This window comes from Brotaphodocola sp., from assembly GCF_050873065.1.
Classification (GTDB): Bacteria; Bacillota; Clostridia; order Lachnospirales; family Lachnospiraceae; genus Brotaphodocola.
Map to the genome: position 1 here is coordinate 1 of NZ_JBNMIC010000016.1, position 56,799 is coordinate 56,799.

The window sequence follows — 56,799 nt, forward strand, 5'->3', positions numbered from 1 at the left end:
CTCCTAAAAATATAAATTTCCTGTCATATAAAAAATGGGTCAGGGCAATTTCCTATCATACAAAAAAGCTGCCGCAGGGAATCTCCCAGCGACAGCCAAATCGGCTATTGAATATCGACAACAACCTTTTTTTCTTCTTTTGAAGCAGCCGCCTTGACAACGGAGCGGATTGCTTTTGCAATGCGTCCCTGCTTGCCAATCACCTTGCCCATATCGGACGGGGCAACCTTCAGTTCAATCACAGTCTCGCCGTCTTTTTCAGTCTCGGTGACAACCACCTCATTCGGATTGTCTACTAATGCTTTCGCAATCACCTCAACCAAATCTTTCATAGCTGTCTCCACTTAAATTACTGAATACCAGCAGTCTTCAGCAGCTTTGCTACACGGTCGGTCGGCTGAGCACCGGTTGCCAGCCACTTCTTGGTCTCTTCCTCGTTGAACTTGATTCCGCTCGGCTCAAGGTTCGGATCGTAGGTACCAACCTCAGCGATGAATCTTCCGTCTCTCGGGGATCTGGAATCTGCTACAACGATTCTATAAAAAGGATTCTTCTTTGCGCCCATTCTTCTTAATCTCATCTTAACTGCCATTTTAATTAGCCTCCTTGACTTTCTTTCAATCTCTTGATCTGTTTTCTTTTTTATCAACAAATACAGCTTCCTGTATTGTTATCACATTTACTGACCTTTCGCGCCCAGTCATTTATCCTGTGCTTAGAAAGGCATTTTAAATTTGCCCAGCATGTTTCCGAGACCTCCAAGGCCGCCGCGGTTCTTCTTTCCACCGCCCATCATGCCCGGAAGCTGTTTCATCATCTTCTTCATCTGGTCAAACTGCTTGACGATTCGATTAACCTCGCTGATGTCCACTCCGGCGCCGCGCGCAATGCGCTGCTTTCTCGAAGGATTCATCAGAGCGGGATTCGCCCGTTCCTCTTTTGTCATGGAAAGGATGATCGCCTCAATCCGGTCCATGGATTTCTCATCCACCTCCGGAAGACCGCCCTTGAGCTGTCCCATTCCCGGCATCATGCTCATAATGCTTCCGAGACCGCCCATCTTCTTGATCTGAGCCATCTGCTCGAGGAAATCGTTGTAGTCAAATTCTGCTTTCCGCAGTTTCTGACTCATCTCTCTCGCCTTCTCCTCATCGACCTGAAGTTCTGCCTTCTCGATCAGGGTCAGGATATCGCCCATTCCAAGGATTCGGGATGCCATTCGATCCGGATAAAACTGTTCCAGATCGGAGAGCTTCTCTCCCATACCAATATAGAGAATCGGTTTGCCTGTCACGGAACGGATCGAGAGAGCCGCACCGCCTCGGGTATCACCGTCAAGTTTCGTTAAAATCACGCCGTCGATTCCGACTTTCTCCTGGAAACTCGATGCCACATTGACCGCATCCTGTCCGGTCATCGCATCGACAACGAGGATCGTCTGATCGACATGAACCGTCTCCTTGATATTGACCAGCTCTTCCATCATGCCCTCATCGACATGAAGACGTCCGGCTGTATCGAGGATCACAACATTGTATCCATTCTTTGATGCATGCTCTACGGCAGCTTTGGCAATGTTGACCGGGTTCTGATTTTCACCCATGGAGAAAACCGGTACTCCCTGCTTCTCTCCATTGATCTGCAGCTGCTGAATGGCTGCCGGACGATAGACATCGCAGGCTACCAGAAGTGGTTTTCTGCCCTTTGCCTTCATCTTACCGGCAATTTTTGCCGTGGTCGTCGTCTTACCTGCACCCTGAAGACCTGCCATCATAATGACGGTGATCTCACTTGCCGGACGAAGCGCAATCTCCGTTGTCTCAGAACCCATCAGTCGGACGAGCTCTTCATTTACAATCTTGATTACCATCTGTCCCGGCTGAAGGGATCCAAGCACTTCCTCACCAACTGCCCGTTCCTGAACGGAGTTTATGAACTGCTTGACAACCTTGAAGCTGACATCCGCCTCAAGAAGTGCCATCTTGACTTCTTTCAGCGCGGTCTTTACATCCGCTTCACTCAGGCGGCCCTTGCCTCGCAGGTTTTTAAATACATTCTGCAATTTATCGGATAAGCTCTCAAAAGCCATCTAACATCCTCCTGCCCAGCTTTCGCTGTTTCTGCGTCAGTCTTGCCTTCGCATCACAGATCTATGATGTCGCTGGAAATCTGTTCTATTTTTTCAATCAATTTTCTGTCGTTTGTCTCTTGAAACTTCTGTGTCAGTTCCCGGATCTCTGTCACCAGCTGCTTCGTCTCCTGAAACTTCTCAATCAAATGAAGTTTCTCCTCGTATCCGGCAAGAATCCGGTCACAGCGCTTGATCAGATCATGCACGCCCTGTCGGCTGATTCCCTGCTCCTGCGCAATCTCACTCAGCGACATATCGTTGAAGACCACATCCTCGTAGACGTTGCGCTGATGTTCCGTGAGAAGTTCTCCGTAAAAATCATACAGAAGACTCTGTTTTACAATGCTTTCCATAACATCACCTTGGATATCATACATGAAAACATTTTCGGTGTCAAGTATTTTTTCTTTACACCTTTTATTTTTTTCCACTCATACAGAAAGGGAGGAGGGGGATTGTCTCCCCTCTGAGTTACACCCCTACCTTCGGGCAGATGTCATTTAAACAGCACCGGTCACAGTACGGCTTCGTGCGCGCTGTGCAGATCTCCCGTCCATGCCAGACAAGGCGGTGGCAGAAGTCGCTGCCCTCCTCAGGCGGAACAAGCTTCCAAAGAGCCATCTCGACTTTCTTCGGCTCCTTGATTCCATCCACAAGTCCCATCCGGTTCACAAGACGGATGCAGTGGGTATCCGTGACAATCGCCGGCTTGCCAAACACATCGCCCATCATCAGATTGGCACTCTTTCTTCCGACTCCCGGAAGCGAGAGCAGTGCGTCGAAATCATCCGGCACCTTTCCGCCAAATTTCTCACAGAGCATCTTCATACACGCGCTGATGTCCCTCGCCTTGCTGTGTCCAAGTCCACAGGGTTTTACAATCTCCTCGATCGCTTCCACCGGGGCCTCTGCGAGCGCCTGCGGACTCGGATATTTTTCAAAGAGAGCGGGCACGACCTGATTGACCCTCGCATCGGTGCACTGCGCCGCGAGACGCACACTGACAAGCAGCTTCCATGCCTCCTCATAATTGAGCGTACAGTCCGCATCCGGATACGCTTTCTTAAGTCTCTCGATAATCTCCAGAGTCCGTTCCTGTTTCGTCATTTTTCACTATTCCTCCCGCAAGCATCTATTCTTAACTGATCTCAAACTGTTTAATACTCTCCACAGTTGTTCTTAATATTAACTCAGAGCTGCTGTCCCTGATCTTCTTTTTCTCACTTTCTGCAAACCTCATTCCCTGCAAAGCGCATTTCCCATTTCGGGCGGGTCTTTAAGACCAGACTGCTCCCGACCAGTGCGACAAGAAAACCACCAAGCACATCCGTCGGATAATGCACGCCGAGATAGAGTCTCGAAAACGCCACAAGCACCGCCAGAATCAGCACCGGAATCCCCGCCTTTTTCGGAAGCAGATGAACACAGATCAGCGCACAGGCAAAGGCGGCGCAGGTGTGTCCCGATGGAAATGAGTAATCCCGCGGGCGCGCAATTAACGGCAGGATCTGATTGGAAAAATCATACGGTCTGACGCGCGCCACCAGATTTTTCAACGCGAGATTCGTCACAAGAAATCCAAAGAGCAGGGAGAGCGCCGACGCGATTCCCACCATTCTTGTTCTTTTATTGAGAATCAAAACCAGTGTGAACAGAATCCAGAACCAGCCGGCATTTCCAAGCATGGTGATTCCTCTCCAGAAACCATTCCACGACTCCGCTCTCAGATGATTCTGAATCCATAACAGAACCTGAAGATCCAGCTGTGTCACCATCTCCATCTTCGCTCACCTGCCCTTCTCAAATCCATTTTGAATCATTTTCTGTGATTCCTCTACGTATTTTTCTTTTTCTTCTATCATTTCCTGTGAACTTGTTCTGAGCATTCTCGGACTTTGTTCCACTCACTTCTCCGAAACAGCTTTGATCGCCCTACTTTAAGAGATCACACACAATCACAGAAAAGACCCGAATTGCATCGACAAGCACCTTCTCATCAAAGTCAAACGCCGTCGTGTGCTGTGCAGATGCCATATCCGTCACGGATCTCATGTAAGTGGCCTTTCCCCCATGTGCCTGAACGCAGTTCATCATCAGGGAGATATCCTCGCTTCCCCAGTTCTGTGCATTCTCACAGCTGCTGACCTTCAAATCCGGCAGCTGCTCACGCACAAGATTGCCAATGTAGGCAAGGAAGTCCTCATCACTCTGCTGGGACTCTCCGCCGCCCTGAAGCACCATCTCACAGCGGCATCCCGCCATATCCGCCGCTGCCTGACAGATCCGTTTCGCCTGCTCACTCATGTAGGCATTGATCTCCGTCGTCGCTCCCCGCACTTCCATCTCAAGCACAGCATGGTCCGGAATCACATTTCTCGCAGTACCTCCCTGAATCACGCCGACATTGACGCGCGTAATACCATCACTGTGGCGCGGAATCGCATAGAGATTGAGAACCGCGTTCGCCGCTGCAACGATCGCATTGCAGCCTTTTTCCGGGAATCCACCCGCATGCGCAGCCTTTCCGTAAAAGTGAACATCATACTTCCAGTTTGCGAGGGATCCCCAGGTTCCCGGCGTCACATCTCCGTCATCCGGCCCGCCGCTCGGCGCAACATGAGTTCCGATAAAGTAATCCACATCGTCGAGATGGCCGTGGGCAACAATCGCGCGCGCGCCCTTTCCACCCTCCTCGCCCGGCTGGAAAATCAGTTTGACTGTTCCGTGGAGCTGATCTCTCATCTTCATCAGGACTTCCGCAACTCCGAGACCGATCGTTGCATGGCCGTCATGGCCACAGGCATGCATCCACCCCGGATGTTCCGACGCGAATCCCTCCCGGTACGGGCGATGCTCCTCTGTCTCATCCTCCTTCATTCCAAGACAGTCGATGTCAAAACGAAGCGCCACAACCGGTCCCTCCCCGCAGTGCAGGATTCCGATGACTCCGGTATAACCTTCCTTCATCTCATCCGTCAGATACTCCTGCGGTGCGCCCCACGCGATCGCCTCTCTCGCATGTTCTTCAAGTTTCTCCGCCGCCGGAACTCCCATGCGGGCAGACTCCAGACAAACCGCTTTTCCCGTCAGAACCTCGTCATATCCAAGTTCTGTCAGTGTCTTTGCGATGATTGCCGAAGTTCTCATCTCATACCATGCCAGTTCCGGATGCCTGTGAAAATCTCGTCTTCTCGCCCGGCTCTTCTCATCAAGCGTCCGCGCATATTCGGTAATCTTCTCGTACATCGTCTTTTCTCCTCTCGTTCTCTCTGCTGTCGCTCTTTCCTGTCTCTTTGCTGCCTTTTTATCGCTCCGTCATCGTTCTTTTTTATCTGTTTGTCTCTTTTTTATCCGTTTTACTCTTTGCCTGACAAAAACGTCGTCTCTGGAACAAAATAATCTGGAAAATGTTCTCGAATCTCCTCGATATTCTCTGTATAGCGGTTTAAGTGGCGGCGCGCGATCTCTGCCGCTTTCTCCTCATCCCGGTTCTCAATCGCATGAAGCAGCTCCTCATGGTCCTGAATCACATTCTCGGTTGCGAGCCTGCACTGGTATTTGAGCGTCGAAGTCCGGTCAAAATGCGGTGCAAGCCCTTCCGCAAGCTCATACCAGTAGCTTCTGCCACAGAACTCATAGAGCATTCCATGAAATTCCTTGTCCAGAATCAGGCTTTCCTCGGTCTCGTCTGCCTCCACACACGCTTCCCAGCGCACAATATTTGCCCGGAGTCTCTCTAAATCTTCCTCGCTGACCATCTTGCACGCCATTCTCGCCAGCTCCGACTCCAGAACACTTCTCATATGGCGCACCTGATCGACGAGATCCATGTCTATATAGGAAACATAGGTGCCGATCTTCGGACGGATCTCCACAAGATGTCTCTGCGCCAGCTCCAAAAGCGCTTCGCGGAACGGTGTCCGGCTCACACCACACAGCTCACAAAAATTCCGCTCAAGAAGCTGATCCCCCGGCTTTAATCTGACATTGACAATATTATCAACGAGAATCCGCATAATATATTCCTTTGCCGATTCTTTCCGTTTCTTTTCCAGTACAAGAATCATCTGCCCGCTCTTCCCTTCCCGTAAAATCTCTGTCCCTTATTATAAAACATTTTTTATATTTCTACAAGCATCGCTCTTGATGGAACACCGTTCCTGACCTATAATGAATAAATAAGTTACTGTATCATAAACAGCTATTTGTTGCTCAAAATTCACTTTCAGGAGGCTTACTTTCATGAAACCAGCGCTTATCATCGGCTCCACCTGTGTGGATGTCATCATCAATGTCGATCATCTTCCAACCACGCAGGAAAATCTCCGCCCCACCTCTCAGAGCATGGCTCTCGGCGGATGTGCCTTCAACACGGCACAGATGTTTCGTCTTCTCCATGCTCCGCACACGTTTCTCACTCCGGTCGGCAGCGGAATGTTCGGCGACTATGTTGCCTCCAACATGAAACGGGCAGGCATCCCGATCTCCGTCTCCGTCCCCGATCAGGAAAATGGCTGCTGCTACTGCCTTGTCGAATCTTCCGGCGAACGGACCTTTCTCTCCTATCACGGTGTGGAATACACCTTCCAGAAAGAATGGATGGAACCCTATCCGGCAGACGGATACGATCTCGTCTACGTCTGCGGCCTTGAGATCGAGGAACCGACCGGTGAAAATCTGATCGAATATTTGGAGGAACATCCGTCTCTTACGGTCTGTTATGCCCCCGGACCGCGCGGAAAACGGATCTCGCCCGAGCGCACCGCGAGAATGATGGCGCTTCATCCGATGCTTCACATTAATGAGCAGGAGGCGATGGATTTAAGCGGAAGTGATCAGGTAGAAGAAGCTGCCCGCATCCTCCATGAAAAGACCCAAAACACCGTCATCATCACACTCGGCGCAGATGGTGCCTTCTGTATGGAAAAAGACGGAACCTCCTATCTCGTTCCGCCTGTCCCTGCCAAAAAAATTGTCGACACAATCGGCGCCGGCGACTCCCACATCGGAACGATCCTCGCCTGTCTGACGCTCGACATCCCGCTTCACGATGCGATCGCCTACGCCAATCAGGTTTCTTCCGCGATCGTCGGCGTCAAGGGCGGCACACTTCCGGCAGAACTTCTTCCGCCGCTTCCGAAAGCACTCGCATCTTCCACGAACTAGAAAACTCTCATAAAACAAGCAGAAATCAAACAAGGGCTGCTGCCTCATAGAAGAATTTCCAGATGGATTTTCTCTATGCAGGCAGCAGCCCTGTATGTTTTTACTTCGCGTCACTCAGTGCCTTATACGACACTCTGAAGTCCCAGTGTCTTCTCAATGATCAGCATAACGCCCAGTGTAATCACCATCATCAGAGTCGCAAGTGCCGCAATCGTCGGATCAAAATGATACTCCACATAAGACATCATCTCAATCGGCAGAACGGATACCCCTGCGCTTGTGAGGAAGGCAGAGAGCGATACATTGTTGAAGGAGTTGATCACTGCCATGATGCAGGCAGAGACAATTCCGGATTTGATGTTCGGAAGCAGGATGTGGAAAAACGTATATCCGCTTCCTGCTCCGAGAATCCTTGCTGCCTCCTCCATTGAGAAGTCAAAGTTTGCAAGACTCGACGTAATCACGCGCATGACATATGGAATCGAAAGGATTGTGTGACCGATTAAAAGGCTCGGCAGAGCCGGAAGGTGAAACCGGTTCACAACGTAGCGCAGCATCACGAATCCAAGTACAATCACCGGGATCAGCACCGGTGAGAGGAACATTCCCTTGATGACTTCCTTTCCTCTGAACCGGTAACGGTTTAATGCATAAGCTGCCGGAAGACCCAACATCAGGGCGATAAACGTGGCTGCAAATGCAATGATTGTACTATATTTTGCCGCACTGCCGAATGATTTCACTTTCAGAATCTGGCGATACCACTCCAGCGTGAATCCCTCACCCGGGAATTTCAGATAGTTCGTCTCGCTGAAAGATGCTGCCATAATAACAAGCAGGGGGCCGATCAGAAAGATGTACACCAGTACAGTGACGGCTAACAGAGATTTACTCTTTTTCATGATGTCTTTGCTCCTCTTTTTTCTGCGTTCCAGTCGATGCACTCCGAAAGATACGCTTAATACGCTTACTGTACAGAGAACAGCTCATTCCAGCGGTTGGTCCAGTCAGCCTTGTTCTCGTTGATGACTGCCCAATCCGGGATCTGCAGCTTGCTGATCATCTCTTCGCCGTAAGTAAAGTTTGCTGCCTGCTCCTCAGTCAGCTCTACATCCTTGCGAACCGGAGCGTCCACACCGTCAAGTGCCTCTGCCTCCTGAACTTCTTTGGAGATGTAGAAGTTTACAAATGCCTCTGCCAGCTCTTTGTTCTTTGTTCCCTTAATGATGTTGATTGTGTTGAAACCGCTGTAACTTCCCTCAGTCGGATCTACCCATACATAGTCGTCAGAAGCAGACTTTGCGGAAGTGTAGGAATAGTCAAGCAGAACAGCAACGGAAATCTCACCCTGATTCAGCATCGTGATCGTGTCGTTTGCGCTGGTGTAAGTCTTCATAACGTTCGGCTTTAACTCTTCCATCTTTGCGAAGATTGCATCATCATCCTTGCCCGGAGTCAGGTTCTCCATCTTTGCAACGGAGTAGTAGAACAGCGGACCGGTTGTGGTTGTGATATCCGGAATTGCGATGGAACCCTCAAGCTCCGGATTCCACAGATCTTCCCAGGACTTGATCTCGATCGGGCAGGTGGACTTATCATACACGATTCCCAGACGGTTGAAGGTGTAAGCCGGACCATACTCCTCGCCGAACGGTGCCTTTGCTACGTCATACAGGCCATCTAAGTTGGTCAGCTTTGTGGAATCAATGGTATCGATCAGACCCTGGTCAATCAGATCTGCAACAAAAGAATCACCGATTACTACAACATCGTAGTTGTCCGGAGTCTCTTTGATCTTGGTCACACGCTCTGCGTTCTTTCCACCCTCTACAATCAGCTTGCAGCCGGTTGCTTTCTCAAACGGATCATAAACGTTCTTCTGCAGCAGCTCTGCGTTAAAAGAGAAGGTAGAGATGCGAAGCTCCTGACCCTCAAAATTTCCCAGATCTGCGGTGTCAGCGGACTCGCTGCCTGCCTCGGATGCCTCACTCTGTGCAGCTTCCGTTGTCTTCTCTGCCTCAGATGCAGCTGCGGTTGTCTCCTCCTTTGTGGAACCGCCGCATGCGGTCAGGGATGCGGTCACCAGTGCTGCCATTGCAACGCTCATGATTTTCTTTTTCATAGTACTTTTCCTCTCCTTTGTGAAAACAAAATTTTAAAGCAAAATGATTTTATTTGGTGTCAGAGACAGTGCCACTTTGTCTCCCGCCTTGTAAACACTCTCCTGGTCCGTGCTGACTTCGAACTCACCGATTGCGGTGCGCACGTTGTACTGATTGCGCTTTCCAAGGAATGTACTTACCAGAATTTCTCCAACAATCTGATTCGGTGCCTGGGAGCCCGCAGGAACAATCTGAATGTCCTCCGGACGAATACAGCCGCGCAGCTTCTCTCCGTCTTTCTGATCCATCACCTGAATTTTCGTTCCGTCATCTGCAAGGTAAATGCCTGCGGTCTCGGTCTTCTTCAAATCCAGGAAATTCTCAAATCCGACGAAATGAGCGATAAACTCTGTCTTCGGATGATTGTAGATCGCAGACGGGGTATCCATCTGCTCAATCACGCCGTGATTCATGATTGCAACTTTATCGGAAATCGCAAAGCACTCCTCCTGATCGTGGGTGACGTAAATTGCGGTAAATCCAAACTTCTGCTGAAGACGGCGAATCTCCACACGCATCTTCACACGCAGTTTTGCATCCAGATTCGAGAGCGGCTCATCGAGAAGCAGAAGATCCGGCTTAATCACAAGCGCACGCGCAAGAGCAACTCGCTGACGCTGTCCGCCTGACATCTCTTTCGGGAAACGCTTCTCAAATCCTTTCAGATCCACCGTCTCAAGCATCTCAAGAACTTCCTTCTTGATCTGATCCTCCGGAGTTTTTCTCATCCGGAGTCCGAATGCCACATTGTCAAAAACTGTCATGTGCGGAAACAGCGCATAACTCTGGAACACAAATCCGAAATTTCTCTTATTCAGCGGAACATTCGTGTAGTCTTTTCCGTCGAAAATAAACTGTCCGTCGATCGGGTTTGAAAATCCGGCAATCAGGCGAAGCGTCGTCGTCTTGCCGCATCCGCTCGATCCGAGCAGGGAGACGAGCTCTCCTTTCTCCACCTGAAAGTTCAAATCCTTCAGAATGATGTTTTTGTCATATCCAGCTGTAATATTCTGTAATTCCAGAAGTGCCATAATCTTCTCCTTTTATCAAATCGTCGGGTTTAATTTGCGGCTGATCGCGCTGATTCCGCTCGATACAAGAATCGTCACTACAATCATCACTACCGCAACCACGGAAGCCTGTGTCCAGTCGCCCAGTGACATCGCCTGCTGATAAATCATCGTCGCAAGCACACGGGTGTCTGTACCTCCTAAGAGCTGAGGGGTCGTGTACGCGGTCAGACATCCGGTGAACACAAGAACGCTTCCCGTCACAAGTCCCGGAATGCTTAACGGCAGAACAACGTGGCGGAACGTCGCCATTTTAGAAGCGCCAAGGCTCCCCGCTGCCAGATTCAGATCCTCCGAGATGTTGTCCATCACGCCGATCAGGGAGAGAATCATCAGCGGAAGAAAGAGCTGAATGAAGCCGACGATCATCGAAAACTCATTGTAGAGCAGGCTGACCGGCTTATGTACCAGTCCCGTCGAGACGAGCATCTGATTCACAATTCCCTTCTTTCCAAGAATAACCATCCAGCTGAAAGAACGGATAACCGGGCTCGTGAACATCGGGAAAACGGCGAGTGCCATCAGCACCCCTTTGTTCTTCGAGTACTTGGAAATATAGTAGGCGGTCGGAAATCCCAGTGCCGCACAGACTACTGTGCTGATCAGGCTCAGGCGGATGCTTCGCCAAAATACCTGCTGAAAATACGTACTTTGAAGCAGGGTAAAATAATTCACCAGGGAGAATGCTCCGTTCTCATCAAAAAACGTCTTGAAAATGAGGGAGAACAGCGGAATCAGCATAAATACCGCAAGGAACAGACAGCCCGGCAGAATGAACAACAGATAAATCTTTGTCTTCTTCTCTAACAATGGTCTTCCCAACCTTTCTGCATGTAAATCATGATGTCAGGGCAAACGAAATATATTTGAATGACAAGATGCCAATCAAAAAGGGACTCTTCATTTATAAGCAAATTTGCTTTTATTAAACAGTCCCACTTATATTTAGTTCAACTCTTATCACGTTTTCTAATGAATATACCATATCATCATGTGATTCAAAAGTCAACTGTAACTTTTACAGAATATCCGCATACTTTTCAGCCTGACGGACAAATGCCGGCATCTGCCTCATCAGCTCGTCTCTCTCTTTCTCAAGCTGCACTTCCACCAGTCTGTGATCATCGACAAGGAGTCTTCCGTCCACCCAGACCTTGTCCACATTGGAAGCATTTGCAGCGTAGACAAGCGCCGCATACGGATTGTATACCGGGAACATGTTGACCGATTTTGTCTCGACAAGAACAAGGTCTGCGCGCTTTCCGACCTCGATCGTTCCAATCTCAGCCTCTGCTCCGAGCGCAGCCGCACCCTGACGCGTTCCCATTGCGACGATACTCTGCGTCGGCATCGCACTGCGATCGTGGTAGCGCGTCTTCTGAAGCCCTGCGATCAGTTTAAACTGGGTAAAGAGATCGAGCGTATTTCCGGAGGACGGTCCATCGGTACCGACTCCCACGACACCCCCCGCCTCTAACATCTCCTTGACCGGTGCAATTCCCTTTCCCGCCTTGATGTTTGCTCCGGCACAGTGGGCAACCTTTGTCCCGGTCTCTGCAAATAAGTGCACATCATTCTCCGTCGCATGGATACAGTGAACGGCAAGCGTGTCTGGTCCGAGCACCCCGAGATCATACAGAAACTCGATCGGAGTCTTTCCATATTTATCGCGGAACATCGTCATCTCATAGTCCATCTCACTGACGTGAAGGGTATAGAGCGTCCCGTAGCGTCTTGCAAGGTCATAGGCTTCTCTTAAAAGCTCCGGCGGATTCGTGTTTGTCGCATGTGGTGCAACCATGGGGCGCACCCGGCTGTGGCCGGACCACGCTTTCAAGAACTTTTCGCAGCGCAAAAGTTCCTCTCTTCCATTTTTCGCATCACAGGTCGGCTGGTCGATGACCGTCTGTCCGACCCAGGCGCGGATCCCCATCTCCTCACAGGCTCTGGCAACTTCCTCTTCAAAATAGTACATATCCGTGATCGTCGTCACACCCGCAAGAAGAAGCTCGCAGATTCCATAGCGCGCTCCCCGATACACAAGTTCCGGCGTCATCGCTTCAAGTTCAAGAGGAAAGAGAAACTTTCTCAAACGGTCCGGGCAGTCATCTCCCATCGAGCGAAACGGAATCATCGAGATGTGACTGTGCGTGTTAATCATGCCCGGCATCAGGATTCCGCCCCCGGCATCCACAGTCTGATCTACCTCAGTCGGTCCCTCTCCGTCCCCGATCTCAGCAATCTTTCCATCTTCCATCACAACATACCCATCCCGGTACGTCTGAAATTCCTGATTCATTGTCAAAACCCATGCATGATTGATTTTTGTCTTCATCTTTTCCTCCTTCTCTATGAAAGTAAACTCAATTTTATTCAAATCGACACTCATCAAAATCTGGCACACAATTTCGGTCTATCCGGCGCCATAAGGCAGTAAGTCCATGCAAACCCCTGCGAACCGTCGGTGCTCAGACCGTGTCCTTTACGGTCTTATGCACCGCTACGTCCGCTCTGCGTATCGAGGAAGCGCCAGTGACGCTTCCGCTGATTTGCACGGAGCGAGAGCGCGTTTGCATGACTTACTCTGCCGTTGGCGCCCACAAAATATCCTAAAATATCCAAAAATACCTGAAACTGCCCAAGCAACCACTCATTTAACAAAATTTTAGTGAGACTTTCGATTGATATACTCATTGCGAATCTTGGAATAAATAAACTTCTGACTGCTGTACAGCCCATAATATCCCGAGAGTGTGAAGCTGACTGCAACTGCAATCGCAAAGTACGGCATTGCTTCAAATCCGAACAGTTCAAATGCCATGAGAATCGTGGAAACCGGACAGTTCGTCACGCTCACGAACAGACAAGCCATTCCCATCGCAGTTCCAAGCGAGGACGGGAGCGGAAGCACACTCGTCAACAGGTAACCGACGCTTGCTCCGACCGTCAGAGTCGGAACAATCTCTCCTCCCTTAAATCCGGCGCTCAGAGCTACGGAAGTGAATACAATCTTCATCAGAAAAGCATAGACCGGAACACTCTCCCCCTCAAAACACCGCTCAATCAGCTGCATCCCTCCGCCATTGTAATAGCGTTCCTTGAAGATCAGCGTCAGCACAATGAAAACCGCACTTCCCGCAATCACGCGAAGGTAGGGATTCGGCACAAGCTTCTGGGCAAATTTTCCACTATTATGAAGAGAGACACACAGAAGAATTCCCGCGCAGGCACAGACCATCGCTAAAATCACAGCAAAGACTGCGCCGGCAATGCTCATAGGCGGAACCTCGCTGACCGGAAATGCCTCCGGCGCAAGACCGAGTTTTCCTGCAATCCCTGCCCCGATAAACGAAGCAAACAGACACGGCACGAGAGCTGCATAGTACATAACGCCGATGCTCACGACCTCCATCGCAAAAACACCCGCTGCAAGCGGCGTCCCAAACACGGCAGCAAAGCAGGCACTCATTCCGCACATCACCGCGATCTTCTTGTCCTTTTCATCGAGGTGCAGAACACTTCCGAACAGATCTCCGAGCGCACCGCCAAGCTGCAGGGCCGCTCCCTCTCTTCCGACGGATGCGCTGACACAGTGGCTCAAAATGGTTGAGCAGAAGATCAGCGGCGCCGTTGCAAGTGTGATCTTTTCATTAGAAGAGATCGAGTCAATCACCATGTTTGTGCCGCGATTTTTCTCTTCCTTTGTGACGCGATACAGCCAGACAATGAAGAGACCAACAACCGGCATCAGAAACAGACTCCAGTGGTGGCTCTGCCAGAAACCTGTGGCAAATGCGACGCCCTTGCCAAAAGCAGTTCCCACCAGACCGACGAGGCATCCCGTCACAACCGAGATCAGCGTCCATTTGATAAAATAATGAATGTTTGCCCCAAGCGGGGTTTTCTCCTTGTATCCTTCCATCTTTCCCCTTTTCCCTTTCCCTCTTTTGTCTCTCAAACCATACCTGAATTTTCAAAGCTCCAAGCAGAAAAAGCCAAACATATCCGGGTCTTTCTCGACAAACAGCCGGATATCCCTCAGAGACACCCGGCTGCCATATTTGCTATTCTGCTGTTTCTTTTTACTCGTTGTAGCAGCTTCCCTTTGACTTCACAAGCTTCGGGCGATATCCCGCATCGCTGAGCGCCTGAACGATCTTATTCTTGTGATCGGTTCCCTCTGCCTCAAGCGTGATGCGAAGCTCAACGGCTGCATTTCGGTTGATGCTGACAAACTGGTTGTGCTCGAGCTTGATGACATTTCCGCGCTCACCTGCAAGCAGGGCAGCAACCTTCGCAAGCTCACCCGGCTTATCCGGAAGCAGAACAGAAACGGTGAAGATTCTGTCTCTCTGGATCAGACCGTGCTGAACAACAGAAGACATGGTGATTACATCCATGTTTCCGCCGCTAAGGATGGAGACAATCTTTTTCTTCTTCACATTCAGATGCTTGAGGGCTGCCACAGTCAGAAGACCGGAGTTCTCAACGATCATCTTGTGATTCTCCACAACATCGAGGAAGGCTACGATCAGCTCAGAATCCTCCACAGTGATGATGTCATCCACATATTTCTGAATATACGGGAAGAGCTTCTCGCCCGGACGCTTTACTGCGGTACCATCAGCGATCGTGTTGACACTCGGAAGCGTCAGCACATGACCTGCCTTCAGGGAGGCCTGCATGCAGTTTGCGCCTGCCGGCTCTACACCGATTACCTTGATATTCGGGTTAAGCAGCTTTGCCAGTGTGGAAACGCCGGTGCACAGACCGCCTCCACCGATCGGAACCAGAATGTAATCTACGGTCGGCAGCTCCTTGATGATCTCCATGGCGATGGAACCCTGTCCGGTTGCAACGTCGAGATCGTTAAACGGATGAACAAAGGTGTATCCATGCTCATCTGCCAGCTTGTATGCGTACTCGCAGGCCTCATCAAACACATCTCCGTAGAGCACAACCTCTGCCCCATAGCTTCTCGTGCGGTTCACCTTCATCAGAGGGGTCGTCGTCGGCATAACGATGGTTGCCGGGATTCCCGCGAGCTTTGCCGCGTAAGCAACACCCTGTGCATGGTTTCCCGCAGAAGCGGTGATCAGTCCTTTCTTCTTCTCCTCGTCGGAAAGCGTGCTGATCTTATAGTAAGCTCCGCGCACCTTGTAAGCTCCGGTATACTGCATGTTCTCCGGCTTTAAATATACCTTGTTTCCGGTAATGGAAGAAAAATACTCACTGTAAATCAGCTTTGTCTCGGAAGTCACTTCCTTGACAATCTCGGAAGCCTCCTCAAATTTTTCAAGTGTCAGCTCCTGCTCGCTGCTCTCTTCTACCTTGCTCTTCTCGTTCTTTTCCTGATCCATGTCTTTTCCCTCTTTTCCCGCTGTTGCCATCGGCTCTGGATTTGTCCGTCAAATTTATCTGTCAAATTTATTCGTCAGACTTGTCCTCTGAGCGATTTTTACAGCTGTTCTTCATTCTGTCTCTGCGGCGGACCGATTCTGCACACCTGGCAAACCGGTTCCACCGTTTTTCCTTTGTCTGCTGTCTTCTTTCTAGTCTGTCTGCTCTGTCTTTGAGGTCTCAAAAAGGGCCTTTACAAAGTCTTCGGAATCGAATTTCTGAAGATCTTCAATCTTCTCTCCAACTCCCACATATTTCACCGGAATTCCCAGCTCTGACTGAATTGCCACGGCAATTCCACCCTTTGCGGTTCCATCCAGTTTTGTCAGGATGATGCCGGTGATGTCCGCCACCTCCATAAACTGTTTTGCCTGTGCCATCGCATTCTGTCCGGTTGTGCCGTCCAGAACTACGAGAGTCTCGCGATAAGCATCCGGATATTCCTTATCGATGATCCGGTTGATCTTGCGCAGCTCCTCCATCAGGTTTTTCTTGTTGTGGAGACGGCCTGCCGTATCACAGATCAGAACATCCGCATGGCGGGACTTTGCCGCTGCAACCGCATCGTAGATGACCGCTGCCGGATCGGATCCCTCCTGCTGGGCAATGATCTCAACTCCGGCACGGTTTGCCCACTCCGTCAGCTGCTCAATCGCTGCCGCACGGAAGGTATCTGCCGCTGCCAGAATCACTTTCTTTCCCTCATCTTTGAGCTGACCCGCAAGTTTGCCGACGGAGGTCGTCTTTCCCACACCGTTGACACCGATGACGAGGACAACCGATTTGCGGTTTTCAAACTCATAGGCGTTCTCTCCGAGATTCATCTGCTCCCGGATCGAATCGATCAGAAGTTTTCGGCACTCAGACGGCTCCTTGATGTGCTGGGCCTTGACCTTTGCGCGCAGATCTTCCATGATCGTCGTCGTTGTCTTGATTCCAAGGTCGCCCATGATCAGAGTCTCCTCGAGCTCCTCGTAGAAATCCTCATCAATCGAGGAAAATCCGCTGAAGATCGAATCCATTCCGCTCACGATGTTCTCTCTCGTCTTGTTCAGCCCCTCCACGAGACGGCTGAAAAATCCCTTTTTCTTCTTTTCTTCCACTCGTCCACCTCCATAAGTCGATTTTAATACATTCTGTCACAGAAATCTATGTTTTTCTTTTCAAACATTGTTGCAGTTGTTACTGTTACCGTTTAACGACCTTTTAACTCTATTCCTCAAGCTGGTCCTCAATCAGGCTGACCGATACCAGCGTGGAAACACCTTTCTCCTGCATCGTGATTCCGTAGAGACGGTCAGACGCCATCATCGTGCCGCGTCGATGCGTGATAACGATAAACTGTGTGTTTGCTGTCAGCTTTCCAAGATATCCCGCAAAACGGTCAACGTTCGAGTCATCGAGCGCCGCCTCAATCTCATCGAGCAGGCAGAACGGGGACGGCTTGAGATTCTGAATCGCAAACAGCAGAGAGATCGCAGTCAATGCCTTCTCTCCTCCCGACAGCTGCATCATGTTCTGCAGTTTCTTGCCCGGCGGCTGTGCAATGATCTGAATTCCCGCCTCGAGAATGTCCTCGTCCTCCTGAAGATTCAGGGTTCCGTGGCCGCCCCCGAAGAGTTCCTGAAAGACCCGGTCAAACTCCTGACGGATCTCCTTAAACTTCTCCTCAAACTGGCGGCGCATTCCGAGATCAAGCTCCTCAATGATCTTTACGAGTGCTTCTTCCGCCTGGACGAGATCCTCATGCTGCCCCTTCATAAACAGGTAGCGCTCCGAGATCTCCTTGTATGCCTCAATCGCATTGACATTGACATTTCCGAGTGACCGAACCTGCTGTTTTAAAGACTCCGCATGCGCGCGAAGTTCTGAAAGATCCGTGAGTGCCGGATCCTTAAGATTCTTTGCGACACTCGGCGTGAGCTCATACTCATTCCAGAGGTAATGAATCCGTCCGTCCTGCTTTTCCTCTAGTTTTTCTCTCTGGCTCTGCAGACGGAAAACTTCCCGGTCAAGCTGGCTGATCTGCCCGGTAAGCGCTTCTCGCCGGTCGAAAAATTCTTTCTGACGTTTTCCTTTTGCCTCCCGCTCGGCAAGTCTCTTCTCAAGAGTGGCGGAAAGCTCCTCCTTCTCCCTGGCGGAATCAGAAATTCTCGCCCGGATCTGCTCAATCTCCTTCTTTTTCTGCTCCACCGCATCCTCAGAGCCCTCGCTTCCGCCCTGCAGCTGCGCAAGCTCCTCTCTCAGTTTCCGGATCTCTTCCTGCACACGCTTGATATTCTCCTGTGCAAACAACTCATTCTGCTTGAGCGCAGAAGCCTCCATACGGATCTGATCGAGTTTCTCCGATGCGCGCTCTCTCGTGCGCTTCGCCTCCTCAAGTTCTCTTCCTCTCTCGGAGATCTCCTGATTGAACTCCTCATTTTTTTCCGCGAGAAGCTCTGTCTCCTTCTTCACTTTTCTCCGGTTCGCCTCAATCTCCTTGAGCTGAGTCTCGAGCTGGCCGTTCTCAAGAACAAGATCTCTCGAGGATTCGCGGATCTCCTCTCTCCTCGTCTCAATCTGTCTGAGCGCAAGCGTACAGGTGTTATAGCGGACCATTGCCTCCTGCATCGACTGACTCAGCTTTGCGCGCTCCCTCTGGTTCTTTGAAAGCGCACTCTCCTGCTCCTTCAGTTCCTGTGCAAGTCTCTGGCTCTTCTCCCCGGCGCGCACACACGCATTCTCAAGTTCCTCAAGCTCTCTCTTTCTTCCGAGAAGATTGCTCGTGTTCTTAAACGCACCGCCCGTCATCGAACCTCCGGCGCTCAAAAGCTCGCCCTCTAACGTGACGATGCGCAGCGTATAGCGGAACTTCTTTGCGAGTGCAATCGCATGGTCAATCGTATCGACGACGAGCACCCGTCCGAGCAGGTGGATCGCAAGCACCTGATATTGCGGCTCGGTCGAGACAAGATCACTCGCCAAACCGATGACTCCCGGTTCCGTGAGTGCTTCCGACTTTGAGAATCCTCCGCCCTGACCGATACTTGTGAGCGGCAAAAACGTCACACGGCCAAAGCGGTTCTTTTTCAGATACTCAATCAGCTCCTTCGCAGTCTGTTCCGAGTCCGTCACGACGTTCTGGATGCTTCCGCCAAGCGCTGTCTCAATCGCCGTCTCATACTTCTTTTTCGTCGTGATCAGATCGGCAACCACACCGTGAATTCCAGAGAAATGCTCTCTCTGTTCCATCACACGCCTTGTGCTGCTTCCATATCCCTCGTAGCGCTCGGCAAGATTCTTAAGAGAATCCAGTTTCGCAGCAGAGATCTTCTGCTCCTGCTGTGCATCCGAGAGAGACTGTCGCAGCTTCCGGCAGGTCTTCTCAAGCAGAGCCGTCTGTCTCTCGCTCTCCGCCTGCGCACCCTTGATCTCCTCAAGTTTTACGCCGGCACGCGCAAGTTCCGTCTGCTGTGCCTCAATCTGCTCATCCTGAACCGACTCATCACTCTTGATCTTCAAAAGTTTCTGACTGACCTCAGAGCGGCGCACCTGAACCTGCTCAAGCATTGCCTCATAGCGCTGCTCTCTCGCACCGAGAGACGCCTTCTCATTCAAGGCCGTGATGATGCCGTTCTTCGCCTCCTCAATCTTCTGTTCGAGGAAGGCAAGATTCTCATCCTGGCTGCGGAGGTTTTCACTCTCCGCCTCTAAGCGAAGACTGCTCTCCCCGGCTTTCTCCGATGCCTCTTCCTTCGCAGCCCGATATGACTCCAGCTGCCGATCGCGGTCCTCCAAATCGCGGGTCACAGACTCCATGCGGGAGCGGATGTGCTCCGCATTCATCTTCTCCGTGTTGATCTGCTCGTGAAGAACGTTGATCTGCCCCTCAAGGTTTCCCTTCTCCATCTCGTGCTGATTTAACAGCGTGCGCTTCTCCGAGATCTCAAGATCAAGTTCTGCCGTCTCCTCCTCGAGTTTCCCGTAGGATTCCTTCAGCTGATCCGACTGTGCATGAACCTGCGAAAGATCTGAGGAGGCAATCTCAAGTTTCTCATCGATCTGGCCTGCCTGCGTCTGAAACTCCTCCGTCTCCATCAGAAACTGGTTGACTTCACAGCGCTTCTGATCCTCCCGCAGTGCAAGATACTTCTTTGCCGTCTCCGCCTGTCTCTCAAGCGGTCCTACCTGTTTCTCAAGCTCTGCAAGAATATCCGTCACGCGGACAAGGTTCTGTTTCTCATCCTCGAGCTTCTTCTGCGCAAGTGCCTTTCGTCTCTTGAATTTTACAATTCCGGCCGCCTCATCGAAAAGTTCCCGTCTCTCCTCCGGCTTTCCGCTTAGGATTTTGTCAATCTGTCCCTGCCCGATAATGGAGTATCCCTCTTTTCCGATACCTGTATCATAGAACAGTTCATTGACATCCTTTAAGCGGCAGGCCGTTCCATTGATGCGGTACTCGCTCTCGCCGGAGCGGTAGAGACGTCTTGAGACCGTCACCTCATCGAAATCCACTGCGAGCTGATGATCGGAGTTGTCCAGCGTGATCGCCACATAAGCGAACCCCTGCGGACGGCGCAGCTGTGTGCCGGCAAAGATGACGTCCTGCATCGTTCCCCCTCGCAGCTGCTTGACTCTCTGCTCTCCCAAAACCCAGCGGACGGCATCCGCCACATTGCTCTTTCCGCTTCCGTTCGGTCCCACAATTCCGGTGATTCCGTTGTGAAACTCGAAGAGAATCCGGTTTGCAAATGATTTAAAGCCCTGAATCTCTATGCTTTTTAAATACATTCCCGATTATTCCTTATTATCTCTCAGCTTTAAAATTCCCCGGTAAGCGGCAACTGCCTCCGCCGCTTTCTTCGTTCTTCCGGTTCCGCGGCCGATCTCCTCACCTCCGAGAAGTGCCCGCACCTCAAACGTCTTATTGTGATCCGGTCCCTCCTCACGGAGAACCTCATACTCCAGATGATCTTCCGTAGAAGCCTGCACCATCTCCTGCAGGATCGTCTTGCTATCATAAAAGAGCTGTTTGTGCTCAATGTCGTTCATAATAAACCGGTGTATGAACTCTTTTGCATTAGCAAAACCACCATCCAGATAAATCGCTCCGATTAACGCCTCCATCGCATCTGACACAACCGAGTTGCGTCCGCGTCCTCCGGTCGCCTCCTCGCCTCTTCCAAGAAGCAGATAGGATCCTAAATCAATGTCAGCCGCACAGTATGCCAGCGTCGGCTCACACACAATGCTCGCGCGGATCTTCGTCAGTTCTCCCTCCGGCTTGTCCGGATACATGTGAAAAAGGAAATCACTTGAAACTACTTCCAGAACCGCATCTCCAAGAAACTCCAGACGCTCATTGCATCCCGCCTTGCTTAAACGATGCTCATTTGCATAAGAGCTGTGTGTCATCGCCTGAGCAAACAGCTTTTCATCCTGAAACTGATAACCAATCTTTTGTTCCAGTTCTTTTAATTCCCGATTCATTTTTTCTCCTTATAAGTAAAAGGGGCGCACGGACATTTCCGACAGCCCCTTTTGTTTTCTCGCACTTTTAATTAGTTCAGAACGCTCTTGATCTGGTCAACAGCATCTGCAACGCTTACGATCTGCTCTGCTGCCTCAGTCGGGATCTCGATATCAAACTCCTCCTCGATACCCATGATGATCTGGAAAATATCCAGAGAGTCTGCGCCCAGATCCTCCACAAAGGTAGTATCCATGCTGATCTCGTCTGCGCTTACGTTCATAACCTCCGCGATGATGTTCTGCAGCTTCTCGAATTCCATATCTTTTCTCTCCTCTTCCTATTTCTTTTTCTTTTTTTGTTTTCTTTTTTAACTATCCTGTTTTTCCGTCTTCAGGCTTTCCTGAATCTTCTCGTTGATCTTCTGTTCCTTGAAGGTCACACACTGGATGATGGAGTTGCTCACTTCCACTGCCTTTGCACTTCCGTGTGTCTTCACAACGAGTCCCTTGAGTCCCAGAAGCGGTGCTCCGCCGTACTGGGTCGCATCAAATGACTTGAGCGTCTCCTTGAGCGCAGGCTTCACTAACAGCGCTCCAATCTTGCTTCGAAGAGAACTCATCATTCCCTTCTTCACAATATGCATCAGAGTCGATGCCGTTCCCTCATAAAGTTTCAGGATCACATTTCCCGTGAACGCCTCACAGACAATGACGTCTGCCCCGCCATGCGGAATCTCCCGCGCCTCAATGCTTCCGGTAAAGTTGATGTCTGAGCACTCTTTCAGGAGAGGAAATGTCTCTTTCACAAGCGCATTGCCCTTCTCCTCCTCGACTCCGACATTCACAATGCCGACTCTCGGATGTGCAATTCCCACTACATGTTCCATGTAGATCGAACCCATCCGAGCAAACTGAAGCAGGTGGGACGGTCTTGCATCCACATTGGCTCCGCTGTCAAGCAGGAGGGAAACGCCCTTCTCCGTCGGAATCAATGCACCGAACGGCGGTCTCTCCACTCCCTTGATTCTGCCGACAATGACCTGTCCGCCCACAAGAATCGCTCCTGAGCTTCCCGCAGACACAAAAGCGTCAGCCTGCCCGTTCTTTACCAGATTCATGCCAACCACAATCGAGGAATCCTTCTTCTTGCGGATCGCATTTACCGGCGGTTCTCCGGTCTCAATCACTTCCGATGCCGGAACAATCTGAATCTGCTCCTTCGGATACGAAAACTTATTCAGTTCCGCCTCAAGAACTTCCTTACGGCCAGTCAGCAAAACCTGAATGTCACTTCTGCGACCCACCGCGTCCACAGCACCTTTTATGATCTCGCCAGGGGCATTGTCTCCGCCCATCGCGTCTACTGCTACCTTAATCATGCCGATTCTCCTTTCCGGCTTTTGTCTTTCCATTCCTTAATTACTATACTAGATTATATTTTATAAATCAACATGAATTTCTCCAAATTTTTTGAAGAGCAAAATTGGAGTTTTGGGGACAAAAAAAGACTTCCGGACAAAATCCGAAAGTCTTCTGATATTCATTCGCATGGAGTTCGCAAATTGATTCAGGAATTAGTCCTCAACCTTAACGATCTCTTTCTTATTGTAAGACCCACAAGCCTTGCACACACGATGAGGCATCATCAGCGCGCCACACTTGCTGCACTTTACTAAATTTACAGCGCTCATTTTCCAGTTAGCTCTACGCTTGTCGCGTCTTGCTTTGGAAGTTTTATTCTTTGGGCAGATAGACATGGTTTACACCTCCTTAAACTTTTGAAATAAATCCTGGATTACTGACATTCTTGGGTCTGGCGAACTCTGGTCACAGGAGCAAGCCGTGTGATTCCGGTTCGCACCACATCTATTGCAAATCCCTTTGCAGTCTTCCCTGCACAATACCTTCATAGGCAGATTCAGCAATAGCTCGTTACTGAGCAACCGGTTTACATCCAGATTATAACCGCTTACATAGGGCTGCTCGTTGAGATCAGCGGCACGCTCTTCCTCTGTCTTGCTCATATCCAGCTCGTCCTCAAGGGTAAGATCGAAAGGACAATCCACCGGCTCCAGGCACCGGTCGCATGGGATCTGCAAAGTCACCTTTGCCTGACCCTCAAGCATCAGCTTGCGATCTCCGAGATTCCGAATATGAAGAGACACAGGCTCTTTTGACACGATGGGATATACTCCATCTCTGGTCTGAAGACCATCCATGTCAATCTCGCATGTATAGCTTTTCTCTTTTCCATCTCTGGTAAACAGCTCTGTTAAATTAATCAGCATATTAATCTCCTAATACGCACCTTAAACATTATACATATATGGTCTTGCTTTGTCAATAAAAAGTTTTATCTTTTTCTAAATTTTTCCGCAAAATGCGGGAAACAACGGCGGTCACCCCAAAGTCTCATCTGCTTCGGATCACCGCCGTCTTCCAAAACCACTCTGCAATTCTGTCAGGAGTTCTGTTGATTACTCGGTCAGACGCTTGGTCTCACGTGCGATTGCTAACTCCTCGTTGGTCGGGATCAGCATTACCTTTACCTTGGAATCAGCAGCGGAAATCACTCTGTTCTTTCCTCTTACATCGTTTGCCTCATCGTCGATCTTAACGCCGAGGTAACCAAGATACTCACATACGTTCTTTCTGGTTGCCTTATCGTTCTCACCAACACCTGCGGTAAATGCGATTGCATCTACGCCGTTCATTGCTGCGGTGTAAGCACCGATGTATTTTGCTACGCGGTAAACAAATGCCTCGAGAGCAACCTCTGCAAGGTGATTGCCTTCCTTCGCTGCGGTCTCGATATCACGGAAATCGCTGGAAACGCCGCCGCTCATGCCGAGTACGCCGGACTTCTTGTTCAGGATGTTGAGAACCTCGTCAACGCTCTTGCCTTCCTTGTTGCAGATGAACTGAACAACGGTCGGGTCGATATCACCACTTCTGGTTCCCATGATCAGACCCTCAAGAGGAGTCAGACCCATGCTGGTGTCCACACACTTACCACCGATGGAAGCAGAGATACTTGCACCGTTTCCTAAGTGGCAAACGATAACCTTTGCAGTCTTCGGATCCAGTCCGCCGAACTTGATTGCCTCGCCGGATACGAACATATGGCTGGTTCCGTGGAAGCCATATCTGCGGATGCTGTACTTCTCATAGTACTCATGCGGGATTGCATACATATATGCCTTCTCCGGCATAGCCATACCGAAAGCGGTATCCCATACAGCTACGTTCTTCTTGCCTGGCATTGCCTTCTCACAAGCCTCGATACCCATCAGGTTTGCCGGGTTGTGCAGCGGTCCTAAGTCGAAGCACTCACGAACAACGCGCTTTACATCCTCGTCCACTACGCAGGACTCGCTGTAAACGGTACCTGCATGCAGAACGCGGTGACCGATTGCGGAGATCTCGTCGGTGCTCTTGATTACGCCGTGCTCCGGATCCTGCAGAGCATCCATAACCATCTGAATTGCTACGGTATGATCCGGCATCGGATTCTCTACGACATACTTGTCTTTGCCAGCCGGCTGATGAGTCAGCTTAGAACCCTCAATACCGATTCTCTCGCATAATCCCTTTGCGATTACGCTCTCATCGGTCATATCGATCAGCTGATATTTCAGGGAAGAACTTCCGCAGTTGATGACTAAAATCTTCATTTCTATATTCTCCTATTTTTTCCTTCATGTGCCCCCGAAATCCAAGCTGACTTCGGGAGCACACAACTTTTAAACGCTAATAATGCATGATGATCGTGGGATCAAACATTTTTGATTCAGCTCAAAGATTTCTCTAATCGTTTTAATTAGTTCATCTGAGCCTGTACAGCGGTGATTGCTACAACGCCTACGATATCGTCAGCAGAGCATCCTCTGGACAGATCGTTAACCGGCTTTGCAATACCCTGGCACATCGGGCCGTAAGCCTCTGCCTTTGCCAGTCTCTGAACCAGCTTGTAACCGATGTTACCTGCATCCAGGTTCGGGAAGATCAGAACGTTTGCGTGACCTGCAACGGTGCTGCCCGGTGCCTTGGAAGCGCCAACGGACTCAACCAGTGCTGCATCAAGCTGCATCTCGCCGTCGAGCTGAAGCTCCGGAGCTGCCTCTTTTGCGATTCTGGTAGCTTCCTGTACCTTGGTTACATCGTCATGCTTTGCACTTCCCTTGGTGGAGTAGGACAGCATAGCAACCTTCGGCTCCTTGCCAACCAGCATCTTGAAGCTCTCTGCAGAGCTCAGAGCGATTGCAGCTAACTCATCAGCAGTCGGGTTCTGGTTCAGACCGCAGTCAGAGAATACGAAGGTACCGTTCTCGCCGTACTCGCAGTTCGGAACTTCCATCAGGAAGAATGCAGATACCAGCTTGGTGCCCGGCTTGGTCTTGATGATCTGCAGGCACGGTCTTAAAGTGTTTGCGGTAGAATGGCAAGCACCAGATACCATACCGTCAGCGTCGCCGTTCTTGATCATCAGACAGCCATAGTAAGCGTAGTCCTTCAGCATGATCTCTTTTGCTTCCTCCGGGGTAAGACCTTTCTTCTTACGAAGCTCTACGAACAGGTCTACATACTCCTGAGTCTTCTCATAGGTGAACGGGTTGATGATGGTTGCTCCGGAGATATCCAGGCCCTTGCTGTTAGCCTCAACCTCTTCCGGTGTACCGATAATGATTAAGTTTGCCAGACCCTCTTTCAGAATCTTCTCAGCAGCCTCAAAGGTTCTTCTGTCCATAGACTCCGGGAGAACGATGGTCTTCTTGTCAGCTTTTGCTTTTTCTTTGATTACATCAATAAATGCCATGGTGCAATACCCCTTTCATTTGTTTAGCGTTTGCTTTTGATACTATTATATAACACCTGTTTTTTGTATACAAGATGTTTTTTCGAAAAAAAATGTTTTTTTTCTCGTACTTCCATTTTATCCCAATCCTCATCTTTCGTCAACGGGGCAGATGAGGGATTTACAGCAAAAAAAACAAACGCTATAATAGGGAAAACCCTATATGCAGAAAGGATTTTTCTTATGAGAACAGCAGGAATTATTGCGGAGTACAATCCGTTTCACAATGGTCATCTCTACCAGATCGAGGAGGTGCGAAAACAGACAGGATCCGACTATGTCGTCGTCGTCATGAGCGGAGATTTTGTCCAGCGCGGAGAACCGGCAATCTTTGACAAATACACCAGAACGCACATGGCACTCGCAGCCGGAGCTGACCTTGTCTTTGAACTTCCGGTCCCCTTTGCGACTGCAAGCGCCGAGCTCTTTGCGCAGGGCGCAGTCTCCCTCTTCGACCAGACCGGTATCATCGATCTTCTCTGTTTCGGGAGCGAGAGTGGCTCCCTAGACGACTTAAAAAGACTTGCCGATGTCCTCGCCACAGAACCGGAGACCTATGTCCAGAGTCTCAAAAAATTTTTAAAGGAGGGAAATTCCTTTCCACTCGCAAGAGAGCTTGCACTGCGCGCCTCTTTAGGGGCAGAATGTTCCCTCTCCTCTCCCAACGATATTTTAGGCGTGGAGTATCTCAAGGCCCTAATTCGGACAGGCAGCACCATAGAACCATTCACGATCCGCAGGGAAGGTCAGCACTACAACGATGCAACCAACCCGGAATCTCTCGGCTCGTTTCCCTCCGCCTCCGCTCTCCGCGCCCTGATCTGCGAAAACAGCAAGCGTCGCTCCCCGGAAGAGCTTTTTAAGAAGCTCTCCCCCTGGATTCCTGCCTCCGCACTTGAAGCACTGAGACAGGAACAGGCGCTCCTGACTCCGGTCTTTGTGGATGATTTTTCCCTGCTTCTAAACAGCAGAATCCTTGAATTATCCAAAAATCAGGTCCCGTTTGAACAATTTGCGGATCTCTCCCCGGAGCTTGCCTCCCGCCTTGGCGCTTCCATCCTGAACTTTGACTCTTTTTCAGGCCGCATCGCTGCCCTGAAAAGCCGTCAGCTCACTTACACCCGAATCAGCCGTGCTCTGCTTCATCTTTTGCTCGGTATCGAGTCGGAAGCAAAATCCCCGGTGGAAGCAGCAGACGTCTCAACCGCTCAACTTCCATATGAAGAGCGTGGAAAACAACGCAAAAAATCCGAGCGCCTTCCATACGCCCGGATTCTCGGCTTCCGCAAATCCGCCTCCCCGCTTCTCTCAAAGCTCAAGGCAAACTCCTCCATACCGATTCTCACAAAGATCGCCGGTGCAGAGGCTAAATTGAGTGAAGATGGCGTGCAGATGTTACGGGAAGAGCTGTTTGCATCTCATCTCTATCAGTCTGTCGTATTCCAGAAAGGGCGACGGATGAAGAATGAGTATACGCGCTCGATCGTTCTGCTTCCGTAATTTGTAAAAGCATACGCTGATACCATTTTTATTACTCTACTCCCACAAGAGCTGTGCAAGCGTTGGCTTTAAGGAAAATTCCTCACAGATTGCTTCGATTTCTGCGCGGTTGTTTTTCTTTCTTCCGCTTCGCACCGCACGAATCAGAATATTCTTCGGCGTATGCTCCATATCGATGAACTCCAGAATCTGGGTCCGGTATCCCTGATTTTCCAGAAGTTCCGCACGCAGGGCATCGGTATAGAGCGCTGCCATTCTCTCCTTGATCAGACCATATCCGAGCACCGGCTTTAAAAGTTCATTCTTCATCTGGCGGTTAAGCTCATGCTGGCAGCATGGAACAGAGAGAATTACTTTTGCTCCCCAGCGCATTGCTTTGGCGAGTGCAAAATCCGTCGCTGTGTCGCATGCGTGCAGTGTTACTACCATATCGACCTGATTGACACCCTCGTAAGAGGCGATATCCCCGCAGAGGAACTTGAGCTTATCGTATCCATAGCGCTCTGCAAGCTGATTGCAGTGTTCAATTACCGTCTTCTTTAAGTCCAGACCAATCACACGGATCGGATATCCCTGTACCTCATGGAGATAATAGTACATCGCAAACGTCAGATAGGATTTGCCACATCCAAAATCAATGATCGTGTTCTCGCGCTCTTTTGAGAGTTCCGGAAGAATATCTTCGATAAATTCCAGAAAGCGATTGATCTGGCGGAACTTGTCATAACGGCTCTTCACAATCGCACCCTTCTCTGTCATCACGCCGAGATCAACGAGAAATGGAACCGGCACACCCTCTGGAAGCAGGTAACGCTTCTTGCGGTTATGATCGAGAACTGCATTCAAAGGATTTCCGCCCAGATTCATCTGTTTTTCTGATGAACCTGATGAGTTCGGCTGAATCTGCGCATACGACTGCTTTGCCGTACTGTTTCGGCGAATCTTTACGGTCACCGTCCCGCTCTTGCTCACAAGTACCGTCGCCTCACCGAGAGCGGAACTCACCTGTGCCTGCCTAAGCACACCCGAAAAGAGGCCTATCAGATATTCGGCAAGCTCTCCCGGTTTTAAATTTTTGTGAAATGCCTGCGTTCCGATAAACTCTTCCGCCTGCATCGTCAGCTCTCCCTTTAAAAGAACCGGGCGGATGCGCACTTTCTGCACACCCTCCCGGTTCACCGGATTGCTGACTATAAGATGTTTCAAATGTTCATTGGCGAACTCATCCACCAGCGAACGGATCTTTTCCACCGACTCCGGTGCGATCCCAACTTTCTTCTTTATAGTCTCTTCCATATTCATTTTCTCAGAGAATCTCATTCTTCATCATACAAGATTCTCAACTTTCCTCTTTTATTTCTTTACATCTCGTATTTTACTGACACTCCAGCAGTTAAAATACCTTAGATTTTTATATACATTGACACTCCCCACAGCTAAAGTAGGTAGACGATTATAAATGGCCAACAGGCAATCCGCGACGCAAGGCGAGAAAGATCCTGCAAACCCGTGCGAAATGCCGGTGCTTAGGTTGCGTCTTCTGCAACCTTATGCACCGCTGCATTGAGCCCGGAGTGAGAACGTGTTTGCGGGACTTATCTCGCCGGCGGAGCGTCACGATTTATACATTATTATGCACGATCGTGTATGATTCGTTGTTTACCGCGCCTCGGCGGAGTGCCGCCCATCGTTATTACAAGTAACTTGTAAATAAATCGCAAATATCTTTTAGTTCTTAAAGCTGTGAATCGGTGCCGGAATCCGTCCGCCACGGGTCACAAACTTCTCACAGGAATAGCGATTGACTGGCATAACCGGTGCATATCCGAGCAGACCACCAAACTCTACGGTATCACCCACACTCTTTCCGATTACCGGAATCACGCGCACTGCCGTCGTCTTCTGATTGATCATGCCGATTGCCGCCTCATCTGCAATGATACCGGAAATCGTCGTTGCCGGAGTATCTCCCGGAATTGCAATCATGTCAAGTCCAACCGAGCATACACAGGTCATCGCCTCAAGTTTCTCAATTGTGAGCGCTCCGAGGGAAACCGCATCGATCATTCCCTGATCCTCACTGACCGGAATGAATGCACCGCTGAGTCCGCCGACGTAAGAAGATGCCATGACGCCGCCCTTCTTAACCTGATCGTTGAGCATTGCAAGAGCTGCCGTCGTTCCCGGCGCACCAACACGCTCAAGACCGATCTCCTCAAGAATCTCTGCGACACTATCACCGACTGCCGGGGTCGGGGCCAGCGAAAGATCAATGATTCCAAACGGAACACCGAGGCGCTTTGATGCCTCCTGAGCCACAAGCTGACCCACACGGGTGATCTTGAATGCTGTCTTCTTGATCGTCTCGCACAGGACCTCAAAGTTTGCACCTCTTGCCTTTTCAAGCGCCACCTTTACCACACCAGGTCCGCTGACACCGACATTGATGATCGCATCTGCCTCGGTCACGCCGTGGAATGCACCTGCCATGAAGGGGTTGTCATCCGGTGCATTACAGAATACAACAAGTTTTGCACATCCAAGGGAATCATTTTCCTTTGTTGCCTCTGCCGTCTCACGCACAATCTGACCCATCAGATTAACCGCATCCATGTTCAGACCGGTTTTCGTGGAACCGACATTGACGGAACTGCACACACGCTCTGTCTGCGCAAGTGCCTGAGGAATTGAGCGGATCAGATTTTCTTCTGCCGTAGTCATTCCCTTGCTCACGAGAGCAGAGTATCCGCCGATGAAATTGACGCCGACCTCTTTTGCCACACGGTCAAGTGTCTTTGCAATCGTCACAAAATCTTCCGGAGTCTTGCAGGCACATCCGCCGACAAGCGCAATCGGGGTCACGGAGATTCTCTTGTTCACAATCGGAACACCGAAATCTCTCGCGATTTTCTCACCGGTCTTTACCAGATCTTTTGCGTAGGAAGTGATTTTCTCATAGATCTTGCGATTCAGCTCATCCAGATTTGCATCACAGCAGTCGAGGAGGCTGATTCCCATCGTGATCGTGCGCACATCGAGTTTCTCGTGCTCGATCATGTTATTTGTCTCGATTACTTCAAACATATTCAACATCGCTATTCACCTCAGTCATCTTTTCTTTTTCGTCACAATACAAATCAAATACCCGAACAAATCAGATATCCGATCAGATACGATGCATCTTGGTAAAGATCTCTTCTCTCTGGCACTTGATTCTCACGCCGATCTCTTCTCCAAGTTTCTCAAGTTCCTCGGAAATCTGAGCAAATGAAGCATCTGCATGCTCCATATCAGCGATCATCATCATGTTGAAATACTCCTGAACGATCGTCTGGGAGATGTCCAGAATATTCACTTTTTTCTCTGCCAGATATGTGCAGACTTTTGCGATGATTCCTACGGTGTCCTTTCCTACTACGGTAATGATAATCTTGTCCATGTTCCTCTTCCGCCTTTCTGAAATGAAATGTGTGGTATTTCTTTTATACAAAAAGAGCTGTTTCCAGCATCTTCTGCATGCCTCAGCATATGCCAGAGTGTGTCTGAACGTGCATTTTGCATACAATCCATCCCGAAATTACAGTTGAATTATCGGTGACAGACCGTCCCGCCCCGCAACGGCAATGGAAAAATCATCCGCCCGGTAAGGCGTATCCCCCTCATTGATTTCCATGCGCACTGTCTCATAGGCGAGCGCCTCATAATTGTTCTCCTTGCTTAAATGGCCAAGCAACACCTGCTTCAGATTATCGTGAAGAATCAGGCTGAGCAGCCGCCCCGCAGTCTCGTTTGACAGATGACCGCGGTCCCCCAGTATTCTGCGTTTCAGATAATACGGATACGGACCGGTCTCCAACATTTTTACATCATGGTTGGCTTCCAGCAAAACCGCATCCAAGCCCTTGAGATGATCCGCCACGTAGGAATCAAAATGTCCCATATCGGTGGCCACCGCAACAGACTTTCCGTCATGACTGACCCGGTACGCAACCGGATCCGCCGCGTCGTGATCTATGGAAAATGGGTCGATCGTGAGATCTCCCACATGAAAAGCGACATCCGGCTGGACCGGATTCAAAAGTTCTTTTGGATATTCCCCCAGATTTTTCATCTGTGCGATCTCATCCAGGGTCCCCTGTGTTGCGTAAATCGGGATCTGGCACTTCCTTGCCAGCACCCCAAGCCCTTTTACATGGTCCGAGTGCTCATGCGTGATCACCACGCCTGCAAGTTCACTGCCCGTAAGTCCAAGTTCATTGAGTCCCTGCTCAATTCGTTTGTTGCTGATTCCGGCATCGACAAGAATGTGCGTCTTCTCAGAACCGACATAGATACAGTTCCCGCTGCTGCCGCTTGCTATACTCGCTAATCTCATTGTACACCTTCCTGCCCGTCTTCCCCATTCTGACTCCCATGTCCAGAAGCGGAAGCGGAAATCTTTTCCATCATCTGTGCGACTTCCCGCTCCACCTCCTCGAGAGTTCCATTGTTATGAATCACATAATCGGACAGCTGTACAAATGACTCGCGATCCTGCTGTTTTGCCATGATCTCCAGACATTTCTCTCTGGAATATCCACGGTTCTTCATCAGCCGTTCGATCCGGATCTGTGGATCTGTGTCCACACAGACAAGAAAATCACAGACCTTCCGGCTGTTCTCATCAAACAGTGCCGCCTCCACAACGACGAGATCGGCACGGCTTGTCTCGCTCATCTGCCGGATGCGTTCCCAGACAAGCGGATGAATCAGCGCATTCACCTTTTTAAGTGCATCCGGATCCCCGAAAATCAGGTTTGAAAAGAGATTCTTGTCAAGCGTCCCATCCGGACACAAAATTCTGTCCCCAAAGATCTTTACCAGACCGCTCCATCCTTCCTGTCCCGGCATCTCTAAATCCTTTGCGACCTGATCTGCCTCAATGACAAAAGCCTTGTACCTGTCTTTTAAAATCTGGAGAACCCTGCTCTTCCCGGCTCCGATTCCGCCGGTCATTCCGATGATCATGCCTAGTCTCCTCTCCCTGTCCGCAGCCGGTGCACCTGCAATCTGCAAATCTCTGCCGCATCTGTCTGCGCAAAGTGCCTGCTCTGTCTGCTGTCTGTCTTAGTTTGCCTTGTGTGCGTTTTTCTTTGCCTCGCGCTGTTTGAGAAGAGATAAGAGCAGATCCTTGGAAATGCTGATATTCTCTCCATACGGATTGATGACAAAACCGCGCAGATCATTTAAGTTGCGGATCAGAATATTTCCATAGTCCTCCATCGTCATGATCAGCGCCTGGTTGTGGCGGTCATCATCGTTCCACTTCTCATACTCGTCAAGATCCGTAAATCCCATATAGTACTTCTCGCCCTTGTCATTCTGAATGGACTCAAAGCGGACGCGAACGGACGGACCGTCCTTCTCAGTCAGAATCGTCTGACGCTGAATCGGAGAAAGCAGTCTCGACTCCATCAGAGCAGCTGCCATCTTTCCGCGCGTATATGCATTGTCATCCTTCAGTACTTCCTGCATCGCATCTACGAGTCTCTGATTCTTGATTGTCTCTGCGGATTCCTTCTTCATATCAATAAATTCCTCACTTTTCTTACTTTTATCTGCATTCATCGGGGGCACTTTTTTGCGCGCTCCCTCTCCTGAATGATTTCTCTTAAGCTTTTTTGTGCAACAATCCATGCCTGCTGAATCGTTATCGTTCTTTATCATATCATAAATCTGAGCACTCATCCATAAAATTTTTCATTTCCGCATATTTTTTGGAAATTATGTATTTTCTGCACGCCTCCGTCTCCGATTCGCCGAACACCAAAATCCCGTGTTCCATCAGCTTTTCTGCCGTCGTTCCATTCCCATCCGTCAGCTTTTTGCTGTGCGTTCCGTCATAGATCCGGCCATGACCGCAGGAGGGGCTCCGCTCTTTGAGTACCGCGCAGGAACAGGAGAACAGTTTGGCAAGCTTCCACGCCTCTCTCGCTCCCTTTTCATACTGCGCCGTCACATCGCTTCCATCCCGCGTCTGCACGCGGTCTCCGATGCGCTCCGCCGGAACTCTCGGTGTTGGAAGACCACCAAAGATCTCCGGGCAGACCGGAATCAGATCCGCGATCTCCATGAGTGCCCGGACTCTCTCATCAAGAACACCCTTCTCATTATAACGGCACTCCGCTCCAAGAAGGCAGGCACTCACAAGCACAGCCGGTCTCGATTTTTGAGTCGTGGACAGCGATTGTGTGGCCGTCCCGCTCTTTTCTTTTAAAAGGATGTGGCGAAGCGTTCCCCCGTATTTTTCCTTTGTCGCAATCACCCGGTAGCCGTGACTCTCCATCGTGTGCAGGCTCGCGTGATTATCCGGATGAACCGTGCACATCAGAAACTTCTGCATCCGTCCGGAAAGTTCTCTCTCCGCCGCCTCCACAAGCCTCCCCTGAAGATGATGCCCCCGAAACTTTGGATCGACCGCAACGGAATCCATATGGGCGACGAGCAGGCGTTTCTCCTCATCAAATCCCGCCTCCACGCCAAGATTTGCCCCCGTCTGCGTGCTTTTTCTTCCGGCAAGTTCCCGGACCCCCGGAAAATCCACAACAAAAAATGCAGCGAGTCTTCGCGCTTTTGTCTCCTCATCCCCGTCATCGGCCTCTGCAAGGAGGGTAAATCCCTCCGCCGACACATGACGCAAAAGCCATGGCATCTCATCCGTCACGTACCAGTCCGGGTGCTCCATCCCCCGCTTTACGCGGTCCATCAGCTCCTTGACCCGGACCATGTCTTCCTTTTCTGCCCGTCGAATCGTTATCTGGTCATCTCTCATCGCTTTTCTTCCTTACGCCTTCTTAGAATTATGCCTTCTTAGAATTATGCTCTCTTAATTATGACTTTTTATTGTTGCTCACTTTTTCCTGATCTTTTATCTCTTCGCACACTTTTCTGCCATTTACTTTGCATCAAACCAGGTTGCCCCCGCATGCGCCTCAACCTCGAGTGAGACGGAAAGATCTGCCGCATGACGCATCTTATCCTCGAGAAGTGCCGTCACTTCTTCCTGCTCGTCCACAAACGTCTCCACGAGGAGTTCATCGTGTACCTGAAGCACAATCCGGGATTTTAAGTTTCTCGCACGCAGTTCCCGATCCACTGCAATCATCGCAATCTTCATGATATCTGCCGCAGTTCCCTGAATCGGGGAATTCATCGCCACTCTCTCTCCAAATGCGCGCTGCATGAAATTCGATGACTTGAGTTCCGGAATCGGACGGCGTCTTCCAAAGAGTGTTGTCACATATCCCTGCTCTTTGCCCTCTTTGACAAGATCATCAAGAAAAGTCTTGACTCCCGGATACGTCTCGAAATATTTATTGATGTAGGCGAGCGCCTCTTTCCGGCTGATGCTCAAATCTTCGCTTAAGCCAAATGCACTGATTCCGTAAACAATTCCGAAATTCACTGCCTTTGCATTCCGTCTCTGAAGCGGGGTCACCTCCTCAAGCGGGGTGTGGAAGACCTGGGATGCCGTGATCGCGTGAATGTCCTGCGCCTCCCGGTATGCCTCAATCAGTCTCGCATCCTTTGACATGTGGGCGAGAATGCGAAGCTCGATCTGGGAGTAATCGGCATCCACAAAGACTGCTCCGTCCTGCGGCACAAAGACTTTTCGGATCTCCCGCCCAAGTTCCATCCTCACCGGAATATTCTGGAGATTCGGCTCCGTGCTGCTGATTCTTCCCGTCGCGGTGATCGTCTGGTTGAAGGTTCCATGGATTCTTCCATCTTCCCTGATATATCCGGCAAGCCCCTCCGCATACGTCGAGTTAAGCTTGGTGAGCTGACGATAGTCGAGAATCATCCGCACAACCGGATACTCCGGTGCCAGCTTCTCGAGCACATCCGCTGCCGTCGAGTACCCGGTCTTCGTCTTCTTTCCGTGCGGAAGCTGCATACGCTCAAACAGAATCTCACCGAGCTGTTTCGGGGAATTGATATTAAACGTCTCCCCCGCACACGCGTAGATCTCCTCCTCCAGCTTCGCAATCTTCTCTTTCAACCTGTCTCCATATGATTCAAGCTGGGCGCGGTCCACCCGCACTCCCGCTTTCTCCATGTGATCGAGGCTGAAAATCAGCGGCATCTCGACCTCATGGAACAGCTTTTCCATTCCGGTGCTCTGAAGGCTGTCAAGCAGTTTCGTCATTGATTTCCATGCGATATAGCCCATGTAGCAGGCACAGGTGCAGGCTTTCTCCTCCCCCGCTGCCATCGCCGCTCCCGGTGTCTTTTTCCCGAGCAGGTCTGCCCTTGACGGGATTGTCATTCCGAGATAATCTCTCGCAAGATCATCATACTCATACGTATCCTTGAGCGGATTTAAGAGGTACCCGGCAATCGCGGCATCAAAGAGTGCTGCCGTCTCCTCAAGTTCCATCACCTTTAGCTGATCCTTGAGTCCGATTGTCGCAACCGTATCGGCTTTCTCTCTCTTCTCAATCAGAGACTTCATCTTGTCCGCAAGATAGGCTCCCGTCAGAAATCCTTCCGCACGAATCGCATAGATCTCATCCTCCCCGAGACAGAGTGCAAGCCCTGCCACTTCCCTCTCGTGAAGAATCAGCTCAAATCCGATTGTCTCAGCCTGTTCTGCCTTCTCAAAGACCGCCTCCGCTCCGGCGAAATCCTCCACTGTCCAGAATTTTTCCTCAATCTGATTTTCCTCAGCGCCGACCTTTGCCGCATCAAACCGTGCCAGAATGGACTTGAATTCCAGACGCTTCATATAGCGGTAAGCCTCCGGCGTGTAGAGATTCTCGATCCGCGCCTCGTCATAGGCAAACGCAACCGGACAGTCGAGACGAATCGTCGCGAGATCTTTGCTCATCTCTGCAAGATCATAGTGCTCTGTCAGCGCTTTCTGCGCGCGCGGGGGACGCACTTCCTCCAAATGGGCTTTGACATTCTCAATGCTTCCGTAAGTGACAATCAGGCTTGTGGCTGTCTTCTCCCCGATTGACGGAACTCCCGGAATATTGTCGGAAGAATCGCCCATCAGTGCTTTCACATCGATAAATTCCGTCGGCGTCACCTGATATTCCCGCTTTACATCTTCCGGGTAATAGTCGTGAATCTCCGTCTTTCCACGGCTCGTCTTCGGAATCCGGATTTTGATGTGGGTGTCCGCAAGCTGCAAGAGATCCCGGTCTCCAGACACGACAGAAACCTCTATTCCCTCTGCCTGGCTCCGCTTTGCAACGGTTCCGAGGATGTCATCCGCCTCATAACCCGCCAGACTTAAGATCGGAATTCCCATCGATGTCAGCACTTCCTTCATCAGCGGAACCTGCTCCCTGAGTTCCTCCGGCATCGGCTTTCTCGTTCCCTTGTAATCCGGGTATTTCTCATGTCGAAACGTCGGCACACTTAGGTCAAAGGCTACTGCCAGATGATCGGCCTGCTCCTCCTCCAAAATCTTAAACATGATATTTAAAAAGCCATACACCGCATTCGTGTGAAGCCCCTCCGAGTTTGTCAGTTCCGGGACGCCGTAAAACGCGCGGTTCAAAATGCTGTGTCCATCAATCAGTACGAGTTTTTCCACCTTGTTCTCCTTTATTATCCTAAATATCTCAAAAATTCCTAATTTTCTAAAGTCCGGGCTGATTTTCCCTGTGACCTGCCTGTTTCCAAAGCTCCCTTTGCAGCCTCGGCATGCTCTTCTTGCGCTTTTGTCCGCAGGTTCTGCGCACCCGCCCAGTCGGGCACAACCGGTTCATCTGGAAACTCCATCACAAAAACTTCGTCACAGGATTCCCGTCTCCGTCCAGATGCGAAGCTGCATCACAAAGAGTGTCAGAACCCCTGCCGCGCAGAGCGTATTGACCGCATAGCAGATCACTTTTCTCAGGCGGGCTGTGCGCACCTTAATCCACGCATCTTCAAGGCTTTCCTCGAGTGCTCCCGCAATGTCGTATCCTCCCGCTCCCGAGTCAAGCTGGCGCAGTCCTAAAGACACTGTATAATAAATCTCCAGTTCCTCCCGACAGTCCGGACAGGTACTCACATGAATCAAAAAAGCTTCTAGCTCTTCCTCATCGAGCTTCATATCAATAAATGGCATAATCAGTTTTTCCGCCTCCCGGCATGTCATCCCTGTCACCACCTTATTTTTTTATGTGCCCCCATCATACCACTGATTCCTCTCTCGAATCTACCCCATTTTATCATTTCACGGTGTTTTTTTTGATTTTCCCGTTCTTGACTTGATTTTTAATCTCTGCTAGAGTATGTTTGTGTTTTTATCGATCTTACTTTCATCGTTTTATCGTTTTTTCATCGTCCTTATCTGTCAATGAATTACTGTACACGGGCAGACATTTTCTGAACTGGAAATGCCGTATGATACACGGGTGGCAGCAGATTTTGCAGATGGGTTATGAGTTGTTGATGAGCTGGTGAGATTTAAGTTACAATATCAAATCAAACTTGAAGAATATTTTACAGGAAGAGGGGATTTTTTATGCCAAAGCTGAATGAACATTATCAGGATTTAAAAGAGAGCTATCTTTTCTCCGAGATTGCACACCGTGTTGCTGCTTATTCTGAGGCACATCCGGATCAGAAAATCATCCGTCTCGGTATCGGAGATGTCACTCTGCCGCTTGGAAGCCTCGCAATCGAGGGACTTCACGAGGGCGTTGACGCAATGGCAAGCGCTGATACATTCAAGGGATATGGCCCGGAGCAGGGATATAAATTTCTGCGCAATGCCATTTCTGAATATTATGCAAGAAATGGTGCGTCCGTCGATGCTGCCGATATTTTTATCTCTGACGGTGCAAAGAGCGATACCGGAAACATCTCCGAGCTGTTCTCCAATGACAACGTGATCCTGATCCCGGATCCGGTTTACCCGGTTTACGTAGATTCCAACCTGATGGGCGGAAAACACGTCACCTACATCTCCGGAAATGCAGAAAACAACTTTCTTCCGATGCCGGATCCGTCTGTTCATGCGGATATCATCTATCTGTGTTCCCCGAACAACCCGACCGGCGCTGTCTACAACAAGGCTCAGTTAAAGGAATGGGTGGACTACGCACTCGCAAACGACGCTGTCATTCTCTTTGACTCCGCTTACGAGGCCTTCATCACCGATCCGGATCTTCCGCGCAGCATCTACGCAATCGAGGGCGCAAAGAAATGTGCGATTGAGTTCTGTTCTCTCTCCAAGACAGCAGGCTTCACCGGAACCCGCTGCGGATACACCGTCGTTCCGAGAGAGCTGACTTTCACCGCCTCAAACGGTCAGGAAATGTCCCTGCACGCAATGTGGAACCGCCGTCAGTGCACAAAGTTCAACGGCACTTCCTACATCATCCAGAAAGGTGCTGCCGCAGTCTTCTCCGAGGAAGGCATGAAACAGTGCCAGGCAAACATCCACTACTATCAGGAGAACGCAAGAATCATCTCCGAGACCTTAAAGAAGAAAAACATCCGCTTCTTCGGCGGCGTGCACTCTCCTTACATCTGGTTTGAGTGCCCGGACAACATGGAGTCCTGGGAATTCTTTGACTACCTGTTAAACAACGCTCAGGTTGTCGGAACCCCGGGTGCAGGCTTTGGCGAGAACGGAAAGAATTACTTCCGTCTGACCTCCTTCAACAACCACGAGAACACGATCGAGGCGATGAAGCGCTTTGAGAAGCTGTTCTAAGAGCTTTCCCAAAAACAGCTTCTGATTTCCACTTTTTGAAAAAACTGCTTGCAAACGTCCGGCACTTATGATATAATTTTTTTGTTGCGTAAGTAAGCCGGCGTGGCGGAATGGCAGACGCATCAGACTCAAAATCTGACGGGGGCGACCTCGTGCCGGTTCGAGTCCGGCTGCCGGCATTCCTTGGCAGGGGCAGGAGCCAACAAAGTTATCTCTCGATGATTTTGTTGGCTCTTTCTTTTTTTCTCTTTTTCTATTATAATAATGCCATATGCAACAACAGATCCACAAATCAGAACAACTCAGATTCATTAATCAGGATGAGATATTTGGGATACACGATATTTTTCATTGGAGGACTTTTTGGTATGACTACCTATAAAAAAACATGGAAACACATCCGGCGCTCTGCCTGCGCATTCACAATCCTTTCTGTCGCTCTCTTAAGCTCTGCCTGCAAACGTCAGCAGGAGGTCATCGATCTCTCAGGTGCACGTGCTACCCCGGCTCCCGCCTCAACCGTTCAGGCAGCTCCCGAGGGCGCGGATTCCGCGTCCGGCCTGATGCTCGACACTCCACAGATGACGACAGGATCTTCCGATTCTTCCGCTGTCTCAGACTCTGCCGCACCGGCGAAAAAGGGAATCCATGCGCTGATGGAGACCTATATGAGCAATAAGGTCTTTATTCAGTACCCGGTCATTCAGGATTTAAACGATGCTGACCGGGCTGCAGCGGCAAATGCACTCTTAAAGGAAAATGCGCTCTCAATCCTCGCCGGATGGGGACTCAACGAGTCAAAGGATACGCTTGAGCTGACCTGCAAAGTCCTCTCCGCCGATCAGAGCCGGATCACCGTCCTCTACCGCGGATACTGCTATCCGAGTCAGGCGTCTTATCCCACGAACCTGCTGTTTACAAACACCATCGACCTCACGAAGGTCTCCAATGTCCGTTTAAATGATTACGCAGACCCGGTTCTCCTCACAGATTATATCCTTTCTGACAATGTTGTTCTCTCCGGTGTCAGCCAGGAGGAACAGCCGGAAATCCTCGACTTCCTCAAAAGTACAGATCGCGATCAGGACATCGAATTCTTCCGGAATGCCGATTTCAGCGGCAACGGCAGTTTCCCGCAGTGTTTTAGCTATGAATCAGATGGAGACATCTATCTCATCATCCCTGTCGCACATGCACTCGGAGATTATGTGACCGTCATCTATACTCCGGAGGAAAAATAAAAGACGGTTTTTAAACCCGGAATTCCTCAGCACGGCACTTGATCTTTATCCTCAAATCTGATAAAATTTGGTTAGTTTTACAATACTGTATCGAGAAAGGAACTCTGAGTTATGGAAAATGTTACTATTTTTGATCATCCACTGATTCAGCACAAGATTTCAATTCTGAGAAATAAGAACACCGGAACCAACGAATTCCGTGCTCTGATCGAGGAGATTGCCATGCTGATGGGCTATGAGGCCCTGCGCGATCTTCCTCTTGAGGACGTTAAAGTTGAGACTCCGATCGAGACCTGCATGACCCCGATGATCGCCGGCAAGAAGCTTGCGATCGTTCCGATCCTGCGCGCAGGACTTGGCATGGTCAACGGAATTCTCGCCCTTGTTCCGAGCGCAAAAGTCGGCCATATCGGTCTGTACCGCGATGAGGAGACTCACGAGCCGCATGAGTACTACTGCAAACTTCCGGATCCGATCGATCAGCGTACCATCGTTGTGACCGATCCGATGCTCGCAACCGGCGGTTCCGGCGTCGAGGCTGTCAACTTTATCAAACAGCACGGCGGAAAGAACATCAAGTTCATGTCCATCATCGCTGCTCCTGAGGGACTGAAGCGTCTCCACGAGGCTCATCCGGATATCCAGATCTATGTCGGACATCTCGACCGCTGCCTGAATGAGAATGCATATATCTGTCCGGGTCTTGGCGATGCCGGCGACAGAATCTTTGGCACGAAGTAAAAAACTTCACAAAACAAACAGGAAGGTCAGGAAAACTCGCTCCCGCTGAATTTTCCTGACCTTCTTATTTTCACCACTAATACAGATTCACATTGATTCAGGTTGATACCTGCAAAGATTTCACGCGTGATGTTTAGTCGTTGCGCTTTTGTGCAATCTCTCCCTGTCTCTTGTAGATGGAGTTTGCGTCCACGCCACCGCGGACACTTGAGAGCGGATAAATGTTGCTGTTCTTTCCGATCACGGTGCCCGGATTCAGCACAGAGCCGCAGCCGACTTCCACGTGATCTCCGATCATTGCACCGACTTTCTTGCGTCCGGTCTCAATCTCCTCATCCTCCGCATGAATTTTCACGAGTTCCTTGTCAGACTTTACGTTTGAGGTGATCGATCCTGCACCCATGTGAGACTTGTATCCCAGAATGGAATCTCCCACATAGTTGTAATGCGGAACCTGAACGTTGTCAAAGAGAATGGAATTCTTTAACTCAGAAGAATTTCCGACAACAGCATTTGCTCCGATCAGAACTTTTCCACGGATAAAAGCACAGTGACGGATCTCTGCCTCCGGTCCGATCACAACCGGTCCCATGATTCCTGCGGTCGGGGCAACCTTTGCAGAGCGGTGAATCCAGACACCCGGAACCGGGTTGTCATATTCTTCCTCCGGAAGCGTCTTTCCAAGGTTCTCCACAAACTCTCCGATGTGCTCAAGTGCCTGCCACGGGTACTCAAACTGCTCCAGCAGTGATTTTGCCATCGTGTGCTCCAGCGTGTAAAGTTCTGCGGTCTTCATTTCTTCTTTCTTCATAATCTTCTTTACTCCTTTTCCTTCTTTTTACTTTTTGCGGTACTGCCTGTGCCGCCGGCACCGTCACGATCCGCACGGCTCTTTGCCTTCTGGTCTTTCTGATAAATCGCTCCCACCGTCTCAAAATTTCCGCGCAGCTGCCAGCTGTTCTGAAGCTTTAAAACTCCGTAAGTTCTTCCCGCCACGAAACGTGCCAGTTTCTCCATGTATTCGTCCGACGTGATCGTTCCCTCCGCCACATAGGTCAGCCCCTTCTCCCAGCTTGCCGTGAGTTCAGGGTTTAAGAGCTGGCGGATCGACGCATTGACAACCTCAAACACCAGCTCCCCGAGAAGCGTCGGCGTGATGATCTGCGTCTTGCCATTCAAGGCCAGATACTCGATGTTCACAAGTTTTTTGAGAATCTCTGCGCGGGTCGCACTCGTTCCGATTCCACTTCCGCGAATCTGGGCACGGAGTTCCTCATCCTCAATCAGCTGTCCGGCATTTTCCATTGCCAGAATCATGGATCCCGATGAATAGCGCTTGGGCGGAGACGTCTCGCCCTCCCGGATTGCAAGCCCTTTCACCGGGAAATGCATTCCTTTTTTCAGAGAGGCCAGCATGGCAATAAACGCCGGATTCTCCATATCCTTCTGGTTGACCTCGGACTCCTCTTTCTCCTCACGCTCCCCGCCTGCTGACACTTCCTTTGAAGCGCCATCCACCGCATCCGTGCCGCCATCCGCACGCTTCTTCATCCGCGATACATCTGCGACACTCAGATAGCCCGCTTCCGTCAACACTTTAAAATTCGCAAAGAAATGCTCCGCCCCGATCGTCATCTCTAACGCATACTTCTGGTAAACTGCCGGCGGATAAAAGACACTTAAAAAGCGTCTCGCAATGACCTCATACACTTTCAGCGCAAGTCCGGAGAGACTGCGGATCGCCCCAAAACCCTGCCCGGTCGGCACAATCGCATAGTGATCGGTGATCTGTTTGTCATTGACATAGCGCGTCTTTGCGATCGACTTGTAAGTTCCCGTATCAAGTACCTGAGCCGCAAAATCTTTCACCGGTGCAAAATTTCGAAGTCCGCCGATGTTGCGGTGAATCTCCTTTGCCACGGCCGTGGAGAGCACTCGCGCATCCGTTCTCGGGTAAGTCACCAGCTTTTTCTCATACAGTTCCTGCACCACCTTGAGCGTCTCATCCGGGCTGATCTTAAACATTTTAGAGCAGTCATTCTGCAGCTCCGCAAGGTTATAGAGAAGCGGCGGATTCTTTGTCTCCTTCTTCTTCTCGATCTTGACTAGCTGAGCCTGCACTCCCGCGCTCTCTCTATCTTCCGGACTCGGAGACCGGGACACCATTGACTGCGCCCCTCCACCCGCACTTTCCAGAAGAGCAATCAGCTCCTCGGCATGGCGGCGCTCCTTAAATCCGTTCTCTTTATAAAGGTAAGGTGACTGAAAATACTTTGATCCCTCGACCGCCCGCCATTCCGCATCAAACTCCATCTCCTGACTCGAAAACCTGCCGACAACACGGTAAAACGGTGTCTTCACAAACTCACGGATCTCCCGCTCCCTGCGCACAACCATTCCGAGCACACAGGTCATAACCCGTCCCACAGACAGAACCGTCCGGTTTGTCCGCAGATACGACGAAATACCGGGGCCATACTTGAGTGTCAGAAGACGGGAAAAATTGATTCCCATCAGATAGTCTTCCTTCGCCCGCAGATAGGCAGAGGAAGCCAGATTGTCATACTCCGACCAGTCTTTCGCCTCACGGATTCCCCGAAGGATCTCCTCCTCCGTCTGTGAGTCAATCCAGACACGTTTTCTCTTTTTCTCCTTGCCGACTCCCGCCATCTGGTCCACCAGCCGATAAATATACTCTCCCTCTCGTCCCGAGTCGGTGCAGATATAAATCGTCTCAACATCCGGACGGTTCAACAGGCCGGCGACGATCTGAAACTGCTTTGCAACACCGCCGATGACCTCATACTTGAAATCTTTCGGCAAAAACGGCAGAGTTTCCAGACTCCATCGCTTAAATTTCGGGTCGTAGGCTTCCGGATAACTCATCGTCACCAGATGTCCGACACACCAGGTCACAACCGCTGTATCCGACTCAATATAGCCGTCTGCCCGCTTTCCCGAGATCTTGAGTGCTGCTGCAAACTGCTGCGCCACACTCGGCTTCTCGGCTATGTATAATGATTTTCCCATTCAGTCTGAATTCCTCTCTGTTCCGGTTTCTTTTATCCAATTTCTCTTATTTGATCTGGTCCGCAATCTCATCCCTCAGCGCGCTCCACGCTTCCTCGTGCTCCACATAGTACTTCGGACAATCCTTTCCGCTCACATCATAATGGCGGATCACATCCGACGCGCGCAGATCCAGAGACTGGCACAGCCACGACACCAGTTTGACAAGAGAATCCTGCGTCTCCTGCGTAAACTTTCCGGATGAGTCCGGATGACAGCACTCAATCGAGATCGTGTCCTCATTGCGCGGATAATTCGCATATGCCACTTCCTGAACCGGCACACAGCAGAGAATCTCCCCGTCAAGACCGATGATAAAATGGCTGCTCACTGATCTGCGCTCCGACTCCGGTGCCTCTGCCATCCCCGCAAAATAATTCCGGTTCTCCCGCGCTGTTGTCTTCGGATTTGCGACATAGTGCACTACAATATTTTTGACCTTTGTGCGCTTTGTTCCCGGTCTCGAGTACGGATTGACCGGAAGATAGGCTTCCTGACACCAATCCGGCAGAGACAGCGTCTCCAGATTTTCCCGCTTTCTCTCCACAAGAAAACTGCCAACCATAAAGAGAACTGCTGCTGTCACAAGAATAAAAAGCGCCAGCCGCTCTGCTGCTGCCACCATTTGCCGGCGCCGTCTCTGTTTTTGTCTTCTCTCAATCTGTCTCCGACGCATACTTTTTTCGTTTTCTTCTGACACGTTCTGTTCCTCTTTAAGCCCACGCTTATTCTTATCTATACTTTACTGAAGCAGATCTTCTGATATGCCAGTGTTGTGGCAAGATCTGCATGACCGAGTATCGTCTGAACTGCCTGCACATTCGCCCCGCTGCCAAGCAGATGCGCCGCAAAAGAATGGCGCAGGGTATGGGGGGTGATGTCCGCCTGAATCCCCGCCTGCTCTCCGTATCCCTTGACAATCTTCCAGAATCCCTGCCGGGACATCTGTACCCCGCTGCAATTTACAAAAAGATACCCTGATGACTTTCCGTCCAGCAGCGTCTCTCTCGCCTGCTCCAGATACACACGCAAAGCCTGGTTTGCCGTGCGCCCAAACGGAATGATCCTCTCCCTCGCTCCGTCCCGGCACACGATAAAACCGACCTGCATATTGACGTCCTCCACACCGAGTCCAATGAGTTCAGACACCCGGATTCCCGTCGCATACAGAAGTTCCAGCATTGCACGGTCACGGATCTTCTTCGGCGTGCTTCCGTCCGGTTGACTTAAGAAGCGGGTGACTTCCTCCACCGAAAGAATCACCGGCGGTTTCTTCTCAATCTTCGGTGCCTTCACAAACTCTGCCGGGTCCTGATGAATGTTTCCCTTTGAAAACTCATAGTGAAAAAACGCCTTTCCCGACGCCAGCATCCGGGAGATGGTCGCAGTCGCCTTTCCCTGCTGTTCTAAATAAAGAATATAAGAGTTAAGACTTGTCTTTGTCACCTTCGTGAGATCCCAAATCCCCTCTTTCTCCAGATACTCCTGCATCTGGTGCAGATCCCGGCGGTAAGATAAAATGGTATTTTGAGAGGCTCTCTTCACGGTTTCCAAGTAGGTGCAAAATGCGTCCAGCTCTGCATTGATGTTCATAATCTCTTTCCTCTGTTCCACAAAATTCCGGTACTTCTTTTTTTGCAAATTTTTTCAATTTCTTTTTGTGCAACTCGTTATCATTATATCCTCTCTGCTTCTCAAAATCAAATGCTTCTTTTTCCCAGAAACAGCCCATTTTTAGCGCAAAAAACAAGATGTTGAAGCCATCCATCATCCCTGCTCAACATCTTGTCAAAAACGTCAAATCATAAAAAAATTCTAAAATATTTTGAGGATCCGGTTTCCAATCACAAGCTCTGCCCAGATCCCGGCCGCGCAGAGCATCCCGGCGATCAACCAGATGCGTCTTCGATATGGCCTAGGAAGCGGATACGGATACTCGACGCTCTCCGCAATCAGAAGAAACCACGCCGCAAGATAAAAGAGATCCTGCGGAAATGCCGCGCACAGAAAAAGCAGAAGTCCTCCTGCTCCTCTCGTCCATGTCAAAATCACGAGTGTGGCGGAGGCGCAGGCTCCGATCAGAAAGAGAACTGCCCGCACCCCGGCTTTCGCAAATCGTCCTGCACAGATTCCGGCAAGCACCCCGGTCTGTAAAACGCGCAGTAGAACGAGCCGGATCCATCCGTATCTGCTCTCTCCGCAAAGATTCCCGCACCGGTTTCCAATCATCTCGGAGAGCACCGCCACATTGACCAGACCAGAGAGAAAGGCGCGGTTTGTAAGAACTGAAGCAAGAACCCATCCCGCTATCATCCAGAGAAACAGTCTCCGTTCCCTCTTCATCGCGCACTCCGCAGCATTTTTTATACTCTATGCCGGAATGAAAGCGATCATGTATCTTTCCAACACTTCTATTTTTTATCTGCGGTACTTTCTCGCATAAGCCATGATTGCGGCAACCGTCTTCGCATCGGTCATCTTTCCGGTGTAGATCAGCTCCTCAAGGTCCTCAAGCTCCCATGCCTCCACGTTGATCACCTCATCTTCATCGAGATGCTGGTGGGACGGAATCAGATTTCGCGCCACAAAGATGTCAATCGCCTCATCACAGAATGCGACTGTCGTGTTCAGGCTCATCAGATACTCGAGATGATCGCAGCGATATCCGGTTTCCTCCTCAAGCTCGCGGTATGCGCACTCAATTTTCGGCTCCTTCGGATCATCGAGCTTTCCCGCCGGAATCTCTAACGTCTCCCGGTCGAGCGCATTGCGGTACTGACGCACCATCAGCAGTTTTCCATCATCCGCAACCGCAACAACTGCCGCTGCCCCGTCATGATGAATGTAATCCCAGTGCGCCTCATGTCCGTTTGCAATCACGGTGTCCTCATAAATCTTGAGAATATTTCCCGTATACTTCAGCTGACGATCCTTGCGGATTACCGGCGGAATCTTTTTTGTCTCTCTGTTTTCCATGATCTCTGCCTCTCTTTTACTTTTCTCTTTTATGATCTTTTATATTCTATCGTTTATAAATCTATCGCTTATAAATCTATTTCCGTTTTTACCGGTCCCTGCCTCTCACACGGTCTTCTCACTTTACTTTCGTGCACTTCTCATAGCACGCATCTGACGCCTTGATCAGCGCATTCCGAAGTCCATGCTCCTCAAGTGCGGCAACTCCGGCAATCGTTGTTCCTCCCGGAGAGCAGACCTGATCCTTTAACTCTCCCGGATGTTTTCCGGTCTCAAGCACCATCTTCGCGCTTCCGAGAACCGTCTGTGCCACCATCTGATAGGCAGCTGCTCTTGGCAGTCCATATTTCACCACGCTGTCTGCAAGTGCCTCGATAATCATGTAAATGTATGCCGGGGAACTTCCACTTGCGCAGACAACCGCATTCATCAGATTCTCTCCGACGATCTCCATTCTTCCGAATGAGCGGAAAAAGGCACAGATATCGGCTCTCTCTTCCTCAGAAAACTTCGTCTCATCAAAGCTGACTCCCGTCATGCCTTCCCCGACAAGCGCCGGCGTGTTCGGCATCGCTCTGACCACACGCACTGCTCTTTTAAAGCGGTTTCCGAGATCTTCGATCGTGATGCCCGGGGCAATCGACAAAATCACCTGATCCTCCGACACCACCTCCCGGATCTCTCCGATCACGGTGTCATACTGCTGGGGTTTCACTGCCAGAATCAGGTACCTGGAAGACTTCGCACACTCCAGATTCGAGGAAGCCGGATGCACACCGGTCTCTGCCTCCACCTTTGCCATCTTCTCGCGATTTCTCGCAGAAAATGTGATTTCTTCTGCAGGTGTCGCCTGAAGAAGCCCCTTCAACATCGCAAATCCCATATTTCCCATTCCGATAAATCCGTACTTATATGCAAACTCACTCATCTAAGCTTCCTCCTGTCTCTTTTCCTGTCTGCTCGCATCTGTTGCACTTACTGCCCCATTGCGCCCGGCTGTTCATTCCCCATTCACCAGACTGTACCTCGTCCGGCCTACATAAACCACAAGTCTTCTTTCGTCGTGGAGATCGCATCTGCACCCGCAGAAAATGCTGCCATGATATCCTTCTTATCGGAAATCAGACCTCCGGCAATGATCGGAACCTCCGTGAATCCCCGAATCTCCTGAAGCACCTTCGGCATAATTCCCGGCATAATCTCAATCGCATCCGGACGAAACGATTCAATCTGCTTTTTCGTCGTGCTCATCGCCATGGAATCAATCAAAAAAGTTCTCTGCACTCCGAGCAGTCCGGACTCCACCGCATGCTTTACAAGAAGCGGTTTCGTGCTGATGATTCCATCTGCCAGTGTGTTTGTGCGGATATAGTCGACTGCCACCTCCTTGGCGCTCAGTCCCTGAATCAGATCCACATGGGCCACCGCAATCTTTCCATGCTCTTTGATCTGACGCACAATATCCGTGATATTCAGAATCGTTCCATACAGAATAAAAACCACCTGACATTCCGAATCAAAGCACCGGTGCAGACCCTTGTCGTCTTTTACCGCCGCAATCACCGGTGAACTCTCAAACAACTCCATTGCCTTCATTTTTTCAACTCCCCAATCTTTCTCTAATTGACTCTTCATACTCTCCATATGTTCCCCTCTACTTTAGCAACGTATTTCTAATCCGTCAAGCAAAACCCACGAAACAAATTTTGCATAAAACGAAAAAGGCCTCACCCGAACGCAGCGCTCATCTCTGAACTCTGCTGCCCTGTGAAAGCCTTTCTCTCATAACTTTTCCCCTTGCTGAACAGATAATGTTCTTTCTTTTCCTATTGATCCTATGAATTTTTAAACATTTAACATTTCAACCGACATTTATGAAACGATTATTCCATTCTTTCTCTTACTGCTCACTTGTCTTGCTGTCAACGTAGCGCTTGCAGACATCCGGATAGTTGCTGATGACACACTCGCACTTCCAGTCCCAAAGCTGCTCCAGTGTTGCCATATCATTGACCGTCCACACGTTGACATCAATGCCATTCTCATGGCAGATCTTTACTTCTTCCTCAGTCAGGCCCTTGTAACCCGGATGATAGCACTGCATATCGTACTTCTTGCAGTAGTATCCGGCATTTCCAAGTCCCTCATGCTCCACAAGTGCGCCTCCCGGAATCTCCGGTGCAAGCTTTCTTAAAAGGAATACTGAGGTGTGATTGAAGGAGGAGAAGATGATGCGGTCTTCCAGTCCATATTTCTTTACCAGTGCCAGAGTCTTCTCCTCAAGCTCTACGTAATAAAAGACTCCGCTCTTGATCTCCACATTGGTCACAAGCGACTGATCCTTCGCCCATGCACAGTACTCCTCGAAGGTCGGGATCTCCTGAAAACCGTATTTTCCGTTCCAAACCTGAGCTGCATTGAACTTTTTCAGCTCCTCAAGCGTATAATCTCTGACATATCCGGTTCCGTCTGTCGTGCGATCGATCTTCTCATCATGGATGACAACAACCTCTCCGTCCTTTGTCAGCTGAACATCCAGCTCAATTCCGTCAACACCAAGCTTTGCTGCCTCGTTAAATGCCAGCATCGTGTTCTCCGGATATCTTCCGCTGTAACCTCTGTGTGCATAAACCTTCATCTTGTTTCCCTCCGCTGTTTTTCACATTTTTCTTGTCGTCTGTCATGAAACAGATGCAAAATCAGGTGAACAATCAACCTCTCTTATCCGTCAACTGCTCTATGCCAAGTATAGCACTCTTTCCACCTTTTTGCATCTGTTTCGTGTAGGTTTTACGCAAAAACTTTGTAAACAATGTTTCAAATACATTTTAAATACATTTCATTTCACTGAAATAATTACCCAACTAACCCCAAATCAAGATTGCCTTACTTTCTTTACTTCATTGCTGCCTTCGAGTAGCCAGTCAGCATATACTTCTGGAAGATGAAGAACAGGATGATAACCGGCACAACTGCAAGCACTGCACCAGCCATGATCTCATGGTTGTTCATCGTTGCCTGTCCTGCAAATGTGTTCTTTAAGTAAGCCAGTCCAACTGTCAGAACTCGTCTCGTCTCGCCCTTTGCGATGATCTTCGGCCAGAAGTAAGCGTTCCATCCGTTTGTGAAAGTTACAAGCGTTACGGTGAACAGAGTTGACTTACACATCGGAACAAGGATCTTTGTGATCATTCCGATTCTTCCAAGTCCATCCATGCGTGCTGCCTCGAGATAGCTGTCGTCGATCGACATGAAAGTCTGACGAAGCATGAAGATGTAGTACGGAGATACTGCCTCCGGAAGAATCAGACCGATGAAGGTCTCGGACATTCCCCAGTTTGCCATCATGATGTAAATCGGAATGAAAGTTACCTGAAGCGGAATCATCAGTGCGCCGAGCACGATGATGAAACACAGGTTCTGTCCCTTGAATTTTCCCTTTGCGAAACCGTATCCCGCAAAAATACCGGTTACGACCTGAGAAATCAGGATTCCGGCTGTCATCACAGCCGTGTTGTAGTAATACTTGATAAAGTTACCTCTCTTGAGCACGTTCAAGTAGTTCTCAAAATGGAACTCTCTCGGCCAGAGAGTCGGAACCGGAAGAAGGATCTCTTCCTGTGATTTTACTGAAGATACCAACATCCAATAGATCGGAAATACGACAATCAAAAGAACAATCGTAGCCAGAACGTACTGGAGTACCGTCATCACTTTTTTCTTATGCCGTGCAGCCTCGTTCAAATCGATGCCATTGGCATTTGCCTGTCTACCCATGACTGTTCTCCTCCTATGAATCGTAAGTTACGTTTCCACCGGAAACCTTCATCGTCGCAACCGTCACGATCAACAGCAGTACGAAGAAAAAGATTGCAACTGTCGATGCGCGGTCCATACGGAAATCTACCATCGCATAACGGTAAATGTTGTAAACAAATACCTCAGTGGAACGATACGGTCCGCCCTGTGTCAAGATATCTACGGACTGGAATACCTTCATAGAAGAAAGGAAGGTCGTTACAAACAGGAACAAAGTGGTCGGAGAAAGCATCGGAAGCGTAATCTTGAAGAAACGCTGAACCTTGTTTGCTCCGTCAAGGGAAGCTGCCTCATAATAATCCTGGGCAATTCCCATCATTGCTGCCAGATAAACCATCATTCCGTATCCAACGCAGCGCCATCCGGTCAGCATAAGTACAGAAATCAGAGCCATGTGGCGGTTGCCGAGCCAGTCAACTGCCGGAAGTCCTACTAAGGAGAGCAGGTAGTTGAAAATTCCGTTGTCCTTATTGAAAATCCAGAGGAAAACAACTGCTGCGGAAGACATTGCCACGTACTTCGGCATGAAGACGATTGCTCGCATTGCCGAAAATCCCTTTGTCATACGGTTGAAGATGAGCGCAAACACCATGCCACCGACAAGGGTAATAAAAAGTTCTCCTGCTGAATACAGGCAGGTTACTTTCAGAGAGTTCCACAGATATTTCGTTCCGGAGCCTCCAAAGAGCCAAACCCAGTTTTTGAATCCAACATAATTCCAGGTATCATTCAGCAGGTTCCAGTCGGTAAAGCTGATCTGAAGCAGCTTAACGATTGGATAATAGGTAAAGACTGCCAGGAATACCAGCACCGGAAGGACACATAAGAAATCCTTCCAGGCAGATGCACTCCTGGGGTTAATTTTCTTGTTTGACATGTTGCTACACCCCCGCTTGTGTTTATCTTAACCTTGCAGCGTTACTGCCTGCATCCCTACCTGCATCACTCACTGTCCACCTATCGGCTGACCTGCCATGCAGACAGTCGCAGACAGTAACGCTCCCTCTTTTGTAACTACTATATCCCCCCGCAGTTACACATTTCTTAACTTCTTAACTTATCTTAAACTTAAATCTTATTATGAATCACCAAGTACGTCGTTGATCTCGTCTGCCATCTGCTCCATTGCGGCCGGAACATCTCCGCCTTCCATCATAACCTCTGCCATGGAGTTCTTCCAGATCGTTGCAAGCTGTCCCCAAGCCTTGTGCTGGATTCTCGGGTTGATCTCATCAAGGTTGTCCAGAATTGCCTGGAATGCCGGCTTCTTCTCGAGGAATGCCTTACCCTCATCGGTATCAAGAACAGATTTTCTGGTCGGCATGTAACCGGTACCCTCTGCCCAGGTCATGTTGACATCCTTGCTGCACAGGTACTGCATGAACTGCCAAGCTGCATTCTTGGTTGCCTGATCGTTCTTTGCCGGAATCAGAAGTGCACATCCGCCGATCTCCTGATCCTTGGTGTCGCCACCCGGAAGCCAGGACATGCCAACCTCAAAGTCACACTGGTCTACGTAAGTGTTGTAAAGAGAAGTCGTATGTACAACGGAGAATGCCTTTCCATCAATGAAATTCTGTCTCATGTTGGAGGAAGCATCATCACCGGTACCGGTCCAGTAGGTGTAACCCTTGTCGCACCAGTCTTTGATCTTCTGTGCTACTGCAACTGCCTTCTCGTCAGCCAGATCGGTAGTTACCTGATCGTCGTTGATGATCTTCACGCCGTTGTTCTGGTAGAAGGTCTCAAAATACCACTGATCCCAGCCAGGAATGATGGTACCGTACACAGCAGTGGAACCGTCTGCGTTCTTCTGGGTTGCCTTGTCGAGGAATGCATCCATATCGCTCCACTTCTCCGGAATCGTGATTCCCATCTCATCTGCCATATCCTTGTTGTAGAACATGATCTGGGTGGAGATCAGGAACGGAAGGGAAACAACCTTGTCGTTATACTTACAAGCCTTGATCATACCATCACCAAAGTCTGTAACGTCGTAATCGCTCGCCTGAATGTATGGGGTCAGATCCTCGGTCAGTCCGCCTGCTCCATACTCTGCGATGTAGGAGGTATTGGCAACGGTGATTGCCGGAAGGTCGGTTCCTGCTGCGTGTGCGGCAACCAGGGCCTCATTCACCTTGCTGTAACTTCCGATGTACTCTGCCTCTACAGTAATCAGATCCTGAGAATTGTTGAAGTCATCAACAACCTTCTGAACCGTATCAGAATACTGGTCCTCAAGTGCGTGCCACCATTTGATCGTGATCGGCTCCGTGACCTCATACTTGGAGGCATCCACCTCTCCGGTGGTCTCTCCTGCCTCTGCGGTTGTCTCTGCCGTCGTGCCCTGTCCACCTGCTTTTCCGGTAGAACCGCCACCGCTGCATCCTGCCAGTGTGGTTGCCGCTGTCACTACTGCCATAACCAACGCGATCTGTTTTCTCATATTCCTTCTCCCTTCTTAGAGCGCCGTTTCCGGAAAATGAGCGCAAAAAAAGAGATTACACCAAACCGATACTTCTTCCCCCTGCACGGAGGTGCGCATCTCTTTTTGCCATAATCTCATCATCTCTTCTTCGGCGTATTCATTTCTTATGACATTGATTCTACCATTGTTTTGTATAAAATGCAACTCTTTTTTGAAAATTTTTTATATAATTTTCACCTTTGCGTTTTATTTTTCACAATTTATTGATTATTTTTTAACAATTTTGACGATTTTTTATGGGGCTTTTTTCGTGCAAGCCCCATAATTTTCATCCAGTCACTCTTCTTCTTTGAGATATTTGCGGAATGTCGCGCGATAGAAATAAGAAGTCAGATAGGAAAAAAAAGCAAACCAGACCATGAAAAGCACAGGAATGTAATAAACTGCAATTCCAAACAGTGCATACAGCGAAACAATCGCCACCGTCATGCCCGGATTTCCGATTGCGATGACCACTGCCCTGCCGATCGTCTGGCGAATCGTTCCCTCCTCATACACCGTCAGCGGAAAAATCCACACTGCTGTTAAAGAAAAGACAATAATCAGACAAAACAGAACCGCAAATGCCATGATCCGCAGTGCTCCCAGCGCATTTAAGTGAATGCAGCAGTACAAATCATAGAGGAGAAATCCACCCCCGGCAAGAATTCCGATCCAGCAGACGGTACTTTTCACAAATTTTTTCCGAAATGTCCGGATAAACGTCTGCCACACATAGCCTTCCTCATCTTCGGTAAGCGGCAACGTATAGCCAAACAATGCCGTCGTCGCTGCTCCGGCCGTCACAACCGGCAGAGAAAACAATGCCCACAAAACGCCAAGCAGACAGAGGTTCACCAATTTGTCAATAAAACTCCAAAAACGGTTTTCCGGATTGAAAATTCCATTGATGTTGAAATTCATACCTCATCCTCTCTTTCTCTCTTGCTTTCTCTTCTATCCCCTTATTTTGATCCAGCAGTTTTTATCGATTTTTTGTTCTGATCGGTTCTTCGTGATTTTTCATCAATTCTTATTAATATCTATTAGTTTACCACATAATTTTCCAAAAAACAAACCCAGATAGCAAAGAAGGTGCCCGGAACGGTTTTTGCAGCCGTCTCCGAACACCCTGCTCGATCTCAGTCTTTTTCAGTCGATTCTATTGCGATTACTCGCCTGCATACTCTTCTCTTTCTCTATGTTCTACCAGAGATTGGCCCCGGTGAGCTTAGATATGAGCAACATTCTTCGTCGCAACAACCGGAACACCGGTTCCTGCGCAGTCAGCAATCACCACGTCTCCAATTGCAACCGGTGCAGTCACAACGGTCTCGCGGATCTCCTTCATGCAGTCAAAAATCTTTCCCTTCGGAATATCACTTGCAGTCTTTACAGAAACCATGGCGATCGTTCCGTCATTCACGCGTACAGAAGAAGTCACAATACGAGTCGGATTCGTCACTTCTTTCTTTCCGTACTCCTCACCGCGCTTACAGGTATTTCCGGTTACGGTAATCTCATCTCCGTCCATATGGACAGTCAGCGGGCAGCCTAAAGGGCAGCCGATACAAGTCAGTTCTCTCACTTCCATCTCATTCTTCCTCCGTGCAGATCACAATCTTTTCCAGATCCGGGCATTCTTTCAGGCTATCTTTTGTGATAATCACCTGCTCCATCTCGCCTGGAGCCAGTACTTTTTTCTTTCTGTGCGCAACACGCTTTCCATCGTAGTAAACGCTGATATAGCGGTCCTTATAGACATCTGCCACACGGAAACGAACCGTGATCTTGTCATTCATGTTCTCGGTATCGAGAGTCTGCGGAACGGTGTAGCGAACGCCATTCTCACCAAACAGCGGAACAACATGTCCCTCTTTCTTTTCTGCGCCTGCCTGTACATAAGCAGCTGCATTCGTACCTGCTAAAGTTGCCTCCTCAGATACATAGTCTACGAGGTCATGAACGTGAAGCACGTTACCGCATGCAAAGATTCCCTCTGCGCTCGTCTCAAGCTGATCGTTTACATTCGGACCGGAAGTTACGCGGTTCATTGAAACGCCTGCACCCTTGGTCAGCTCGTTCTCCGGGAGCAGACCTACGGACAGAAGCAGGGTATCACAGCTGTAAAATTCCTCGGTTCCCGGGATCGGCTTGCGGTTTGCGTCTACCTCTGCAAGAGTAATTCCGGTCACGCGCTCCTTGCCCTGGATGTCCACAACCGTGTGGCTGAGCTTCAGCGGAATATCATAGTCGTTTAAGCACTGAACAATATTTCTCTTCAAACCGCCAGAGTAAGGCATCAGCTCTGCAACAACCTTTACCTTTGCGCCCTCAAGTGTCATTCTTCTTGCCATGATCAGACCGATATCACCAGAGCCGAGGATGACAACTTCCTTACCTACCTGATAGCCCTCAATGTTCGTCAGACGCTGTGCGGTTCCTGCGGAGTAAATACCTGCCGGACGATATCCCGGAATGTTCAAAGCTCCTCTCGGACGCTCACGGCATCCCATTGCAAGGATGATTGCCTTTGCCTGAATCGTCGTCAGACCGTCCTCTTTATTGATGAAAGTAACTTCTTTCTTGTCATTGATATCGATTACCATACAGTTGAGCTTGTACGGAATCTGCATCTCCTCCACGATCTTGATGTAGCGGGATGCGTACTCCGGTCCGGTCAGCTCCTCCTTAAAGGTGTGAAGACCGAATCCGTTGTGGATACACTGGTTTAAGATACCGCCAAGACAGCTGTCACGCTCCAGAATCAGGATATCTTCCACACCTGCTCTTCTTGCGGCAGCAGCTGCTGCCAGGCCTGCCGGGCCTCCGCCGATAATTACAATGTCATGCTGTGTCATGATTTTCCCCTCCTGTTATCGCTCCCCGGTCAGCAGTTCAGAACCCGGTGCATTTTTGCAGATCTCTTCCATCTTCATGCCCTTCTCACGAGCGAGAATCTCCATCGTTCTCGGTGTGCAGAAGCCTGCCTGGCAACGGCCCATGCCCTGACGGACACGGCGCTTGATTCCATCGAGGGAAGTTGC

At 49.9% G+C, this 56,799-nt stretch carries 55 protein-coding genes, 1 tRNA gene and 2 pseudogenes; 6 read left to right on the forward strand and 52 right to left on the reverse strand.

Translation table 11 applies throughout. The annotated features are described in order from the left end of the window. Positions 1–104: 104 nt before the first annotated feature. From ACR0QE_RS06075 to ACR0QE_RS06110, 8 genes are all read right to left on the reverse strand, one after another. The gene (locus ACR0QE_RS06075) at positions 105–332 is read right to left on the reverse strand and encodes a KH domain-containing protein (protein ID WP_177978586.1); all 228 of its coding nucleotides are present in this window, start codon (positions 330–332) and stop codon (positions 105–107) included. Between the two features lie 17 nt (positions 333–349). Continuing rightward, complete coding sequence (rpsP, locus tag ACR0QE_RS06080; protein ID WP_432627472.1) at positions 350–592, reverse strand: 30S ribosomal protein S16; 243 nt, start codon at positions 590–592, stop codon at positions 350–352. A 123-nt stretch (positions 593–715) separates the two neighbouring features. After that, positions 716–2,089 carry a signal recognition particle protein gene (ffh, locus tag ACR0QE_RS06085; protein WP_432627473.1) on the reverse strand — a complete coding sequence of 458 codons (1,374 nt, stop codon included), beginning with the start codon at positions 2,087–2,089 and terminating at the stop codon, positions 716–718. A 53-nt stretch (positions 2,090–2,142) separates the two neighbouring features. After that, positions 2,143–2,484: a YlxM family DNA-binding protein gene (ylxM, locus tag ACR0QE_RS06090; protein ID WP_432627474.1), complete on the reverse strand. Its 342-nt coding sequence runs from the start codon at positions 2,482–2,484 to the stop codon at positions 2,143–2,145. 118 nt (positions 2,485–2,602) lie between these two features. Then, entirely contained in the window at positions 2,603–3,238 is a 636-nt protein-coding gene (gene nth, locus ACR0QE_RS06095) for an endonuclease III (RefSeq protein WP_432627475.1), read from the reverse strand. A gap of 113 nt (positions 3,239–3,351) precedes the next feature. Continuing rightward, positions 3,352–3,912, reverse strand: coding sequence for a phosphatase PAP2 family protein (locus tag ACR0QE_RS06100; RefSeq protein WP_432627476.1), 561 nt, complete (start codon positions 3,910–3,912; stop codon positions 3,352–3,354). A 151-nt stretch (positions 3,913–4,063) separates the two neighbouring features. Continuing rightward, complete coding sequence (locus ACR0QE_RS06105; RefSeq protein WP_432627477.1) at positions 4,064–5,377, reverse strand: amidohydrolase; 1,314 nt, start codon at positions 5,375–5,377, stop codon at positions 4,064–4,066. Between the two features lie 110 nt (positions 5,378–5,487). Then, on the reverse strand, positions 5,488–6,198 hold the full coding sequence (locus tag ACR0QE_RS06110) for a GntR family transcriptional regulator (protein ID WP_432627478.1): 711 nt from the start codon (positions 6,196–6,198) through the stop codon (positions 5,488–5,490). A gap of 175 nt (positions 6,199–6,373) precedes the next feature. Here ACR0QE_RS06110 and ACR0QE_RS06115 point away from each other — a divergent pair, with 175 nt between their 5' ends. Further along, positions 6,374–7,297, forward strand: a complete 924-nt coding sequence (locus ACR0QE_RS06115; RefSeq protein WP_432627479.1) for a carbohydrate kinase family protein — start codon at positions 6,374–6,376, stop codon at positions 7,295–7,297. A 122-nt stretch (positions 7,298–7,419) separates the two neighbouring features. Here ACR0QE_RS06115 and ACR0QE_RS06120 read toward each other — a convergent pair whose 3' ends face one another. The 16 genes from ACR0QE_RS06120 to pta form a co-directional block, all read right to left on the reverse strand. Then, positions 7,420–8,199, reverse strand: coding sequence for an ABC transporter permease (locus ACR0QE_RS06120; RefSeq protein ID WP_432627480.1), 780 nt, complete (start codon positions 8,197–8,199; stop codon positions 7,420–7,422). A gap of 65 nt (positions 8,200–8,264) precedes the next feature. After that, positions 8,265–9,419, reverse strand: a complete 1,155-nt coding sequence (locus ACR0QE_RS06125; RefSeq protein ID WP_432627481.1) for an ABC transporter substrate-binding protein — start codon at positions 9,417–9,419, stop codon at positions 8,265–8,267. A 33-nt stretch (positions 9,420–9,452) separates the two neighbouring features. Then, positions 9,453–10,490, reverse strand: coding sequence for an ABC transporter ATP-binding protein (locus ACR0QE_RS06130; RefSeq protein WP_432627482.1), 1,038 nt, complete (start codon positions 10,488–10,490; stop codon positions 9,453–9,455). 15 nt (positions 10,491–10,505) lie between these two features. After that, on the reverse strand, positions 10,506–11,339 hold the full coding sequence (locus ACR0QE_RS06135; protein WP_432627483.1) for an ABC transporter permease: 834 nt from the start codon (positions 11,337–11,339) through the stop codon (positions 10,506–10,508). A gap of 208 nt (positions 11,340–11,547) precedes the next feature. Then, positions 11,548–12,864, reverse strand: a complete 1,317-nt coding sequence (locus tag ACR0QE_RS06140) for an amidohydrolase (protein WP_432627484.1) — start codon at positions 12,862–12,864, stop codon at positions 11,548–11,550. Positions 12,865–13,194: 330 nt separating this feature from the next. Beyond that, positions 13,195–14,451 (reverse strand): chloride channel protein, encoded by a 1,257-nt coding sequence (locus ACR0QE_RS06145; RefSeq protein ID WP_432627485.1) that lies wholly within the window; start codon positions 14,449–14,451, stop codon positions 13,195–13,197. A gap of 160 nt (positions 14,452–14,611) precedes the next feature. Further along, the gene (gene ilvA / locus ACR0QE_RS06150; protein WP_432627486.1) at positions 14,612–15,889 is read right to left on the reverse strand and encodes a threonine ammonia-lyase; all 1,278 of its coding nucleotides are present in this window, start codon (positions 15,887–15,889) and stop codon (positions 14,612–14,614) included. A gap of 192 nt (positions 15,890–16,081) precedes the next feature. Then, positions 16,082–17,032, reverse strand: a complete 951-nt coding sequence (ftsY, locus tag ACR0QE_RS06155) for a signal recognition particle-docking protein FtsY (protein WP_432627487.1) — start codon at positions 17,030–17,032, stop codon at positions 16,082–16,084. A gap of 109 nt (positions 17,033–17,141) precedes the next feature. Then, positions 17,142–20,702: a chromosome segregation protein SMC gene (gene smc, locus ACR0QE_RS06160; RefSeq protein WP_432627488.1), complete on the reverse strand. Its 3,561-nt coding sequence runs from the start codon at positions 20,700–20,702 to the stop codon at positions 17,142–17,144. A 6-nt stretch (positions 20,703–20,708) separates the two neighbouring features. Continuing rightward, a complete protein-coding gene (gene rnc / locus ACR0QE_RS06165; protein ID WP_432627489.1) occupies positions 20,709–21,401 on the reverse strand; it encodes a ribonuclease III in 693 nt (230 codons plus the stop codon). Positions 21,402–21,472: 71 nt separating this feature from the next. Beyond that, complete coding sequence (gene acpP / locus ACR0QE_RS06170; protein WP_432627490.1) at positions 21,473–21,703, reverse strand: acyl carrier protein; 231 nt, start codon at positions 21,701–21,703, stop codon at positions 21,473–21,475. 48 nt (positions 21,704–21,751) lie between these two features. Next, the gene (gene plsX / locus ACR0QE_RS06175) at positions 21,752–22,762 is read right to left on the reverse strand and encodes a phosphate acyltransferase PlsX (RefSeq protein ID WP_432627491.1); all 1,011 of its coding nucleotides are present in this window, start codon (positions 22,760–22,762) and stop codon (positions 21,752–21,754) included. A 195-nt stretch (positions 22,763–22,957) separates the two neighbouring features. Then, positions 22,958–23,140, reverse strand: coding sequence for a 50S ribosomal protein L32 (gene rpmF, locus ACR0QE_RS06180; RefSeq protein WP_177976594.1), 183 nt, complete (start codon positions 23,138–23,140; stop codon positions 22,958–22,960). 3 nt (positions 23,141–23,143) lie between these two features. Next, positions 23,144–23,671 carry a YceD family protein gene (locus ACR0QE_RS06185; RefSeq protein ID WP_432627492.1) on the reverse strand — a complete coding sequence of 176 codons (528 nt, stop codon included), beginning with the start codon at positions 23,669–23,671 and terminating at the stop codon, positions 23,144–23,146. A 189-nt stretch (positions 23,672–23,860) separates the two neighbouring features. After that, positions 23,861–25,057, reverse strand: coding sequence for an acetate/propionate family kinase (locus ACR0QE_RS06190; RefSeq protein ID WP_432627493.1), 1,197 nt, complete (start codon positions 25,055–25,057; stop codon positions 23,861–23,863). Between the two features lie 146 nt (positions 25,058–25,203). Continuing rightward, positions 25,204–26,199, reverse strand: a complete 996-nt coding sequence (gene pta, locus ACR0QE_RS06195; RefSeq protein ID WP_432627494.1) for a phosphate acetyltransferase — start codon at positions 26,197–26,199, stop codon at positions 25,204–25,206. A 222-nt stretch (positions 26,200–26,421) separates the two neighbouring features. On the opposite strand from pta, the gene ACR0QE_RS06200 reads away from it, so the two are divergent. Next, a complete protein-coding gene (locus tag ACR0QE_RS06200) occupies positions 26,422–27,738 on the forward strand; it encodes a tRNA(Met) cytidine acetate ligase (RefSeq protein ID WP_432627495.1) in 1,317 nt (438 codons plus the stop codon). Positions 27,739–27,774: 36 nt separating this feature from the next. On the opposite strand, the gene ACR0QE_RS06205 is transcribed toward ACR0QE_RS06200, so the two are convergent. The 11 genes and pseudogenes from ACR0QE_RS06205 to ACR0QE_RS06255 form a co-directional block, all read right to left on the reverse strand. Further along, positions 27,775–29,004 (reverse strand): class I SAM-dependent methyltransferase, encoded by a 1,230-nt coding sequence (locus tag ACR0QE_RS06205; RefSeq protein WP_432627519.1) that lies wholly within the window; start codon positions 29,002–29,004, stop codon positions 27,775–27,777. Positions 29,005–29,466: 462 nt separating this feature from the next. After that, on the reverse strand, positions 29,467–30,831 hold the full coding sequence (locus ACR0QE_RS06210) for a PFL family protein (RefSeq protein ID WP_432627496.1): 1,365 nt from the start codon (positions 30,829–30,831) through the stop codon (positions 29,467–29,469). 73 nt (positions 30,832–30,904) lie between these two features. Then, on the reverse strand, positions 30,905–31,177 hold the full coding sequence (locus tag ACR0QE_RS06215; protein WP_308450648.1) for an ACT domain-containing protein: 273 nt from the start codon (positions 31,175–31,177) through the stop codon (positions 30,905–30,907). 138 nt (positions 31,178–31,315) lie between these two features. Next, positions 31,316–32,113, reverse strand: a complete 798-nt coding sequence (locus ACR0QE_RS06220; protein ID WP_432627497.1) for an MBL fold metallo-hydrolase — start codon at positions 32,111–32,113, stop codon at positions 31,316–31,318. After that, positions 32,110–32,745, reverse strand: a complete 636-nt coding sequence (gene coaE, locus ACR0QE_RS06225) for a dephospho-CoA kinase (RefSeq protein ID WP_432627498.1) — start codon at positions 32,743–32,745, stop codon at positions 32,110–32,112. Before coaE ends, ACR0QE_RS06220 begins: the two co-directional genes overlap by 4 nt. Positions 32,746–32,844: 99 nt before the next feature. Next, positions 32,845–33,303 carry an SseB family protein gene (locus ACR0QE_RS06230; RefSeq protein WP_432627499.1) on the reverse strand — a complete coding sequence of 153 codons (459 nt, stop codon included), beginning with the start codon at positions 33,301–33,303 and terminating at the stop codon, positions 32,845–32,847. A 142-nt stretch (positions 33,304–33,445) separates the two neighbouring features. Beyond that, positions 33,446–33,931 carry a DUF523 domain-containing protein gene (locus ACR0QE_RS06235; protein WP_432627520.1) on the reverse strand — a complete coding sequence of 162 codons (486 nt, stop codon included), beginning with the start codon at positions 33,929–33,931 and terminating at the stop codon, positions 33,446–33,448. Between the two features lie 126 nt (positions 33,932–34,057). Continuing rightward, positions 34,058–34,549: pseudogene (locus ACR0QE_RS06240) on the reverse strand (GNAT family N-acetyltransferase); the annotation flags it as partial. A 123-nt stretch (positions 34,550–34,672) separates the two neighbouring features. After that, complete coding sequence (gene polA / locus ACR0QE_RS06245) at positions 34,673–37,324, reverse strand: DNA polymerase I (RefSeq protein WP_432627500.1); 2,652 nt, start codon at positions 37,322–37,324, stop codon at positions 34,673–34,675. Positions 37,325–37,362: 38 nt separating this feature from the next. Next, complete coding sequence (locus ACR0QE_RS06250; RefSeq protein ID WP_432627501.1) at positions 37,363–37,512, reverse strand: hypothetical protein; 150 nt, start codon at positions 37,510–37,512, stop codon at positions 37,363–37,365. Positions 37,513–37,525: 13 nt separating this feature from the next. Then, positions 37,526–37,873, reverse strand: coding sequence for an anti-sigma factor family protein (locus tag ACR0QE_RS06255; protein WP_432627502.1), 348 nt, complete (start codon positions 37,871–37,873; stop codon positions 37,526–37,528). 369 nt (positions 37,874–38,242) lie between these two features. On the opposite strand from ACR0QE_RS06255, the gene ACR0QE_RS06260 reads away from it, so the two are divergent. From ACR0QE_RS06260 to upp, 4 genes are all read left to right on the forward strand, one after another. Further along, the gene (locus ACR0QE_RS06260) at positions 38,243–39,439 is read left to right on the forward strand and encodes an LL-diaminopimelate aminotransferase (protein ID WP_432627503.1); all 1,197 of its coding nucleotides are present in this window, start codon (positions 38,243–38,245) and stop codon (positions 39,437–39,439) included. A 96-nt stretch (positions 39,440–39,535) separates the two neighbouring features. Continuing rightward, positions 39,536–39,618 (forward strand) — tRNA-Leu (locus ACR0QE_RS06265). Between the two features lie 189 nt (positions 39,619–39,807). Beyond that, positions 39,808–40,680 carry a hypothetical protein gene (locus ACR0QE_RS06270; protein ID WP_432627504.1) on the forward strand — a complete coding sequence of 291 codons (873 nt, stop codon included), beginning with the start codon at positions 39,808–39,810 and terminating at the stop codon, positions 40,678–40,680. 111 nt (positions 40,681–40,791) lie between these two features. Beyond that, positions 40,792–41,421, forward strand: coding sequence for a uracil phosphoribosyltransferase (gene upp / locus ACR0QE_RS06275; protein ID WP_432627505.1), 630 nt, complete (start codon positions 40,792–40,794; stop codon positions 41,419–41,421). A 133-nt stretch (positions 41,422–41,554) separates the two neighbouring features. Here the strand turns inward: upp and ACR0QE_RS06280 are convergent, their stop codons facing one another. From ACR0QE_RS06280 to ACR0QE_RS06360, 17 genes and pseudogenes are all read right to left on the reverse strand, one after another. Further along, positions 41,555–42,232, reverse strand: a complete 678-nt coding sequence (locus ACR0QE_RS06280) for a UDP-N-acetylglucosamine pyrophosphorylase (RefSeq protein WP_432627506.1) — start codon at positions 42,230–42,232, stop codon at positions 41,555–41,557. An 8-nt stretch (positions 42,233–42,240) separates the two neighbouring features. Then, positions 42,241–44,451: a DNA topoisomerase gene (locus tag ACR0QE_RS06285; protein ID WP_432627507.1), complete on the reverse strand. Its 2,211-nt coding sequence runs from the start codon at positions 44,449–44,451 to the stop codon at positions 42,241–42,243. 46 nt (positions 44,452–44,497) lie between these two features. Then, positions 44,498–45,166, reverse strand: a complete 669-nt coding sequence (locus ACR0QE_RS06290; RefSeq protein WP_432627508.1) for a peptidoglycan recognition protein family protein — start codon at positions 45,164–45,166, stop codon at positions 44,498–44,500. Between the two features lie 59 nt (positions 45,167–45,225). Further along, the gene (locus ACR0QE_RS06295; RefSeq protein ID WP_432627521.1) at positions 45,226–46,035 is read right to left on the reverse strand and encodes a tyrosine recombinase; all 810 of its coding nucleotides are present in this window, start codon (positions 46,033–46,035) and stop codon (positions 45,226–45,228) included. Beyond that, positions 45,917–46,261: a hypothetical protein gene (locus tag ACR0QE_RS06300; protein ID WP_432627522.1), complete on the reverse strand. Its 345-nt coding sequence runs from the start codon at positions 46,259–46,261 to the stop codon at positions 45,917–45,919. Before ACR0QE_RS06300 ends, ACR0QE_RS06295 begins: the two co-directional genes overlap by 119 nt. A 44-nt stretch (positions 46,262–46,305) precedes the next feature. Next, positions 46,306–46,833 carry a hypothetical protein gene (locus ACR0QE_RS06305; RefSeq protein WP_432627509.1) on the reverse strand — a complete coding sequence of 176 codons (528 nt, stop codon included), beginning with the start codon at positions 46,831–46,833 and terminating at the stop codon, positions 46,306–46,308. A 75-nt stretch (positions 46,834–46,908) separates the two neighbouring features. Beyond that, positions 46,909–47,466: an NUDIX hydrolase gene (locus tag ACR0QE_RS06310; RefSeq protein WP_432627510.1), complete on the reverse strand. Its 558-nt coding sequence runs from the start codon at positions 47,464–47,466 to the stop codon at positions 46,909–46,911. Between the two features lie 118 nt (positions 47,467–47,584). Beyond that, complete coding sequence (gene proC / locus ACR0QE_RS06315; RefSeq protein WP_432627511.1) at positions 47,585–48,394, reverse strand: pyrroline-5-carboxylate reductase; 810 nt, start codon at positions 48,392–48,394, stop codon at positions 47,585–47,587. A 107-nt stretch (positions 48,395–48,501) separates the two neighbouring features. Next, positions 48,502–49,101 carry a glycerol-3-phosphate responsive antiterminator gene (locus ACR0QE_RS06320; RefSeq protein ID WP_432627512.1) on the reverse strand — a complete coding sequence of 200 codons (600 nt, stop codon included), beginning with the start codon at positions 49,099–49,101 and terminating at the stop codon, positions 48,502–48,504. A gap of 265 nt (positions 49,102–49,366) precedes the next feature. After that, entirely contained in the window at positions 49,367–50,104 is a 738-nt protein-coding gene (locus ACR0QE_RS06325; RefSeq protein ID WP_432627513.1) for a glycerophosphodiester phosphodiesterase, read from the reverse strand. 257 nt (positions 50,105–50,361) lie between these two features. Beyond that, entirely contained in the window at positions 50,362–51,243 is an 882-nt protein-coding gene (locus ACR0QE_RS06330) for a carbohydrate ABC transporter permease (protein WP_432627514.1), read from the reverse strand. Between the two features lie 13 nt (positions 51,244–51,256). Then, positions 51,257–52,162: an ABC transporter permease subunit gene (locus tag ACR0QE_RS06335; protein WP_177977987.1), complete on the reverse strand. Its 906-nt coding sequence runs from the start codon at positions 52,160–52,162 to the stop codon at positions 51,257–51,259. Between the two features lie 201 nt (positions 52,163–52,363). After that, on the reverse strand, positions 52,364–53,731 hold the full coding sequence (locus ACR0QE_RS06340; RefSeq protein ID WP_432627515.1) for an ABC transporter substrate-binding protein: 1,368 nt from the start codon (positions 53,729–53,731) through the stop codon (positions 52,364–52,366). Between the two features lie 318 nt (positions 53,732–54,049). Further along, a complete protein-coding gene (locus ACR0QE_RS06345; RefSeq protein ID WP_432627516.1) occupies positions 54,050–54,676 on the reverse strand; it encodes a YesL family protein in 627 nt (208 codons plus the stop codon). A 307-nt stretch (positions 54,677–54,983) separates the two neighbouring features. Next, a complete protein-coding gene (locus ACR0QE_RS06350) occupies positions 54,984–55,346 on the reverse strand; it encodes a DUF1667 domain-containing protein (RefSeq protein ID WP_432627517.1) in 363 nt (120 codons plus the stop codon). A gap of 1 nt (position 55,347) precedes the next feature. Continuing rightward, complete coding sequence (locus ACR0QE_RS06355; protein ID WP_432627518.1) at positions 55,348–56,613, reverse strand: NAD(P)/FAD-dependent oxidoreductase; 1,266 nt, start codon at positions 56,611–56,613, stop codon at positions 55,348–55,350. Between the two features lie 15 nt (positions 56,614–56,628). Further along, a pseudogene (locus tag ACR0QE_RS06360) lies at positions 56,629–56,799 on the reverse strand (FAD/NAD(P)-binding oxidoreductase); the annotation flags it as partial.

What these genes read in the sequence shown, in the direction of transcription:
- ACR0QE_RS06075 (WP_177978586.1), bottom strand. Translation starts at nt 332, where the DNA reads ATGAAAGATTTGGTTGAGGTGATTGCGAAAGCATTAGTAGACAATCCG.
- rpsP (WP_432627472.1), bottom strand. Translation starts at nt 592, where the DNA reads ATGGCAGTTAAGATGAGATTAAGAAGAATGGGCGCAAAGAAGAATCCT.
- ffh (WP_432627473.1), bottom strand. Translation starts at nt 2,089, where the DNA reads ATGGCTTTTGAGAGCTTATCCGATAAATTGCAGAATGTATTTAAAAAC.
- ylxM (WP_432627474.1), bottom strand. Translation starts at nt 2,484, where the DNA reads ATGGAAAGCATTGTAAAACAGAGTCTTCTGTATGATTTTTACGGAGAA.
- nth (WP_432627475.1), bottom strand. Translation starts at nt 3,238, where the DNA reads ATGACGAAACAGGAACGGACTCTGGAGATTATCGAGAGACTTAAGAAA.
- ACR0QE_RS06100 (WP_432627476.1), bottom strand. Translation starts at nt 3,912, where the DNA reads ATGGAGATGGTGACACAGCTGGATCTTCAGGTTCTGTTATGGATTCAG.
- ACR0QE_RS06105 (WP_432627477.1), bottom strand. Translation starts at nt 5,377, where the DNA reads ATGTACGAGAAGATTACCGAATATGCGCGGACGCTTGATGAGAAGAGC.
- ACR0QE_RS06110 (WP_432627478.1), bottom strand. Translation starts at nt 6,198, where the DNA reads ATGATTCTTGTACTGGAAAAGAAACGGAAAGAATCGGCAAAGGAATAT.
- ACR0QE_RS06115 (WP_432627479.1), top strand. Translation starts at nt 6,374, where the DNA reads ATGAAACCAGCGCTTATCATCGGCTCCACCTGTGTGGATGTCATCATC.
- ACR0QE_RS06120 (WP_432627480.1), bottom strand. Translation starts at nt 8,199, where the DNA reads ATGAAAAAGAGTAAATCTCTGTTAGCCGTCACTGTACTGGTGTACATC.
- ACR0QE_RS06125 (WP_432627481.1), bottom strand. Translation starts at nt 9,419, where the DNA reads ATGAAAAAGAAAATCATGAGCGTTGCAATGGCAGCACTGGTGACCGCA.
- ACR0QE_RS06130 (WP_432627482.1), bottom strand. Translation starts at nt 10,490, where the DNA reads ATGGCACTTCTGGAATTACAGAATATTACAGCTGGATATGACAAAAAC.
- ACR0QE_RS06140 (WP_432627484.1), bottom strand. Translation starts at nt 12,864, where the DNA reads ATGAAGACAAAAATCAATCATGCATGGGTTTTGACAATGAATCAGGAA.
- ACR0QE_RS06145 (WP_432627485.1), bottom strand. Translation starts at nt 14,451, where the DNA reads ATGGAAGGATACAAGGAGAAAACCCCGCTTGGGGCAAACATTCATTAT.
- ilvA (WP_432627486.1), bottom strand. Translation starts at nt 15,889, where the DNA reads ATGGATCAGGAAAAGAACGAGAAGAGCAAGGTAGAAGAGAGCAGCGAG.
- smc (WP_432627488.1), bottom strand. Translation starts at nt 20,702, where the DNA reads ATGTATTTAAAAAGCATAGAGATTCAGGGCTTTAAATCATTTGCAAAC.
- rnc (WP_432627489.1), bottom strand. Translation starts at nt 21,401, where the DNA reads ATGAATCGGGAATTAAAAGAACTGGAACAAAAGATTGGTTATCAGTTT.
- acpP (WP_432627490.1), bottom strand. Translation starts at nt 21,703, where the DNA reads ATGGAATTCGAGAAGCTGCAGAACATCATCGCGGAGGTTATGAACGTA.
- plsX (WP_432627491.1), bottom strand. Translation starts at nt 22,762, where the DNA reads ATGATTAAGGTAGCAGTAGACGCGATGGGCGGAGACAATGCCCCTGGC.
- rpmF (WP_177976594.1), bottom strand. Translation starts at nt 23,140, where the DNA reads ATGTCTATCTGCCCAAAGAATAAAACTTCCAAAGCAAGACGCGACAAG.
- ACR0QE_RS06185 (WP_432627492.1), bottom strand. Translation starts at nt 23,671, where the DNA reads ATGCTGATTAATTTAACAGAGCTGTTTACCAGAGATGGAAAAGAGAAA.
- ACR0QE_RS06190 (WP_432627493.1), bottom strand. Translation starts at nt 25,057, where the DNA reads ATGAAGATTTTAGTCATCAACTGCGGAAGTTCTTCCCTGAAATATCAG.
- pta (WP_432627494.1), bottom strand. Translation starts at nt 26,199, where the DNA reads ATGGCATTTATTGATGTAATCAAAGAAAAAGCAAAAGCTGACAAGAAG.
- ACR0QE_RS06200 (WP_432627495.1), top strand. Translation starts at nt 26,422, where the DNA reads ATGAGAACAGCAGGAATTATTGCGGAGTACAATCCGTTTCACAATGGT.
- ACR0QE_RS06210 (WP_432627496.1), bottom strand. Translation starts at nt 30,831, where the DNA reads ATGTTGAATATGTTTGAAGTAATCGAGACAAATAACATGATCGAGCAC.
- ACR0QE_RS06215 (WP_308450648.1), bottom strand. Translation starts at nt 31,177, where the DNA reads ATGGACAAGATTATCATTACCGTAGTAGGAAAGGACACCGTAGGAATC.
- ACR0QE_RS06220 (WP_432627497.1), bottom strand. Translation starts at nt 32,113, where the DNA reads ATGAGATTAGCGAGTATAGCAAGCGGCAGCAGCGGGAACTGTATCTAT.
- coaE (WP_432627498.1), bottom strand. Translation starts at nt 32,745, where the DNA reads ATGATCATCGGAATGACCGGCGGAATCGGAGCCGGGAAGAGCAGGGTT.
- ACR0QE_RS06230 (WP_432627499.1), bottom strand. Translation starts at nt 33,303, where the DNA reads ATGAAGAAGGAATCCGCAGAGACAATCAAGAATCAGAGACTCGTAGAT.
- ACR0QE_RS06250 (WP_432627501.1), bottom strand. Translation starts at nt 37,512, where the DNA reads ATGGAGTTTCCAGATGAACCGGTTGTGCCCGACTGGGCGGGTGCGCAG.
- ACR0QE_RS06255 (WP_432627502.1), bottom strand. Translation starts at nt 37,873, where the DNA reads ATGACATGCCGGGAGGCGGAAAAACTGATTATGCCATTTATTGATATG.
- ACR0QE_RS06260 (WP_432627503.1), top strand. Translation starts at nt 38,243, where the DNA reads ATGCCAAAGCTGAATGAACATTATCAGGATTTAAAAGAGAGCTATCTT.
- ACR0QE_RS06270 (WP_432627504.1), top strand. Translation starts at nt 39,808, where the DNA reads ATGACTACCTATAAAAAAACATGGAAACACATCCGGCGCTCTGCCTGC.
- upp (WP_432627505.1), top strand. Translation starts at nt 40,792, where the DNA reads ATGGAAAATGTTACTATTTTTGATCATCCACTGATTCAGCACAAGATT.
- ACR0QE_RS06280 (WP_432627506.1), bottom strand. Translation starts at nt 42,232, where the DNA reads ATGAAGAAAGAAGAAATGAAGACCGCAGAACTTTACACGCTGGAGCAC.
- ACR0QE_RS06285 (WP_432627507.1), bottom strand. Translation starts at nt 44,451, where the DNA reads ATGGGAAAATCATTATACATAGCCGAGAAGCCGAGTGTGGCGCAGCAG.
- ACR0QE_RS06290 (WP_432627508.1), bottom strand. Translation starts at nt 45,166, where the DNA reads ATGCGTCGGAGACAGATTGAGAGAAGACAAAAACAGAGACGGCGCCGG.
- ACR0QE_RS06300 (WP_432627522.1), bottom strand. Translation starts at nt 46,261, where the DNA reads ATGATGGATGGCTTCAACATCTTGTTTTTTGCGCTAAAAATGGGCTGT.
- ACR0QE_RS06305 (WP_432627509.1), bottom strand. Translation starts at nt 46,833, where the DNA reads ATGAAGAGGGAACGGAGACTGTTTCTCTGGATGATAGCGGGATGGGTT.
- ACR0QE_RS06310 (WP_432627510.1), bottom strand. Translation starts at nt 47,466, where the DNA reads ATGGAAAACAGAGAGACAAAAAAGATTCCGCCGGTAATCCGCAAGGAT.
- proC (WP_432627511.1), bottom strand. Translation starts at nt 48,394, where the DNA reads ATGAGTGAGTTTGCATATAAGTACGGATTTATCGGAATGGGAAATATG.
- ACR0QE_RS06320 (WP_432627512.1), bottom strand. Translation starts at nt 49,101, where the DNA reads ATGAAGAGTCAATTAGAGAAAGATTGGGGAGTTGAAAAAATGAAGGCA.
- ACR0QE_RS06325 (WP_432627513.1), bottom strand. Translation starts at nt 50,104, where the DNA reads ATGAAGGTTTATGCACACAGAGGTTACAGCGGAAGATATCCGGAGAAC.
- ACR0QE_RS06330 (WP_432627514.1), bottom strand. Translation starts at nt 51,243, where the DNA reads ATGGGTAGACAGGCAAATGCCAATGGCATCGATTTGAACGAGGCTGCA.
- ACR0QE_RS06335 (WP_177977987.1), bottom strand. Translation starts at nt 52,162, where the DNA reads ATGTCAAACAAGAAAATTAACCCCAGGAGTGCATCTGCCTGGAAGGAT.
- ACR0QE_RS06340 (WP_432627515.1), bottom strand. Translation starts at nt 53,731, where the DNA reads ATGAGAAAACAGATCGCGTTGGTTATGGCAGTAGTGACAGCGGCAACC.
- ACR0QE_RS06345 (WP_432627516.1), bottom strand. Translation starts at nt 54,676, where the DNA reads ATGAATTTCAACATCAATGGAATTTTCAATCCGGAAAACCGTTTTTGG.
- ACR0QE_RS06350 (WP_432627517.1), bottom strand. Translation starts at nt 55,346, where the DNA reads ATGGAAGTGAGAGAACTGACTTGTATCGGCTGCCCTTTAGGCTGCCCG.
- ACR0QE_RS06355 (WP_432627518.1), bottom strand. Translation starts at nt 56,613, where the DNA reads ATGACACAGCATGACATTGTAATTATCGGCGGAGGCCCGGCAGGCCTG.